This is a genomic window from Streptomyces sp. NPDC127119 (assembly GCF_042677425.1).
Taxonomy (GTDB): domain Bacteria; phylum Actinomycetota; class Actinomycetes; order Streptomycetales; family Streptomycetaceae; genus Streptomyces.
Genome location: NZ_JBHXTO010000042.1, coordinates 1 through 57,671, shown reverse-complemented (window position 1 = coordinate 57,671; position 57,671 = coordinate 1). Strand labels below are relative to the sequence as shown.

General features: G+C 70.7%; 37 protein-coding genes, 1 tRNA gene and 1 pseudogene (1 of these 39 running past the window's edge). 31 read left to right on the top strand and 8 right to left on the bottom strand.

All coding sequences use genetic code 11. From position 1 onward, the window contains the following. From ACFVH5_RS20035 to ACFVH5_RS20020, 4 genes are all read left to right on the top strand, one after another. A protein-coding gene (locus ACFVH5_RS20035; RefSeq protein ID WP_384804117.1) for a glycine C-acetyltransferase crosses the window boundary here: on the top strand, positions 1–701 show its 3' portion. Its footprint begins 502 nt before the window's first position; the window shows 701 of its 1,203 coding nt (coding positions 503–1,203); its start codon lies off the left edge, out of view; its stop codon occupies positions 699–701. A gap of 31 nt (positions 702–732) precedes the next feature. Continuing rightward, the gene (locus tag ACFVH5_RS20030) at positions 733–1,659 is read left to right on the top strand and encodes a LysR family transcriptional regulator (protein ID WP_385834987.1); all 927 of its coding nucleotides are present in this window, start codon (positions 733–735) and stop codon (positions 1,657–1,659) included. 98 nt (positions 1,660–1,757) lie between these two features. Beyond that, positions 1,758–2,330, top strand: coding sequence for a helix-turn-helix domain-containing protein (locus ACFVH5_RS20025; protein ID WP_385834986.1), 573 nt, complete (start codon positions 1,758–1,760; stop codon positions 2,328–2,330). Positions 2,331–2,374: 44 nt separating this feature from the next. Then, positions 2,375–2,872 (top strand): GNAT family N-acetyltransferase, encoded by a 498-nt coding sequence (locus ACFVH5_RS20020; protein ID WP_385834994.1) that lies wholly within the window; start codon positions 2,375–2,377, stop codon positions 2,870–2,872. A 13-nt stretch (positions 2,873–2,885) separates the two neighbouring features. Here the strand turns inward: ACFVH5_RS20020 and ACFVH5_RS20015 are convergent, their stop codons facing one another. After that, positions 2,886–4,163, bottom strand: a complete 1,278-nt coding sequence (locus ACFVH5_RS20015; protein ID WP_385834985.1) for an RICIN domain-containing protein — start codon at positions 4,161–4,163, stop codon at positions 2,886–2,888. Between the two features lie 229 nt (positions 4,164–4,392). Between ACFVH5_RS20015 and ACFVH5_RS20010 the strand changes: the two genes are divergently transcribed. Continuing rightward, positions 4,393–4,752: an MmcQ/YjbR family DNA-binding protein gene (locus ACFVH5_RS20010; RefSeq protein ID WP_384803927.1), complete on the top strand. Its 360-nt coding sequence runs from the start codon at positions 4,393–4,395 to the stop codon at positions 4,750–4,752. 142 nt (positions 4,753–4,894) lie between these two features. Here ACFVH5_RS20010 and ACFVH5_RS20005 read toward each other — a convergent pair whose 3' ends face one another. Continuing rightward, on the bottom strand, positions 4,895–5,806 hold the full coding sequence (locus tag ACFVH5_RS20005) for a transketolase family protein (protein WP_385834984.1): 912 nt from the start codon (positions 5,804–5,806) through the stop codon (positions 4,895–4,897). A 79-nt stretch (positions 5,807–5,885) separates the two neighbouring features. Next, a complete protein-coding gene (locus ACFVH5_RS20000) occupies positions 5,886–6,617 on the bottom strand; it encodes a transketolase (protein ID WP_385834983.1) in 732 nt (243 codons plus the stop codon). A gap of 174 nt (positions 6,618–6,791) precedes the next feature. Between ACFVH5_RS20000 and ACFVH5_RS19995 the strand changes: the two genes are divergently transcribed. Next, positions 6,792–6,865: transfer RNA gene (locus ACFVH5_RS19995), tRNA-Pro, on the top strand. Between the two features lie 101 nt (positions 6,866–6,966). On the opposite strand, the pseudogene ACFVH5_RS19990 reads toward ACFVH5_RS19995, so the two are convergent. The 4 genes and pseudogenes from ACFVH5_RS19990 to ACFVH5_RS19975 form a co-directional block, all read right to left on the bottom strand. Further along, positions 6,967–7,164 (bottom strand): annotated as a pseudogene (locus ACFVH5_RS19990) (site-specific integrase); the annotation flags it as partial. 248 nt (positions 7,165–7,412) lie between these two features. Continuing rightward, positions 7,413–10,292 carry an amino acid adenylation domain-containing protein gene (locus ACFVH5_RS19985; RefSeq protein WP_385834981.1) on the bottom strand — a complete coding sequence of 960 codons (2,880 nt, stop codon included), beginning with the start codon at positions 10,290–10,292 and terminating at the stop codon, positions 7,413–7,415. A 31-nt stretch (positions 10,293–10,323) separates the two neighbouring features. Then, the gene (locus ACFVH5_RS19980; RefSeq protein ID WP_385834980.1) at positions 10,324–11,148 is read right to left on the bottom strand and encodes an SDR family NAD(P)-dependent oxidoreductase; all 825 of its coding nucleotides are present in this window, start codon (positions 11,146–11,148) and stop codon (positions 10,324–10,326) included. Next, positions 11,135–11,896, bottom strand: coding sequence for a thioesterase II family protein (locus ACFVH5_RS19975; protein ID WP_385834979.1), 762 nt, complete (start codon positions 11,894–11,896; stop codon positions 11,135–11,137). The genes ACFVH5_RS19980 and ACFVH5_RS19975 overlap by 14 nt, the downstream gene beginning before the upstream one ends. Before the next feature lie 570 nt (positions 11,897–12,466). Here ACFVH5_RS19975 and ACFVH5_RS19970 point away from each other — a divergent pair. The 9 genes from ACFVH5_RS19970 (at position 12,467) to ACFVH5_RS19930 (ending at position 39,633) form a co-directional block, all read left to right on the top strand. Next, positions 12,467–12,682 carry an MbtH family protein gene (locus ACFVH5_RS19970; protein ID WP_385834978.1) on the top strand — a complete coding sequence of 72 codons (216 nt, stop codon included), beginning with the start codon at positions 12,467–12,469 and terminating at the stop codon, positions 12,680–12,682. Positions 12,683–13,160: 478 nt separating this feature from the next. Beyond that, a complete protein-coding gene (locus ACFVH5_RS19965) occupies positions 13,161–16,982 on the top strand; it encodes an amino acid adenylation domain-containing protein (protein WP_385834977.1) in 3,822 nt (1,273 codons plus the stop codon). A 534-nt stretch (positions 16,983–17,516) separates the two neighbouring features. Continuing rightward, the gene (locus ACFVH5_RS19960; protein WP_385834975.1) at positions 17,517–18,209 is read left to right on the top strand and encodes a MerR family transcriptional regulator; all 693 of its coding nucleotides are present in this window, start codon (positions 17,517–17,519) and stop codon (positions 18,207–18,209) included. A gap of 944 nt (positions 18,210–19,153) precedes the next feature. Further along, complete coding sequence (locus ACFVH5_RS19955) at positions 19,154–19,369, top strand: MbtH family protein (protein ID WP_267030134.1); 216 nt, start codon at positions 19,154–19,156, stop codon at positions 19,367–19,369. 351 nt (positions 19,370–19,720) lie between these two features. After that, positions 19,721–21,307 (top strand): amino acid adenylation domain-containing protein, encoded by a 1,587-nt coding sequence (locus tag ACFVH5_RS19950; RefSeq protein WP_385834974.1) that lies wholly within the window; start codon positions 19,721–19,723, stop codon positions 21,305–21,307. 34 nt (positions 21,308–21,341) lie between these two features. Beyond that, on the top strand, positions 21,342–21,572 hold the full coding sequence (locus tag ACFVH5_RS19945) for a phosphopantetheine-binding protein (RefSeq protein ID WP_267030136.1): 231 nt from the start codon (positions 21,342–21,344) through the stop codon (positions 21,570–21,572). Between the two features lie 94 nt (positions 21,573–21,666). Next, positions 21,667–22,854 carry an NAD(P)/FAD-dependent oxidoreductase gene (locus ACFVH5_RS19940; RefSeq protein WP_385834973.1) on the top strand — a complete coding sequence of 396 codons (1,188 nt, stop codon included), beginning with the start codon at positions 21,667–21,669 and terminating at the stop codon, positions 22,852–22,854. Positions 22,855–22,897: 43 nt separating this feature from the next. Beyond that, the gene (locus ACFVH5_RS19935) at positions 22,898–30,682 is read left to right on the top strand and encodes an amino acid adenylation domain-containing protein (protein WP_385834972.1); all 7,785 of its coding nucleotides are present in this window, start codon (positions 22,898–22,900) and stop codon (positions 30,680–30,682) included. Then, positions 30,679–39,633, top strand: a complete 8,955-nt coding sequence (locus ACFVH5_RS19930) for an amino acid adenylation domain-containing protein (RefSeq protein WP_385834971.1) — start codon at positions 30,679–30,681, stop codon at positions 39,631–39,633. The genes ACFVH5_RS19935 and ACFVH5_RS19930 overlap by 4 nt, the downstream gene beginning before the upstream one ends. A 230-nt stretch (positions 39,634–39,863) precedes the next feature. Here the strand turns inward: ACFVH5_RS19930 and ACFVH5_RS19925 are convergent, their stop codons facing one another. After that, the gene (locus ACFVH5_RS19925) at positions 39,864–40,190 is read right to left on the bottom strand and encodes a hypothetical protein (protein ID WP_385834996.1); all 327 of its coding nucleotides are present in this window, start codon (positions 40,188–40,190) and stop codon (positions 39,864–39,866) included. On the opposite strand from ACFVH5_RS19925, the gene ACFVH5_RS19920 reads away from it, so the two are divergent. The 16 genes from ACFVH5_RS19920 to ACFVH5_RS19845 all read left to right on the top strand — a co-directional run. Further along, on the top strand, positions 40,114–40,818 hold the full coding sequence (locus ACFVH5_RS19920) for an AMP-binding protein (RefSeq protein WP_385834970.1): 705 nt from the start codon (positions 40,114–40,116) through the stop codon (positions 40,816–40,818). The genes ACFVH5_RS19925 and ACFVH5_RS19920 overlap by 77 nt on opposite strands. Positions 40,819–40,956: 138 nt before the next feature. After that, complete coding sequence (locus ACFVH5_RS19915; RefSeq protein ID WP_385834969.1) at positions 40,957–41,709, top strand: thioesterase II family protein; 753 nt, start codon at positions 40,957–40,959, stop codon at positions 41,707–41,709. A gap of 219 nt (positions 41,710–41,928) precedes the next feature. Beyond that, positions 41,929–42,225 (top strand): Dabb family protein, encoded by a 297-nt coding sequence (locus tag ACFVH5_RS19910; RefSeq protein WP_267030142.1) that lies wholly within the window; start codon positions 41,929–41,931, stop codon positions 42,223–42,225. Between the two features lie 11 nt (positions 42,226–42,236). Continuing rightward, entirely contained in the window at positions 42,237–43,664 is a 1,428-nt protein-coding gene (locus ACFVH5_RS19905) for a phenylacetate--CoA ligase family protein (RefSeq protein WP_385834968.1), read from the top strand. Next, positions 43,661–44,764, top strand: a complete 1,104-nt coding sequence (locus tag ACFVH5_RS19900; protein ID WP_385834967.1) for an aminotransferase class IV — start codon at positions 43,661–43,663, stop codon at positions 44,762–44,764. The genes ACFVH5_RS19905 and ACFVH5_RS19900 overlap by 4 nt, the downstream gene beginning before the upstream one ends. After that, positions 44,751–45,377 carry a prephenate dehydratase domain-containing protein gene (locus ACFVH5_RS19895; RefSeq protein WP_385834966.1) on the top strand — a complete coding sequence of 209 codons (627 nt, stop codon included), beginning with the start codon at positions 44,751–44,753 and terminating at the stop codon, positions 45,375–45,377. The genes ACFVH5_RS19900 and ACFVH5_RS19895 overlap by 14 nt, the downstream gene beginning before the upstream one ends. Beyond that, a complete protein-coding gene (locus ACFVH5_RS19890) occupies positions 45,365–46,354 on the top strand; it encodes an ornithine cyclodeaminase family protein (RefSeq protein ID WP_385834965.1) in 990 nt (329 codons plus the stop codon). Before ACFVH5_RS19895 ends, ACFVH5_RS19890 begins: the two co-directional genes overlap by 13 nt. 21 nt (positions 46,355–46,375) lie before the next feature. Further along, on the top strand, positions 46,376–46,669 hold the full coding sequence (locus ACFVH5_RS19885) for a DUF1330 domain-containing protein (protein WP_267030147.1): 294 nt from the start codon (positions 46,376–46,378) through the stop codon (positions 46,667–46,669). Then, on the top strand, positions 46,666–47,514 hold the full coding sequence (locus ACFVH5_RS19880) for a PhzF family phenazine biosynthesis protein (RefSeq protein WP_385834964.1): 849 nt from the start codon (positions 46,666–46,668) through the stop codon (positions 47,512–47,514). The genes ACFVH5_RS19885 and ACFVH5_RS19880 overlap by 4 nt, the downstream gene beginning before the upstream one ends. Positions 47,515–47,897: 383 nt before the next feature. Continuing rightward, positions 47,898–49,466, top strand: coding sequence for an AMP-binding protein (locus tag ACFVH5_RS19875; protein ID WP_385834993.1), 1,569 nt, complete (start codon positions 47,898–47,900; stop codon positions 49,464–49,466). 68 nt (positions 49,467–49,534) lie between these two features. Next, the gene (locus tag ACFVH5_RS19870; protein WP_385834963.1) at positions 49,535–50,593 is read left to right on the top strand and encodes an alpha/beta fold hydrolase; all 1,059 of its coding nucleotides are present in this window, start codon (positions 49,535–49,537) and stop codon (positions 50,591–50,593) included. Between the two features lie 13 nt (positions 50,594–50,606). Beyond that, positions 50,607–52,583, top strand: a complete 1,977-nt coding sequence (locus ACFVH5_RS19865) for a B12-binding domain-containing radical SAM protein (protein WP_385834962.1) — start codon at positions 50,607–50,609, stop codon at positions 52,581–52,583. A 1,178-nt stretch (positions 52,584–53,761) separates the two neighbouring features. Further along, positions 53,762–54,031, top strand: coding sequence for a phosphopantetheine-binding protein (locus ACFVH5_RS19860; RefSeq protein WP_385834961.1), 270 nt, complete (start codon positions 53,762–53,764; stop codon positions 54,029–54,031). Then, complete coding sequence (locus ACFVH5_RS19855; RefSeq protein WP_385834959.1) at positions 54,028–55,278, top strand: cytochrome P450; 1,251 nt, start codon at positions 54,028–54,030, stop codon at positions 55,276–55,278. Before ACFVH5_RS19860 ends, ACFVH5_RS19855 begins: the two co-directional genes overlap by 4 nt. Then, complete coding sequence (locus ACFVH5_RS19850) at positions 55,275–56,012, top strand: thioesterase II family protein (protein WP_385834958.1); 738 nt, start codon at positions 55,275–55,277, stop codon at positions 56,010–56,012. Before ACFVH5_RS19855 ends, ACFVH5_RS19850 begins: the two co-directional genes overlap by 4 nt. A gap of 252 nt (positions 56,013–56,264) precedes the next feature. Next, positions 56,265–57,671: type I polyketide synthase (locus ACFVH5_RS19845; RefSeq protein ID WP_385834992.1), on the top strand; the 1,407-nt coding region annotated here is incomplete at its 3' end.

Sequence of the window (57,671 nt, the reverse complement as noted above, 5' to 3'; positions counted from 1 at the left end):
TGAAGGAGGCCGCGGGCGCCCGCCGCAGGCTGATCGTCACCGACGGCGTCTTCTCCATGGACGGGTACGTGGCCCCGCTGCGCGAGATCTGCGACCTCGCCGACCGCTACGACGCGATGGTCATGGTCGACGACTCGCACGCCGTCGGCTTCGTGGGCCCCGGCGGCCGGGGCACCCCCGAACTGCACGGCGTCATGGACCGCGTCGACATCATCACGGGCACCCTCGGCAAGGCGCTCGGCGGTGCGTCCGGCGGTTACGTCGCCGCCCGCGCCGAGATCGTCGCGCTGCTGCGCCAGCGGTCGCGCCCGTACCTCTTCTCGAACACCCTGGCCCCGGTGATCGCCGCCGCCTCGCTCAAGGTGCTCGACCTGCTGGAGGCGGCCGACGACCTGCGCGAGCGGCTCGCCGCCAACACCGCGCTGTTCCGTTCCCGGATGACCGAGGAGGGCTTCGACATCCTTCCCGGCGACCACGCCATCGCCCCGGTGATGATCGGGGACGCGACCGTCGCCGGCCGGATGGCGGAGCTGCTGCTGGAACGCGGGGTGTACGTGATCGGCTTCTCGTACCCCGTGGTCCCGCAGGACAAGGCGCGCATCCGCGTCCAGCTGTCCGCCGCGCACTCCACCGAGGACGTGAACCGCGCGGTGGACGCCTTCGTGGCGGCCCGCGCGGAGCTGGCGGGGGACACCGCCTGAATCTTCCCGAAGTCCTGAGACAATCAGCCGCATGATCGAAGCGCGGCGGCTCCACATCCTCCGGGCGGTGGCGGACCACCGGACGGTGACGGCCGCCGCCGCCGCGCTCTACCTCACGCCCTCCGCGGTGTCCCAGCAGCTGACCGCCCTGGAGCAGGAGACGGGACACCGGCTGGTGGAGCGCGGCGCCCGGGGCGTACGGCTGACTCCGGCCGGTGAGATCCTGCTCGGCCACACCAACGCCGTCCTCGCGCAGCTGGAGCGGGCCGAGGCGGAGCTGGCCGCGTACAGCTCGGGGTCGGCCGGTACGGTCAGCGTCGCCTCCTTCGCGACCGGCATCGGCCTCGTCGTCGCGCCCGCCCTGGCCCGCCTCGCCCGCACGGCGCCCGGCATCCTCCTGCGCGTCCAGGACGCCGAGGGCGACGCCAGCCTGCCGATGGTGCTCGACCGCCAGGTGGACGTCGCGGTCGCCGTCGAGTACCGGGGCGCCCCGGACGCCGACGACCCCCGCCTCGCGCACATCCCGCTGTACGCCGAACCGTTCGACGCCGTCGTGCCCCAGACCCACCGCCTCGCCGACCGTACGGAGGTGCCGCTCGCCGAGCTGGCCAAGGATCCGTGGATCGGCCCGTACCCGGGCAACCCCTGCCACGACGTGGTGGTCCTGGCCTGCGAGCACGCCGGTTTCCAGCCCCGGCTCGAACACTCCTCGGACGACTTCCGGGCGGTGGTCGCGCTGGCGTCGGCGGACGCGGGAGTCGCCCTCGTACCGCGTTCGGCCCTGCAGGGCATGGACCTCGCGGGCGTGGTCGTGCGCCCCGTCGACGGCGTCGCCCCCACCCGACGGGTCTTCGCCGCCGTACGCAGGGGAGCCGAGACCCACCCCCTGATCCTGCCGGTGCTGGAAGCGCTGGCGGAGGTGGCGGAAGCACCACCCGACGTCCCGCATCTGGGATAGTGTCCCGAATCTGGGATAGCATTCCGGATGTGAGACGAGATGAAGGCGCGGCCCCCGCGGATGTTCCCGCAGCCGCCCACCCGCATCCCAGGGACCCCATGGACCCAACGGACCCCGTGGACGTCCGGCTCGGCGCCCGGCTGGCCGAGCTGCGGGCCGAACGGGGCTGGTCACTGGGCGAGTTGGCGGAACGCAGCGGGGTGAGCCGCTCGACCCTGTCACGCGCCGAGCGTGCCGAGATCAGCCCCACGGCCTCGCTCCTGAACCGACTGTGCGCCGTCCACGGCCGCACCATGTCCCAGCTCCTCAGCGAGGTCGAGGCCGAGGCGGCACCGGCCCCGCTGGTACGCGCCGCCGACCAGGCCGTCCGGGAGGACCGGGCCGCCGGTTTCGTACGCCGCTCGGTGTCCCCGCCGCACGCGGGGCTGCGCGGCGAACTCGTCGAGGGGCGACTCACCGCGGGCGCCGACATCGCCTACGACCGGCCGCCCGTACCCGGCCTCGAACAGCACATCTGGGTCCTCGACGGGCAACTGGACATCACGGCCCAGGACATCGAGCACCGGCTCGACACGGGCGACTGCCTGCGGCTGCGGGTGTGGGGCCCCACGCGGTTCCGCTGCCCCGGTCCGCGGGACGCGCGCTACGCGCTGGCGGTGGTCCTGCCGTGACCGCCCTGGCCGCCGTGACCTGCGTACGACTGACGGCCGATCAAATGCTGTCCGCGGCCCACGAGTTGGCGGATCTGCTGACCGACACGGTCGACGGCGGCGCGTCCATCGGCTTCCTCGCCCCGCTCGACCGTGCCACGGCCGTCGACTGGTGGCGAGGGCGGGCGGACGCGCTCACGGACGGCTCCCTCGCCGTGTGGGCCGCGTACCTGGACGGCCACATCGTCGGCACGGTGAGCCTCGTCCTCCCGGACAAGCCCAACAGCCGGCACCGCGCCGAGGTGGCGAAGCTGATGGTGCACCGGGAGGGACGGGGGCGCGGCCTCGGGCGCTCGCTGCTCGCCACGGCCGAACGCGCGGCCGTCGAGGCGGGCCTGACCCTGCTCACCCTGGACACCGAGACCGACAGCCCGGCCGAGTCGCTCTACCGGTCGGCCGGGTGGACCAGGGCGGGCATGATCCCCGACTACGCGAGGACGCCGACGGGCGAGCTGCACCCCACCACGCTCTACTACAAGGACGTGTCGGCTCCGCCCGAGTGAGTCCGCCGCCCGTTCATGAACGGGTGAAGATCCACTCGTGGTTGTTCTGGCCCTCCGGGGCACAGGGCCAGATGATCAGGCTGCGCGTGGAGTCGTCGTTGGCGTAGGAGTCCAGGCACTGGTTGTTGCTGGCGGCGTTGCGTATCCAGAACCTGCCGTCGGACTGCTTGTCCAGCCACCACAACTGGTTGTCGTTCGTGGTGCCGTTGCACGGAAACTCCGTGACCTTGGTGGCACCTCCGACGCCCTGGTAGCCGGGCAGGTCCAGGCACATGCTGTCCATGACATTGCGGATCTGGAAGAGCGGTACTCCGCCGGGCCCGGCGTTGGCGTAACGCTTCTCGACGTTCCACAGCTGGTTGTCGTCGGTGTTGCTGTTGCACGTCGCGTGGGTCACCGGCCCGTCCGCCCGGCCACTGCTGAAGCCGGGGATGTCCACGCAGGTGCCGTTGGTGTTGTTCTTGATGAGCACCCTGGTCATGACGGCCGGCAGCGTGCTCGGCGCCTTCTTCGCGACAGCCTTCTTCTTCTTTTTGCTCGGCGAAGGGCTGGGCTTCGGGGATGGTGCGGCGGCCTCCTCCGCGACGGGCGGCGCGGCCACGGGCTCGGCCTTCTTCTCCTTCTTCTTCTCCGGCTCCGACTTCGAGGGGGAGGGAGCCTGGGTCTCGAAGACGCCGGCCGGGCCGCCGGCCTCGTTCAGGACGGTGTCGGAGGCCGCGTTGTCGACGTTCCTCTTCTCTTCGTCCTTGTCCGTCACCGTGATCAGCAGCGGTACGGCGATCAGGATGGCACCCGCCAGCGCGGCACCGGCGAGCACCGGCTTACGGGGCCTGCCGACCGCGCTCTGGGTGGAGACGGCTGTGTTCTTGCCGATGGCGGCGGTCGCTATGGCCTCGTGCTGCTCCCTGGTGGCCGCGGCGGAGACCGCCTGCGCGTCGCTTCCACCGGCTGCCTCGCCCTCGGAACTCCCGGTGGCGCCTTGCGCGTTCTCACCGGCTCCGGCTCCGGCTCCGGCTCCGGCCTCCGCCTCGGGCTTCCCGGCCTTCTCAGGGTCGCTCCCGGCCTTCTCGGCGTCGGGGGCTGCGGCGGAGGGGGCAGGGGCGGGGTCGGCACCGGCCTCCGGTTCGCTCGCGGCGGGCTTTCCCGCGTCGGTGCCCTCGGACGTGGAGGCGGTCTGGGGCTTACCGGCGCCGTCGCCGGAGAGCTGGGCCGCGACGGCCTCGGCGTCGGGAGAGCCGGCTTCCGCTGCGCGGGCGGAGGATTCTCCCGATGCCTGCTGCTGGTCGGACATGTACTTCCATACCTTTCCTCTGGGCCAACGGGGAAGAGAGGAAACTGTTGTGGGGCGGGACACGACCCGGGATACGGGGGGCGCGGGACGTGCGGCTGGGGCCAGAGTAGTTGGTGTGGTGTCGGGAGCAGTCGTCCAGGCGGTGAATTACCGGAGCTCAGGCCCGGGTTGCGGCGTCTTCGGGCCCAGGACGGCGGTTGTGTCAGTGCCATTGGTTACGGTGCGTTCCATGCAGGATGCCGATGACGTACGCCGAATCTGTCTCTCTCTGCCGGACACCGTGGAGAAGATCGCCTGGAGCATGCCCACCTTCAGAGTGGCGGGGAAGATGTTCGTCACCCTGCCCGAGGAGGAGACCTCCATGGCCGTGCGCTGTCCGAAGACGGAGCGCGACGAACTGGTTCTCGCCGAGCCCGAGAAGTTCTGGGTCGCCGATCACGAGGCCGGATCCGCGTGGGTGCGGGTGCGACTGGCGGCCGTCGAGGACGCCGACGAACTGCGGGACATCCTCGCGGACTCCTGGCGGCAGGCGGCACCGACCCGGCTGCTGGACTCCTACCCGGAGTTGGGTGTCGTGGCGGACGGCTGAGAGGGGGGCAGCCCGCCCGGAGGCGAGTGGGTCCGGGCGGCTCCGGCCAGGCTCGCGCGCGGTCGGACTCGCGCACGCGCAGGCATGCGCACGGCCAGGCTCGCGCACAGCGAGGTTTGCCCACGCTGAGCCTTGCGCGCGGTCAGGCTTGCGCCCGTACCCGCAGGAATGCGTCGATCCGCCCCCGCAGGGACTTCGCGTCCAGCCCGTGCGCGGCCACATGCTCCTCGACGAGGCCGTAGCGGCGCAGCTCCCGGCGGCCGACGCCGAGGCCGAGCACGCGGTGCGGGAGGTCCACGAGGGCGTCGTTCACGGCGGAGACCGACGTACCGGCGAGATACGGCTCGACCAGGACCACATCGGCGCCCGCCCCTGCTGTGGCGTGGCGCAGCGTGACCGCGTCGAAGGGCCGCACGGTCGCCGCGTACAGCACGGTGACGTCGAGCCCTTCGGTCGCTTCGAGCACCGGGTCGAGCATCGGACCGACCGCGACGACCACACCGGCCCTCCCCTCGCGGACGGTGTGGAACCGCGCGCCGTCGACGGGGAGGGCCCGGTCGTTCGACTGCGTGGACAGTCGTACGTACACCTTGTCGTCGCCCGCCGCGACGGCGTGCCGCAGCAGTGTCTCGGCCTCGTCCGGATGCCCCGGCACATGGACGGTCCAGCCGTCCAGGGTGTCGAGGACGGCGACGTCGCCGGGGGACATGTGGGTGTAGCCGCCCGCCGGCCAGTCGAAGGACGCGGCAGCGCTGACCAGCACCGCGCCCACGTCCTGGTGGCCGAGATCCAGCTTGATCTGCTCGAAGGGCCGCTCCACGAGGAAGCTGGCGAAGGTGTGCACCACGGGCCGCAGACCGGTCAGCGCCAGGCCCGCGCCGGCGCCGACCAGCAGCTGCTCGCGGATGCCGACGTTGATCACCCGGTCCGGATGGCGGCGCCGGGTCTCCTCGAAGTCGGCCAAGCCGATCTCGGCGAGGACGACGGCGACACGCGGATCCTCGTCGAGCAGCCGTGACATGACGGGGGCGAACCGATCACGCATGGTGTCCATGGAAAACCTCTCAGAACAGCGGAAGGGCAGCAGTGCAATGGGGGAGGGGGAGGGATGGGTCGAACGCCGGTTGCCGGTCTCAGCCGTCCTTCGGCTCGACCTGGGCGACGACCACGCGGGGACGCCCCGGGTGCGGCGCCGTGAACGCGGCGTACAGGGCCTCGTGGTCCCGCCCGTCGACAGTCGCCGCGGACCAGCCCGCGGCCTCGAACCGCGCGGCGATGCCGCCGGGCCTGGCGTAACTCGCGGAGGAGTTGTCGATCACGAGCGTGTGCAGGCGGTCGAGCCCGGCGGGGCCCGCGTAGGCGATGGCCTCGTGATTGCTGCCCTCGTCCAGCTCGGCGTCCCCGACGAGCACCCATACGCGCGGGTCGTGGAGCCCCTGGGCCCGCAGTCCCAGCGCCGTGCCGACCGCGATCGGCAGCCCGTGCCCGAGTGAACCACTGCCGATCTCCGCGCCCGGCACGAGCACGCGGTCCGGATGGTGCCCGAGCGGCGAGTCGTACGAGCCGAAGCCCGGGAGCCGGTCGACCGGGACGAATCCCTTGGCGGCGAGCACCGCGTAGTAGGCCATCGGCCCGTGCCCCTTGGACAGCAGGAACCTGTCCCGCCCGGGGTCGTCCGTCCGGTCGGGCCCGACCCGCAGCACCCGGTCGTAGAGGACCCAGAGCGCGTCGAGCGTGGACGTCGCCGCCGGTCCGTGCTTCTCGTCCCCGCTCATCAGCCCCATCAGGCCGGTCAGCGCCTCGTACCGGTCGTACCGGTCCTCGTGGTCGTACTCCTGCCGGTGTTCCGCCGTTGTCGTCGTCATACGGACGATGCTGCAACCTCAAGCAAAGTTGAGGTCAAGCGGTGGCCGTGCGTGACGGCGGGACAAGCCGTGCGTGACGGCGGTAGGACAAAAGGAGTGCGCGACCACCGACCCGAGTGCGGTAGAGTTTCGATGTCCGTTCAGCCAGGGGAAACCCCAGGTCATCGCGGGCATCGGGACGTGGCGCAGCTTGGTAGCGCACTTGACTGGGGGTCAAGGGGTCGCAGGTTCAAATCCTGTCGTCCCGACTGGAGACAGTCGCAGGTGAGGGCCGGTTTCGGAGACATCCGAAGCTGGCCCTTGGTCTTTCTTGGGACCAGTTGGGGACCGGCGTCCTTGACCGGGGCCGGCGGGTCATGACGATCGGGCTCGGCAGCGAGCGTGGTGCGCGGAGCACGCTGAGGTGCGCGGAGAGTGCTGCGCCGGCGGCCGTGATCTTGTGTACGTCCGGGTGCGGATAGCGCTGGGTGGTGGTCAGCGAGCCGTGGTCGGCGATCCGGCGCAGGACATCGACCCGCACTCCCGCGTCGGCGAACCAGGTCATTCCTGGGGCCGTCGGATTAGGACCTGTTCAACAGACACCTCGCTGGCGGCCTACCCAACGTCACGTACGGATCTGTGGGAGCCCGGGGTTGAGGTACCCCGGGCTCCCCGACCACTTTTCAGCCGTCGCTGACAGTGCTGTACCTCCTCGCCAAGGACCGCTGCCACCACCGAGAGGGATCACCACTCCAGTACGTTCGCGAGGCTACGCGACTCGGGACAGTCCGATGTCTCCGTTCGACCCGGGGCGCTTCACATCGCAGCGTGCCCGTTCGGCTCCTCGATGAGCTCGCGGTCGGTGATGAGCGCGCTCACCTCGGCCGCGGTCGGGTGCACGTAGAGTTCGCGCAGTGACACCGGGGGCAGCCCGGCCCTGCGCAGCGCACCGGACAGCCGTACCGCGAGCAGCGAGTTGCCGCCGAAGACGAAGAAGTCGTCATCCGGGCCGACGTGCTGGCCGAGAATCTCGCGCCACACCCGCAGCACCGGGTCGTCCGTCGGTTGCCTGGCCTCGGCGGCCGGGGTGGTCCGGGCGGCCTCGGTGGCCGGCTTGAGCCTGCTCGCGTCGACCTTGCCGTTGACGGTGAGCGGCAGCTCGGACAGCAGTGTGAACGTGGCCGGCACCATGTAGTCCGGCAGGTATCGCGCCGCCCGCCGCCGGATGTCCTCCGCGGACACGGCGTCGTGCTTCGGCACCAGGTAGGCCTCCAGACGGACGTCGGCCGCGTCACCGGCGTCGCCGCCCAGCGCGACCACAGCGGCGGTGACGTTTTGGTCCTCCAGCAGGACCGAGCGGATCTCGCCGAGTTCGATGCGGAAGCCGCGCACCTTGACCTGCCCGTCGATCCGGCCGAGGTGGTCCAGGCGCCCGTCCGGGCGCAGCCTGCCCAGGTCACCGCTGCGGTAGACACGCTCCCCGGTGACCGGGTCGGACACGAACCGGGCGGCGGTCAGCTCCTCCTGGTTCAGGTAGTGGCTGGCCACGCCCGCGCCGCCGACATAGATCTCGCCGGGCACACCGAACGGCTGGACGCGGCCCGTGGCATCCCGCACGGACACCGACCAGCCGGGCATCGCCCGGCCGACCGACCGGGACCCGACGCCGACGTCCTGCGGTGTGACGGTCTGGCTGGTGACGTGCACGGTGGTCTCGGTGATGCCGAACATGTTGACCACCCGGCACCGGGTGTGCGGGTGCCCGCGGAACCAGTCCTGCAGCATCCGCACGTCCAGCGGCTCACCACCGAAGATCACCAATCGCACCGCGAGGTCGGCGGAGCGCCGCAGGTCGACCTCCTTGAGCATGGCGAACGCGGACGGGGTCTGGTTCAGGACGGTGACCCGCTGCTGCACCAGGAGGTCGTGGAAGTCCTCCGGGCTCCGGGAGACGAAGTACGGCACCACGACCAGGTGCCCGCCGGTCAGCAGCGCGCCCCAGATCTCCCACACCGAGAAGTCGAACGCACTGGAGTGGAACAGCGCCCAGGTGTCCGCCGGCCCGAGTCCGAAATCGGTGGTGGTCGCCGCGAGCAGCGCGCCGACGTTGCGGTGGGGTACCGCGACGCCCTTGGGCCGCCCGGTGGAGCCGGAGGTGTAGATCACGTAGGCGATGTCGTCCGCGCTGCCCCCCGGGTCCAGGATCGGCTCACCGCCGGCGCAGGACACCTCGCTCGGGTGCAACACGGTCACCCCGTCGACCACAGGGAAGTCCGCCGAGGAGGAGAGCACCAGCCGGGCGCCGGAGTCGGTCACCATGTGGACCAGCCGTTCCGCCGGATATGTGACATCCATCGGGACATAGGCGGCACCGGCTTTGAGTACACCGAGCAGCGCGATCACCAGGTCGGCGTCCCGGTCGAGGCACACACCGACCCGGTTCCCCGGGGCCACCCCGTGGCCGCGCAGCGCACCGGCCACCGCGTCGGACCGGGCGTCCAACTCGGCATAGCTCAAGGTACGGTCCGGATCGGACAGCGCGGGGGCGTCCGGCCGGCCGGACGCCACCTTGCGGAACAGCTCGTGGACGGGCGCGACCATCGCGTCGCCCCCGGCCGGGGTGCGCCCGGCGGCGACGATGGCGGCGGCCTCCCCGGTGGCCACCAGCTCGATGTCACCGACCCGGGCCCCGGCCGGAGCATGGGCCAGCGCCTCCACGAGTCGGTCGACGTGTCCGGCGAACTGCCCGGCGATCACCGGGTCCAGCACATCCTCGGCGTAGTGCAGGACACCGCTCAGGGTGCCGTCCGCGTCGTACTGCCACGCCAGTGTTACCGGAAGGACCGGCGCGAGGGCGGGTCGGTAGACGTCACCGGCGCGGCCCTCGGTCAGCAGGACCCCGACCGCCGGCATACCGGACGGCGGTTCGCAGCCCGTGGCGCCGGCGTGTGCCGCGGCGTCGAGCAGGTCGGTGACGCGTGTCGCGTCCCCGACCGGGAGCGCGACCGACCGCTGTGCGTCCCCGGCCGCCGGACCCCCGGTGATCAGCGCGAACTCGGCGCGCTCCGTCCCGCCGTAACGGGCCAGCGCGACCGCGGTGGCCGCCACGGGCACCGCCGCCGGCGCGTCGCCCGCGACCGCCGTGGCGGTCAGTACGACGGTGCCGGTCCGGCCCGCCCCGGTCGGGTCGCCGAGGCCCCACGGCAGATGGGGCGGGCCGTCGTGCTGAGGGCTTGCGTCAGCCGCCGGTTCGGGCAGTGTCACGGGATGTGCCGGGTCGGCCAACGCCGTGGCCAGCTGGTCCAGGGCACGTCGGTCCACGGCCCGGCGGTGTGCCACCAGCACCAGGTCGGCCGCGCCGTCGGCGTAGCCGAGCACGACGGCCCGCGCGATGACCGGGGCGCCGTTGACCGCGCGGCCGGCCTCCCGGGTGCGGCGCCTGTGCGCGACCCTGTCACCCGCGTCGATGTCCAGCGCCTCGTCGAACAGATGCATGCCGCGGAGGACCGGGTGACGCTCCGTCAGCGCGGTCAGGTTCGCACGCACCGCCACCGCGTCGGTCCCGGCGGGCAGTCGTCTGATGAGGCTGTGGCAGGCACGGGCCGGGTCGGCGCCGAACTCGGCACGGGCGAAGAGCCGACCGCTCGGGTGATCGGCCGCAGGGACCTCCGAGGCCGCTTCGCTGGGGACGGACACACGCACTCCTTTGATGAGGCCGGGAAAAGGGTCAGCGGGCGGAGAAGCCGGCATCCACGGGGATCACCGTTCCGGTGACCTTGAGGGAGTCGTCGCCGGCGAGCCAGATCGCGGCACCGGCGACGTCGGCCGGGTCGACCAGCGAATCGGTCGCCACCGACTCCAAATAGACGGCTTCCTGCTCCTCGTAGCTGATGCCGAGCGCGTCGGCGACGACCGCGGTCATCTGGCCGTCCACGGCCGGGTCGTCCCGCACCGGACCCGGGCACAGCGCGTTGACCCGGATGTTGAGCGGCGCGTAGTCCAGCGCGGCTGCCTTGGTCAGGCCGACCAACCCGTGCTTGGAGGCGACGTATCCGGCGAAGTGGCGGTAGCCGACGAGGCCGGCCGTCGACGCGACGTTGACGATGCTGCCCGACCTCTGGGCGATCATGACCGGCGCGACAGCCGTGATCAGGTGCCATGGCCCCGAGAGGTTCACATCCAGCACGACCCGCCACTCCTCCTCGGTGAAGTCGTGCGCGGCTTTCCCCGACGGTGCCCCCACCCCCGCGTTGTTGATCAGGGCGTCGATCCGCCCGAACCGGTCCACCGCGGCCGTGACGGCCGATGTCACGGCGGACCGCGAGCGCACGTCCGCCGTGGCGACGAGCACGGACGCGCCGTTCTTGCGGCACAGCCGTGCGGTCTGCTCCAACTGGTCCGCGGAACCCAGGGCGTAGGGGACCTCCGGAAGGTCACCGGCGATGTCCATGAGGACGACGTCCGCGCCCTCCTCGGCAGCCCGCATCGCGCAGGCCCGGCCGATTCCCCTGGCCGCGCCCGTGATCACGACCGTCTTGTCATGCAGTTTCATGGGGGAGCCCTCCGGACTCGACGCGGCCGGCAGCGAGGGTCTTCGAGATCAGTTCGAGCAACGGCACGGGGTCATCAGCCAGATACATGTGCCCTCCGGGCAAGTCGGCCAGGGAGAAGTGCGCGGCGGTCGTGTCCTGCCACTTGGTCACTTCGTCACGGGTGACGAACGAGTCGTCCGCGGCGTATACCGCGGTCATGGGGACGTCGAGCGGGGCTCCGCCGCGCGGCCGGTAGCCCTCGTCCATCGCGAAATCCGAACGCAGTGTCGGTATCAGCAGCTCACGTATCTCCGGTACGTCGAAGGCGGCGTACCGGCGCCCGGTGGTCTTCTCCACGTGTTTGAGGAATTCGTCGTCGGTCATCCCGGACACGTCGCTGACCGGGCCGGCTGACGGCGCGCGCGCCGCGCTGACGAAGAGGTGCACCACCTCGTTGCCCGACTCGGTGATGCGCCGGGTGAGTTCGTAGGCGAGCGCCGCGCCGAGGAAGCAGTGCCCGAACAGCGCGACGGGGCCCGTGCCCGCCGCCTCCAGCGCGGCGGGGAGCAATCCGTCCGCCGCGGCGTGCAAGTTCCGGTACGGCTCCTCGTCCAGCTGGCGCTCGCGGCCGGGCAGTTGGAGCGGCGTGGCCACCGCTCCGCTCAGACCCAGCCCGTTCCATGGGCGGAAAAAATTTGCTCCGCCCCCGGCGAACGGAAGGCACAGCAACGGCACCCCGCCGTGCTCCGAAGTCGTCGGCTTGGTCACTGCATTTCCTCCAAGCGGAAACTCCCGGACGGCTCGGAGACGCCGTCCGGGACAGGCGGATGGTGAATGTCGAGCCGTGCGAAATGCTGGCTGTTGCGATGGGCGTAGAGTCCTTCAGCTACTTCTTTTCCTGCACGGCGCAAGCATGGTCGCCGCTGTGCTGCGGAGTTCAGCAGGGGACGGAATTCTTCCAACATCTCTCGTCGGGAGACCAGGCCTTGGCGGGCCACCCGTGTAGATCTGCATTTCGCTGCGCGCTCTCTGTGGTCGCGCCGGTGGGAAGATATTGACTGAACTCGGATTCGAGCAGGCCCATTTACGTGCCACTGCTCGGCCATGGTGGCACAGAACGTTAGTGAGGGCACAGGTCCGGGCCTACTACTGAGGGCTCAGCGACGCTTCCGACCTTGTCGCGCTGGTGGTCGGGTCCTACGGTGAGTCAGCATTCCAGGGCGACTGCGGATGCCGGCTGTCCCGTCGGCGGGACAGCGACGATCCGTGAACCCGTGCCCGGCCCTGGCGATTTCCGATACCGAGTCACTTCTCGGCGACGGATTAAGGACGGTGTCAATGAGCACGAACCCTTTTGATGACGAGGACGGCCGTTTCTACGTCGTGGCCAACGACGAGGAACAGCACTCCCTGTGGCCGGTGTTTGCCGAAGTGCCCGCAGGCTGGCGGGTGGTATTCGGTGAAGCGGCCAGGGCAGAGTGCCTGGAGTACGTCGAGCAGAATTGGACCGACTTGCGCCCGAGGAGCCTGCGGGAGGCCATGGCGGCGGACTGAACGGCCGGTCGGATTCCCCGGAGGAATGGACCACGAGGTCCGTACCGTCCGCTCTGCGGAACGAGAGTGATCGCCGCCGTAGTGCTCAGCCGAGTCATCGGTCTACCCCAGGCGAACACTCTTTTTGGGAGATGAAGGTAGTGGGGCGCCTCCCGCGTGCACCGCGAGCAGTTGCCAGGCGGGGTAGGTGGGCACCAGCGGTGAGTTCGCGCAGCGCGATGCGGTTCTCTCCTTCATGGGCAAAACAAGCAAGGGTGCAGAAGTCGGGGATGACCCCTTCTTCGAGTTCGGCGGACATTTCCTGCCCGCCACCCGGCCGATCAGCCACGCCTGCGCGGAGCCTGGGACAGAGATTCCCTATCCGCAAAATTTTTCGACCTGCCGACAGTGGCCGCGCTCGCCGCGTGGACGGAGGAATCGGCCGCTCCCCGTCGCCCCCGGCCTGCGCAAGATGATTCGTATGAGGAGTTAAGAGGCAATGATTCCCCTGTCCTACGCGCAACGCCGTATGTGGGTTCTGCACCGGATGGCCGGCGAGTCGGAGAACTGGAACATGCCGGCGGCCTTCCGGCTGACCGGATCCCTGGACCAGTCCGCCCTCGCCGCGGCGATCCGCGACGTGGTCGACCGTCATGAGATCCTGCGCACCATCTACGTGATGAACGACGACGGTGGGCTCCACCAGCGGATCCTTCCGACAGCGGAGGTATCGCTGGAGATGCCGGTGGTCGAGTTGGCGCCCGAGGACGTGTCCGGCACGGTCGACGAGGCCATGGCGTATCGCTTCGACCTGGCGGCCGAGATCCCGGTGCGGGTGCGCCTGTTCCGCATCTCACCCCGGGAACACGTCCTGGTCCTGCTCGTGCACCACATCGCTTCGGACGGCTCCTCGTTTGCGCCGCTGGTACGGGACCTGGCCGAGGCGTACACCGCCCGCCTGGACGGCGGGGCTCCGCAGTGGGTGCCGCTTCCGGTGCAGTACAAGGACTACACGATGTGGCACCGCGAGATGCTCGGCGACGTCGCGGACCCGGACAGTCTCGCCGCGACGCAGATCGAGTACTGGCACAGGGAGCTGGCCGGGGTGCCGCAGCCACTGAACCTGCCGCTGGACCGCCCGCGGTCCGCGGAAGCGAGTGAGTGCGGCGCCGTGGTCGACCTTGAGGTGGGGCCGGAGGTGGGGACCGGGCTGCAGAAGCTGGCCGACGAGCGCGGGTCGACCATGTCGATGGTGCTGCACGCCGCGCTGTCGGTGCTGCTGTGCAGGATCGGCGGCGGTGAGGACGTGACGATCGGCAGCTCGATCGCCGGGCGGACCGACGAGGCGCTGGCGGATCTGATCGGGTTCTTCGTCAACACTCAGGTGCTGCGGGTGGACCTCTCCGGCGACCCGGCGTTCACCGAGCTGCTCGCCCAGGTGAGGGACAAGTCGCTGGCGGCCTACGAGCACCAGGACGTCCCGTTCGACATGCTGGTCGAGGCGATCAACCCCGAACGCTCCGCCGCGTACCAGCCGCTGTTCCAGGTCATGCTCGGCCTGCAGAACTATGAGAGGCCGCAGCTCGAACTCCCCGGGCTCACCCTGGAGGTCGAGCAGGGCGCCCAGCCGACCGCCAGGGTCGACCTGTTCTTCAACCTGGTCGTGGACGACTCGGGGGCGCTGCGGGGCGACCTCTCGTACCCGGTCGACCTGTTTGACCGGGAGACGGTCGAGGCCGTCGCCGCCCGGTTCGTGCGTGTACTGGAGCAGGTGGTCGCCGATCCGGGCGTGTGCGTCGGAGACGTCGACGTGCTGAGCGCGGGGGAGCGGCAGCGGCTGGTGGTGGAGCTGAACGACACCGCCGAGCCGACCCTGGACGACGGCCTGGTCGCGGCGGTGCTCAAGCAGGTACAGGCGGCACCGGAGGCGCGCGCCGTCATCGGCGAGGAGGAGTCGCTCACCTACCGGGAGCTGGACGCGCGGTCGAGCAGGCTGGCGCACTGGCTGGTCGACCGCGGTGTGCGGGCGGAGTCGCGGGTCGCCGTGTGCCTGCCGCGGACGGCGAATCTGGTGGTGGCGCTGCTGGCGGTGCTGAAGGCCGGTGGGGCTTCCGTTCCGATCGATCCGGACGACCCGCGTTCGTGGATCGACGACATCCTTGAGCATGCGGATCCGACGCTCGTCCTTGACGCCGACGCGCTGGCCGGCGCGGACTGTTCGGGGTACCCGGATGCGGCACCGGAGGTGGCCGTCCGCCCCGAGAACACCCAGTACGTGACCTACATGTCGGGGGCGACGGGGGAGCCGGTGGGGGTGGCGATCCCGCGCGGCGCGGTTGCGAATTCCCTGGCCACGACGGAGCGTCGGTTCCCGCTGTCGTCCGCGGACCGGATGCTGTTCGGCACAGCCGTGGCGCTCGACATGGCGCACATCGAGCTGTACCTCCCGCTCATCGCCGGCGCGACCATGGTGGTGGCGGGGAAGGACACCGTCACCGACATGCCGACCGTGGCGGAGTTGATGCATCGCCACGGGGTCACCGCGGTGCAAGCCACGCCCGCCTTCTGGCAACTGCTGTTGATGCACGAACCGCACGTCGCGAACGGTCTGCGGATCATCATCGGCGGGGAGGTGGTGTCGGCACGGCTTGCCAGGATCCTGGCGAAGCAGGCCGCCGAAGTGTTCCACATGTATGGCCCGACCGAGACGACGGCGTGGAGCACCGCGGCACGCGTGAAGGTGGGGGCGGGGGTGCCGATCGGGTTGCCGGTCGGGAACACCCAGGTGTACGTGCTCGACTCACGGCTGCGCCCGGTTCCCCGCGGGGTGCCGGGTGAGCTGTACCTCGCCGGTGCCGGGATGGCCCGCGGCTACCGGCGCCGGCCGGAGCTGACCGCGGCGCGGTTCGTGGCGTGCCCGTTCGGCCCCGCCGGCGCGCGGATGTACCGCACTGGGGACCTGGTGCGGTGGGGCAGCAACGGGCAGCTGGAGTACGTTGAGCGAACCGATCGCCAGGTGCAGATCCGGGGCTTCCGGGTCGAGCTGGGGGGGATCGAGCATGTGCTGACCGGGCATCCCGGCGTGGCGCAGGCGGTGGCTGTGCTGCGTGAGAACGAGGTCAGCGGCAAGGGCATCGTGGCCTATGTGGTGCCCGAGCCCGATGTCGCAGAGGCTGATGCCGGTGTTCAGACGCTGCTCGCCGAGCTGTCCGAGTACCTGCGTGGGCGCCTAGCGGACCATATGGTGCCTTCCGCGCTGGTTCCGCTTCCGGAGATCCCGCTCACCCCGGACGGCAGGCTCGACCACGGAGCACTGCCGTCCGAGGACGCGAACACCGCGAACAGCCGAGGGCCGCGCAACTCCCACGAAGAGAAGATGTGCGCCCTCTTCAGCGAGCTGCTCGGCCTCGAGAGAGTCGGTATCGACGACGACTTCTTCGAGCTGGGCGGGCACTCGATGCTGGCCACCCGGCTCAGCGCCCGCATCCGCGACGAGTTCGACATCGACATGCCCCTCAGGACGATCATCAAGTACCCGACGGTGGGCGAGTTGGCCGCACTGCTGATCGTCGGCACTCCCGGGGAAGTCTCCGACCCTTTCGCTGTCGTGCTGCCGTTGAACAGCGATCCCGGTACCGGCAAGCTCCCGCTGTGGTACTTCCACGGGGGAGGCGGACTGGGCTGGCCGTTCTTCAGCTTCGCGCTGCACGCGCAGGACCGGCCCAACTACGCCCTGCAGTCCCGCGGCTGGAACGGCGTGGACAAGCTGACGGGCTCGGTGGAGGAGATGGTTGAGGATTACGTCGACGAGATGGTGAAGATCCAGCCGGAAGGACCCTTCCACCTGATCGGCTGGTCCTACGGCGGCACAGTCGTGCAGGCCGTCGCGGAGGCGATCGACCGGCGTGGGCGCGAGATCGCTTTCGTGGCCATCCTGGACTCCCAGCCGGCGGGGAGTCACTACAAAGAGTACTACAAAGCGATGCACGCCGGGAGGACGTTCTCGGACTACCAGACGGAGATCAAGGATCACCTCGGCCAATACTTCGGCACTGAAAACCGGCAACACCTCGTGGACACCCTGGCGAAGATCCTGGCCAACAACACGGCCATCATGTCGAGATTCGAATCGCCGGTGTACCGCGGTGATGTGCTGTTCTTCAACGCGACACTCGAGGAGAATCAGTACGTGCACCTGTGGCGGCCGTACATCCTCGGTCCCATCGAGATACACGATGTGCGTGCTGTGCATCACGAAATGCACATGCCCGAACCCGTGGCCCAGATCATGGAGGTCATCAACCGCAAGCTGGCGGCATGACCGGACATCGGTCCCCCGGAACGGGTTCGACGAACCGTCACATGGATGATTGGGGTCGGTAGCCGTAGAACTGCACCGGCCCGAGCCCCAGGGCCCCGGGGAGAGTTCCGTAGATCCCGGTTGGTCGGATGATCACGGGTGGCCGGACGTGAGACGAGCACGGCTCTTGTGGATCATGGAGTTCTCTACGCTCCCAGATCAGCAAGGCTGCCGTGCTCGTCACTCCGTCCTCTCTCATGTCCGTGTCCATCGGGGCGACACCCTCCTCGTCCGTCGTCCCGGCCGGGAAGGTGCCTCCTTCCGGTCTGCTGCGGGCGCCGGCCGGGGTGCCCGATCCCCGGGATCCACGCGGAGTGCGCTACCCGACTGCCCACGCTGCCGGCGATCGGGGTGTGCGCGACGACGGCGGCCGGTCACAACTTCCTGGTCGCGACAGCCGAGTGAGCCCACCGCGGTGATCAGGCGATACCGGCCCGGCTGGGCTGTCCTTTCGATCCGTTCGCCGGCCGCTTCCGGGCGCCGGGAGAGCGGACCTTGCGGGACGTCTTCGCCCGGGTCGACCCCGGCGCCGTCACCTCGGCCGGATTCGCCCGGCTCACCGCTCTGACCCCGGCCATGGTGGGGCCGCTGAGCCCGGACGGTATTGCGGAGCGCGAGCGGCGCCGCGCCCACCGGGCCGCCGCACGCGGGCGTGATCAGCGTCGGCGTCGGCGGGCGTTCGCGGTGGACGGCACGTGCCTGCGCGGAGGCGTCCGCACTGATGGCAGCCGGGTGTTCGTGCTGACCGCCGTCCGTCACGATGACGCGCTGACCGCGGCCCTGCGTGAGATCGGCGCGAAAACGAACGGGAAGGGAGTGACCTGCTGCGTCACGCGCATCGGACAGCTCGCCAGGCGGTCAGGGGTCGGCGTGCGGGCCCTGCGCCACCACGAGGAGCAGCGGCTCCTGGAATCGGCGCGGACGCCCGGTGGGCAGCGTGACTGTCCCGACGAAGTCCTGGAGCGGGTCCAGCTCATCCAGGACCTCTTCGCGGCCGGCCTCTCCAGCCGTACCGTCGTCGAACTCCTGCCGTGCGTGAGCACCGGCGTCGCGACCCCCGCCATGCTCGGCCAGCTCGTCGTCGAGCGCGACCGCATCGCCGCACGCGTCCAGGACCTGACCCGGGCCCAGACCGAACTCGGCCGCGTGATCGAGAACGTGACCGCGCCGAACGTGGCGCAGGGCTGATCAACCCGTCGCGAGGGGGTGGGGCCCCGACCTGTCCGGCATCTACCGGGCAATGGCCGGCCACGGGAAGCCCCCGGGCGTATCCGGAGGCCGTCGAAACAGCGTTCGTCGCTCTCGCTGCCCCGGACACACGCCGGGCAGCGATGGGCAGGGCAGGCCGCGGCTGACCACCGTGCCGGCACACCGCAGGACCGGTCAGCCGCAACCTCTCCGACCGGACAACGCCCACGAGCGGACAGCAAGGGTCCGGGCGGCCCGCGCCGCCACCAGCCCGCATCCACCGGCCGACCTCGCCGAGATCGTCCGTCTCTACGGACTGCGGCCCTGCTGGGAGCAGTGGTTCACCCCACCCGGATCTCACACGCCTCGACTGCCCTGCCGGCCGCCGGTGGTGGCAAGCCCGGACGGAAAGGACCCGCCCTCCTGGCTCCAGGCACTGATCGACACGGTCTTGATCTCTACCGCCGCATTTGACGAACTGCCGATAGCCGCTGCGGACTGACCGTCATCCCATCAGCTCGAACTCCGGCGCGCCAAACCTTGCCGACCCCGGCCGAACAGACCGCCGCACTGCTTCGCCAAGCCCAGATCCCGCAGGGCGACAGCGACACCGCCTTCGAATTCGGCGGATCCGCGAGATGTGAACGATCTGCCGCCGGAGCGGAATTCGAGTGGGTGAATCCACTGGTACGCCGTTCGGTCATGGTGGCACGGAATCCGGTGCGGCACAGGCCCTGACCGGCGAATGGGAGCCGGTGATCCTGCCGACCTTGTGGCGTCGGCGGTCGAGTCCCTACGGTGGCGTCAGCTTTCCAGGGTGACCGCGGATATCCGGTGTCCTGTCGACAGGACGACACCGATGAGCGCATCGCGCCCGCTCCGGCGATTTCGAATCCGAGCATTTCCAACTCCGCGTCACGCCGTGACGGTTAAGGACGGTGGCAGTGAGCACGAACCCCTTCGACGACGAGGACGGCCGCTTCTACGTCGTGGTCAACGACGAGGAGCAGCACTCCCTGTGGCCGGTGTTCGCCGAGGTGCCCGAGGGCTGGCGAGTGGTCTTCGGCGAGGCCGGCAGGGCCGAGTGCCTGGACTACGTCGAGCAGAACTGGACCGACCTGCGCCCGAGGAGCCTCCAGGAGGCCATGGCGGCGGACTGAACGGCGGCGGCGTTTTCCGAAAAGCGGAGGGGCGCGGCCGGTGACCGGCGGTGACGACCGGACATGCCGAGCCGGTCGGCCCCTTCCGCGGAACGCCGTGACGGCCAACGCCCGTTGCGGAATGCCTCCTTCGCCACGTGTGAATGATTTCGCTCTTCTCCGCCCTCGCTCGCCCTCCTGGGAAAAGCGCGCCAAAAGTCCGCGAGAAGTCTGCGAAAAGTGCGCGCAGTCGCGTAGCCGGGGTGGCCGCGCGAGCACCGCCCCGGCTCGGCCGCGCCTGCCCGGTCGAGCAGAGCCTGTGGAGCGCCGGCGGCTCGCCGGGCCGGGCACCCCTCAGATCGGAGACAGTTGATGATCCTTCAGGGAAAGCGGGTGGCCCTGCCTGCGGCGCCCGTCGTCCACCGGCGCTTCGAGGAGCACGCGCGGGCCACTCCCGACGCCGTCGCCGTCTTCCACGACGGGCGGCGGGTGACCTACGCGGAACTCAACGCCGAGGCGAACCGCTTCGCTCGCTTCCTCATCGCGCGCGGACACGGCCGTGGCACGAAGGTCGGTGTCTGCCTCGACTACTCCGTCGACATCCTCGTCACCATCCTCGGCACGCTGAAGGCGGGCGCGGCCTACGTCCCTCTCGACCCCGCCTATCCGGCGGCCAGGCTCCAGTTGCTGCTGGGTCAGATACCCGACCTCGCGCTGATCGTGGCCTCCCCGGCGACCGCCCCGCTGGTCGCGTCGACGACCGCCGAGATCGTCGGGACGGAGCAGCTCTCCGAGGCCCTGGCCGGCCTCCCGACGACGGACCCCGACGTCCCGGTCACCGGGGACGACGTGTGCTACGCGGTCTTCACGTCCGGGTCGACCGGGACACCCAAGCTGACCGCGGTACGGCACGAGGGCTGGTTCAACCTGATGAACTGGCTGACGCTCGAGTACGGACTGCACAGCGCGTCGCACAACCTGGTCGTCAGCGCGTTCGGTTTCGACCTGTCCCAGCGCAGCCTGATGACCCCGCTGTTCTGCGGCGCCACCCAACACCTCATGGCCAGCCGGAACTTTGACGCCGCGATGGCCTACCGCATGCTGACCCAGCACGGGATACGCATCCTGCACTGCGCCTCCAGCACGCTGTACCTGATGGTGGACTGGGAGACCGCACGGGGAGGCCAGGCGCTCGCCGGGCTGGACCACATCCTGTTCGGCGGGGAGCCGCTGCGCGTCGAACGGATCCTGGACTGGGCCCGGCGGGAGGGAAACACCTGCACGCTCCTGCACCAGTACGGTGTCGCCGAGTGCACCGACGTCGCGTCGTCCTACGACCTCGCCGGCTACCGCCCCGGCGAGCACGACATCGCGCCCGTGGGCAGGCCGGCCCACAACACCGACATCCACCTTCTCGACGAGCGGACGCGCGGTGTCGCGGCGGGGGAGTACGGCGAGATATACATCTCCGGTGTCGGCGTCGGCGCGGGCTATCTCAACGGCACGGGTCCCGAGTCCGAGCGGTTCACGACCGTCCTGGTCGACGGCGCGCCGCGCAGGATGTACCGCACGGGTGACCGCGGATGCGTGAACGAGGCCGGGGAACTCGTCGTCGCCGGCCGGATGGACGCCCAGGTGAAGGTGCGGGGCATGCGCATCGATCCCACCGACGTGGAACGCGCGCTGGGCAGGCTGGCCGACGTCCGTGAGGCCGCCGTGGTCGTCCACCACACCGACTCCGGCGACGCCGAGCTGATCGCGTTCCTGGTACCGGGAGCGGCCGAACCCGCCGAGAACGAGGTGCGGGACCGGCTGCTGCGGACCTTGCCGCGCACCATGGTCCCGGCGAGGTTCCTCACCATCGCGTCCCTTCCGCTGAGTCCGCACGGAAAAGTGGACCGTGCGGCATTGCTCCAGCAATTCCACCAGAAATTCCTGGCCAGTGGCGCGACGGCGTAGTCGACGAATCCCGCTGACAACCGAGAGGAATACGATGATTGTCGACCGGGTGCGCACCATCTGGTGCCGGGAACTGCGAAACGACGACATAGCGGTCGACGACAATTTCTTCACCCTGGGCGGCCAGTCCGTCATCATGGCCAGAATCCAGGCGGCGTTCATCGACGAACTGGGCTTGGAGGTTCCCGTGGACCAGATGTTCCTCAACCCAACCGTGGCGTCGATCTCCGCGTACATCGAATCCCTGAACGCCGCGACTCCGTAGTGATGTTCTGCTGGCGCGCTTCATCATTCATCACCTGGGCATTTCCGGCTCCGGCCGCGTTGGAATCCGAAAACCACCTGGTTAGAGAGACGCCATGTATGACGTCATTGTCGTAGGCGCCCGTTGCGCGGGTTCACCGACGGCCATGCTTTTCGCACGGCAGGGTTATCGCGTGCTGCTCCTGGAGAAAGCAGGTTTCCCGCAGGACACCTTGTCCTCGCACTACATCCACCTGGAGGGCGTGGCGGTTCTGCAGCGGTGGGGGCTGCTCGACCGGCTCCGCGAGGCGGGCTGCCGGCCGATCAGCCACCAGAGCTACGAGGCGCCGGGCGTCCGCATCGACGGCTTCTCCCTGCCGATCGACGGTCAGCGCACCACGTACGCGCCGAGGCGGTACGTGCTCGACCCGATCCTCGCCGACGCTGCCGTGGCGGCCGGTGTGGAGTTCCGGGACTCCTGCGCGGTCAACGACCTGGTCTTCGAGGGCGACCGGGTCGTCGGTGTGCGGTACACCACGGCGAGCGGCACCCTGGCGACGGACCGGGCACGACTCGTCGTCGGCGCGGACGGGATGCGCTCGCTGGTCGCCCGCAAGGCCGGCGCGCCCTACGTCATCGAGCACCCGCGGATGACCTGCACCTACTACAGCTACTGGGCCGGGGTGCCCGCGCACTTCGAGCTGTACGAGCGGCAGGGGCGCTGGATCGGCGTCATCCCCACCAACGACGACCTCACGCTCCTCATGGCCTACTTCCCGCAGGAGGAGTTCTCCGCCGTTCGCAAGGCGGTGGAACCCGCCTACCTCGACGCCTTCCGCACGACGGCACCGGAGCTGTACGAACGGATGACGGCGGGCGAGCGGGTGGAGCAGCTGTACGGCACCGGGCACCAGGAGAACTACTTCCGCAAGGCTTTCGGGCCCGGGTGGGCGCTGGTGGGGGACGCGGTGAACCACAAGGACTCCATCACCGCCCGCGGCATCACCGAGGCCTTCGTCCAGGCCCAGTCGCTCACCGGCCACATCGGGCAGGGCCTGTACGACGACGCCGCCCTCCAGGACGCGCTGCGCCGGTACGAGGACGACCTCGACGGCAACGCCCTGAGCCACTACCAGGGGGCGCTCAACGTGGCCGAGCTCAAGCCCGAGGGGCGGGCCGAACTGCTGCGGAAACTGGTCGGCCACCAGGAGCTGATCGACCGGTACTTCTCCACGCTGTCGGGTGCGTGCTCCTTGGACGACTTCTACAACACCGAACTGTTGACCGTGCTCGACCAGAGCTGAGTAGCGGCCTGCTCCCGCGAGGTTCCGCCGATTTGGAGACAGAATGATCCCGTTGTCGTTCGCGCAGCGTCGGCTGTGGTTCGTGGACCGGTTCGAAGGCCCGTCGCCGACCTACAACGGCGCTCTCGCCCTGCGTCTGACCGGCGAGCTGAACGCGGGCGCGCTGGAGGCGGCGCTCCACGACGTCGTCGGCCGGCACGAGGCACTGCGCACGGTCGTCGTCGAGGACGACGACGGCGTCCCGCACCAGCGCGTGCTGCCTTCCGGCGCGGAGTCGTTCGGTCTGGGCGTCGTCGAGGCCGCGACGGAGCAGGAGCGGGCGAAGGCGGTCGACGAGGCGGCCACCGCCACCTTCGACCTGGCCGCCGACGTCCCGATCAGGGCCCGGCTGGTGCGATGTGGTCCGCGTGAGCACACCCTCGTCTTGGTGATGCATCACATCGCCGTGGACGGCGAGTCGTTCGGGCCGCTGTGCCGTGATCTGACCACCGCCTACGCGGCCCGCCGCGACGGCAGGGCCCCGGCGTGGGAGCCGCTGCCGGTGCAGTACGCGGACTACACGCTCTGGCAGCGGGACATGCTCGGCGACGAGTCCGACCCGGACAGCCTGGCGGCCCGGCAACTCGACTTCTGGCGGCGGACCCTGGCCGACCTGGCGCAGCCGCTGGCCCTGCCCACGGACCGCCCGCGCCCCAAGTCGATGAGCCACCGCGGCGACATGATTCCGTTCTCGATCGACCCCGAGCTGCTGCGGTCGGTGGAGAAGCTCGCCGCGCAGGCCGACACCACGGTCTCGATGGTCATGCACTCCGCTCTGGCGGTCCTCCTGCACCACCTCGGCTGCGGGGACGACGTACCCGTCGGCGCGCCGATCGCCGGCCGCACCGACGAGGAACTGCGTGAACTCGTCGGGTTCTTCGTCAACACCTGGGTGCTGCGCGTCGAACTCTTCGGCAACCCGACCTTCGGCGAGCTGCTGCAGCGGGTACGGGAGCGGGCCCTGTCGGCGTACGACCACCAGGACCTGCCGTTCGAGCGGCTGGTGGAGCTGCTGAACCCCGACCGGTCCACCGCGTACAACCCGCTCTTCCAGGTGATGCTCGCGTGGCAGCCGTCGATTCCGGAACTGGACTTCCCCGGACTGGTCGCCCACTCCGAGCGGCTGGAGACCGCCACCGCCAAGTTCGACCTGTTCTTCGACCTGGTCCCGGACGCCTCGGGCGGGGCGCGATGCCGCCTGGAGTACCGCACCGACCTCTTCGACCAGGACACCGCCGCAGGCATCGCGCACCGCTTCGTGCGTGTGCTGAGCCGACTCGTGGCCGACCCGGAACGCCGGATCGGCGGCATCGACGTACTCGACGCCGCCGAACGCGACCGGCTGCTCGTGGCGTTCAACGACACCGCCGCACCGGTGGACGAGCTGACCGTGCCGGAGCTGTTCGAACTCCAGGTCGCCAGGACGCCCGACGCCCCCGCGATCGTGCACGACGACCGGACGCTGACCTACCGGGAGCTCGACGCCCGGGCCGACGCCGTCGCCTGGGAGCTGGTGCGCCTCGGGGCCGGCCCCGAGGACCTGGTGGTCCTCGCGCTGCCGCGCGCGGAGGACCTGGTGGCCGGGCTGCTCGGCATCCTCAAGTCCGGTGCGGGCTATCTGCCCATGGATCCGCAGTACCTCGCCGGCCGCGCCGAGAGCGTGCTGTCCGAAGCCCGTCCGCGCTTCGTGGTCACCGACACCACGACGTCACGGGCCCTGCCGGCGAACGACATGACGACCGTGGACGTCGACGAGCGCGCGCGCTGGGACACGCCCGGCAGGCCGCTGCGCGACGCGGACCGCGTCGCGCGGCTGAGCCCGGACAACCTGGCGTACGTCATGTACACCTCCGGCTCCACGGGCACGCCGAAGGGCGCTGCGATCACCCACCGCGGCCTCGTCAACGGAGTACGTGAACTGACGCGCGTGCTGGACGCACCGCCCGGATGGCGCATGCTCGCCGGCACGTCGGTCAACTTCGACGTCTCGGTCTTCGAGCTGCTGACCACCCTGTCCACCGGCGGCAGCGCCGAGGTCGTCTCCAGCGCGCTGGCGCTGGGCGAACGGGACGGCTGGAACGGCCACGTGATCAGCGCGGTCCCCTCGGTGCTCGGGGAACTGGTGGGCCACCTGCGCAGGACCACGGACGTGCGCACGGTCGTGTTCGCGGGCGACGTGCTCCCGGCCCGGCTGGTGAGACAGGTGCGCGAGGCCCTGCCCGGCGTGCAGGTCGTGAACTCCTACGGGCAGAGCGAGAGTTTCTACGCCACCACCTTCTCTCTCCCGGCGTCCGAGGAATGGTCGCAGGGCGAGGTCGCGCCGATCGGCACCCCGCTGGGCAACATGCGTGCCTACGTGCTCGGCCCGGGGCTGGCCCCCGTGCCGCAGGGCGCGGTCGGTGAGCTGTACGTGGTCGGAACCTGCCTCGGCCGTGGCTACCACGGTCGCCCGGGCCTGACCGCCGAGCGCTACGTGGCCAACCCCTTCGGCCCGGCGGGCGAGCGGATGTACCGCACGGGCGACCTGGCCCGCTGGAACGCGCACGGTCAGTTGGAGTGCCTCGGCCGGAGCGACGGCCAGGTGAAGGTGCGGGGCTTCCGCATCGAGACCGCCGAGGTGGAGGCCGCGGTCACCGCGTACCCCGGGATCAGCGAGGCGGTCGTGATCAGCCGCGAGCTGCCCTCGGGCGGGCGGCGGCTGGTCGCGTACGTGGTGCACGCCGGCGAGGGAGCCGTGGGTGACGACGGCGCCGGCGGGATCGGCGACGTGGACGTGCTGGCCGGTGCCTCGGCCGCCGAGCTGCGCACGTTCGTCGCGGCCCGGCTGCCCGACTACATGGTTCCCTCGGCCTTCGTGGCCCTCGACCGGATGCCGCTCGGGCCGACCGGCAAGCTGGACCGCTCGGCGCTGCCCGAACCGGAGTTCGTGGGCGAGACCTACCGGGAACCGCGCACCGAGGCCGAGGCGATCGTCGCCGCGGCCTACGCCGATGTGCTCGGTGTGGAACGCGTCGGTGTCGACGACGACTTCTTCGCCGTCGGCGGGGACAGCCTGCGGTCGATCCAGGTGGTGGCGCGGGCGCGGGCCCGGGGCCTGGACCTCACCACGCGGGAGATCTTCGAGTACCGCACGGTGGCGGGCCTCGCCGAGGTGGCGTCCGCCCGACAGGATCGGGGTCCCGCGCTCGCGGAGCTGGACGGCGGCGGGGTCGGCCCGATGCCGTTGCAGCCGGTGGCACGGCAGGTGTTCGCACAGGGCGGCGGCGTCGACCGCTTCGCCATGTCGATGGTGCTGGAGCTGCCCGCCGGCATCGACGTCGGCGGTCTCACCGCGACACTGGACGCCGTCCTGGACCGGCACGACCTGTTGCGGGCACGGCTGGTGCGCGGCGACGAGCCCCTGCTCGTGGTACGGCCCGCGGGATCCGTTCGGGCGGCCGACCTGATCCGCCGGGTCGCCTGCGACGGCCGGTGGGACGAGCCCTCCTCCCTCGACGCGGCGAGGGCGGAACTGGACGACGCGGTCGGGCGGCTCGATCCGGAGGCCGGGACCATGGCGGACTTCGTCTGGTTCGCCCCCGGGACGGGTGCGGGCCGGCTGCTCGTGGTCCTGCACCACCTGGTGGTGGACGGGGTCTCCTGGCGCATCCTCATGTCGGACTTCGCCGAGGCCTGGCAGCAGGTCCGGGCCGGCCGCACGCCCGAGCTGCCCGAGGTCGGCACCTCGGCCCGCCGCTGGGCGTCCGCTCTGGAGGACGAGGCGTTCTCCGCGGAGCGGGAAGCGGAACTCCCGTACTGGCGCGACCTGCTGGAGACGCCCGAACCCCCGCTCGGCACCCGGCCGTTCGACCCGGCGGTGGACGTGATGTCCACGGTCGACACCGTGCGGGTACAGGTCCCCGCCGACGTCACCGAGGCCGTCCTGGGCAGGCTCCCCGCGGTGTTCCGGGCGACCGCGACCGATGTGCTGCTCGCCGCGCTCGTCCTGGCGGTCGACCGGTGGCGCGGTGCGGACCGCTCGACCCTGGTCCGCCTGGAGGGACACGGGCGCGAGGAGGACATCGTCCCCGGGGCCGACCTCACCCGCACCGTCGGGTGGTTCACGAGCATGTACCCGGTGCGGATCGACGTCCGCGAGGTCGAGCCGGCCGACGTTCTGGCGGGCGGTCCCGCGGCCGGCAGGGCGATCAAGCTGGTCAAGGAGCAGTTGCGCCAGGTCCCGGACAAGGGCGTCGGGTACGGCCTGCTGCGCCACCTCAATCCGGAGACCGCCGCACAGCTCGCCCAGTACCCGGATCCCCAGATCGGATTCAACTACCTCGGCCGGATCTCGGCCGCCGATGTGCCCGAGCACCTGCGCGCCGACGGGTGGGGACCGGCGTCCTGGTCCGCCGAGCTGCTTGCGATGCCCGATCCGGATCTGCCCGCGCTGTCCGCGCTCGAAGTCAACTCCTTCGCCGTGGACACCCCCGACGGCACCCGGTTGCAGACGGCCTTCATGTTTCCCACCGGCCTGCTGTCCCGCGAGCGGACCGGTGAACTGGCCGAGCTGTGGCTGGAGGTGCTGCACGGCATGGCCGCGCACGCCGCACAGCCCGGGACCGGCGGGCTCACGCCCTCGGACGCCTCGCTGGTCTCGGTGCGGCAGGACGAGATCGAGGCCTGGGAGCGGCGTTACGGCCCGCTGACCGAGGTGTGGCCGCAGGCGCCGGGCCAGTCCGGGATCCAGTTCGAGGCCGCCCTCGCCGACGGCTCCTTCGACGTCTACCACATGCAGTTCGTGCTGCACCTGTCCGGGCATGTGGACCCGGCCCGCATGCGGGCCGCCGGACAGGCACTCGTGGACCGGTACCCCAACCTGCGCTCGGCGTTCCTCACCGCGGCCGACGGAGATCCGGTGCAGATCGTGGCCGACCACGTCGTACTGCCCTGGCTCCACCTGGACCTGACCGGTCGCACGACGGCCGAGCAGGAGGCGGCGCTGGACCGGGCCCTCGCCGACGACCGGGCCGACCGGCTCGATCCCACCAGGCCGCCGCTGCTGCGCCTGGCCCTGCTCACCTGCGGGCCGCGGCAGGCGAAGCTCGTCATCACGGCGCACCACACCCTGTTCGACGGCTGGTCGTCACCGGTGGTGATCAAGGATCTGATCCGGCTGTACTCCAGGACCGACGGGCTCGGCCCGGTCCGCGGCTACGGCGACTACCTGACCTGGCTGTCCACCCGGGACCGGCAGGCGTCGGCCGCCCGCTGGGCCGACGAGCTCAGCGGGTTCGACCGGCCCACGCTGGTGGCCCCCAACGCCCCCGTCCAGGAGACGGCGTCCGCCCTCGGACGGGTCGAGGTACCGCTGTCGATCGACAAGGGCCGTGCACTGGCCCGGCGGGCCGCGGAACTCGGTGTCACGCTGAACACCCTCCTCCAGGGCGCGTGGGGCATCCTGCTGTCGAAGCTGACCGGGCAGCAGGACGTGGTGTTCGGAGCCGCCGTCAACGGCCGCCCGGCCGAACTGGCCGGTTCCGACGAGATGGTCGGCCTGTTCATCAACACGCTGCCCACCAGGGCGTACTGCCGTCCCGACCACAGCGTCGCGCAGGTCGTCACCGACCTGCAGAACCGGCAGACCGCGCTGCTCGACCACCACCACTACGGGCTCGCCGACATCCAGCGCGACGTCGGCCTGCCCGCCCTCTTCGACACCATCGTCGTGTTCGAGAACTACCCCATCGACCGGGCCGGCATCGTCGACGCCAACGCCGCCGCGGGATTCACGATCGACGGCATCCGGCCCTACGCGGGCTCGCACTACCCGCTCACGCTCAACGCCTCCGACCCCTACCTGCGGACCTCGCTGGACTACCAGAACAACCTGTACGACCGGCAGGCGGCCGAGGTGATCGCCGCCCGGCTCGTCCGGGTCCTGGACCACATACTCGACGACCCGACGGTGCCGGTCGGCTCGGTCGAGGTACTGGCCGAGGAGGAGCGCGACCGGCTGGTGCGGCGGATCAACGACACCGCCCACCCGGTGCCACCGGACACCCTGCCGGGCGCGTTCGAGGCCCAGGTGGAGCGCACGCCGGACCTCGTCGCGCTGATCGGCGAGCGGGAAAGGCTGACCTACCGGGAGTTCGACCGGCGCGCGAACCGGCTGGCGCACTGGCTGGTCGAGCAGGGCGCGGGACCCGAGCGGCTGGTCGGCGTGCGCCTGCCCCGCTCGGTGGACCTGATGGTCGCGATCTACGCGGTGGTCAAGGCGGGCGCGGCCTACGTGCCCATCGACACCGAGTTGCCCGAGGACCGGGTGCGGCACGTCCTGGACGGCGCCAGGCCGCTGCTGGTGCTCGACGGGGCGCTGCCGGACGTGTCCGCGTACCCGGCCACGACGCCCGAGCGGCGGCTGTCACCGGACAACGCCGCGTACGTCATCTTCACCTCCGGTTCCACCGGCGGCCCCAAGGGCGTGCAGGTGTCACACCGGTCGATCATGAACCGGCTGGCGTGGGGCCTGGCGCACTTCGACGTCGGCCCCCAGGACCGGGTGCTGCTGAGCACGTCGACGAGCTTCGACGTGTCGGTGCCGGAGCTGTTCGCGCCGTTGCAGGTGGGCGCGGCCGTGGTGATCGCCCGCCCGGCCGGGCGGCGGGACCCGGCCTACCTGGCCGAGCTGATCCAGCGGGAGCGGGTGACGGGGGCGGACTTCGTGCCCTCCCTGCTGGAGGCGTTCGTCGCCGAGCCCGCGGCGAAGCAGTGCGACAGCCTGCGCTGGATGGAGGTCGCGGGTGAGGCGTTCCCGGCGACCCTGGCGAACAAGGTGGTCGGCCTGCTGCCCGACTGCGGTGTGCACAACCTCTACGGGCCCACCGAGGCGGCCGTCGAGGTCACGGCGTGGCAGCACGTGCCCGGGGCGGACCGGGTGCCGATCGGCACCCCGGTGTGGAACACCCAGGTGTACGTGCTGGACGCGGCGCTGCGTCCGGTCGCGCCGGGAGTGGCCGGTGAGCTCTACCTCGCGGGGGCCGGTCTCGCCCGCGGCTACCTAGGGCAGAGCGCGCTGACCGCGCACCGCTTCGTGGCCTGCCCCTTCGGAGCGCCGGGAACGCGGATGTACCGCACCGGAGACCTGGTGCGCTGGAGCCGGGACGGCCAGGTCGAGTACCTCGGCCGTACCGACTTCCAGGTCAAGGTCCGCGGCTTCCGGATCGAGCTGAGCGAGGTGGAGTCGGCGCTGACCGCGCACCCGGACGTCGACAACGCGGTCGTCGTGGTGCGCGAGGACCGCGCCGACGACCAGCGGCTGGTCGCCTACGTGGTGCCGGGCGACCGTACGGCGGACTCCTCGGAGCTGGATCCGACCGCCCTGACGGAGCTGGTGCGGGGGCGGCTGCCGGAGTACATGGTGCCCTCGGCGATCGTGTCGCTCGACGCGTTCCCCACGACGGCGAGCGGGAAGCTCGACCGCAACGCGCTCCCCGCCCCCGACCACGCGGAAGCGGTGTCCGGACGAGGGCCGCGCAACCACCGCGAGGAAGTCCTCTGCCGGCTGTTCGCCGAGCTGCTCGGCGTGGAGGAGGTCGGCATCGACATCGACTTCTTCGACCACGGAGGACATTCGCTGCTGGCCACCCGGCTGATCGGCCGCATCCGCAGCGAACTCGGCACCGACGTGAAGGTCACGACGGTGTTCCGCAACCCGACCGTCGCCCAGCTGGCCGAGCAGATCGAGAAGCTCGCCACGTCGAATCGTCCCCAGCTGCGTCCGATGAACGTACAGGAGAACCGTCGATGATCCCGTTGTCCTTCGCCCAGAGCCGGATGTGGATCCTGCACAAGCTGGAAGGCCCGTCCGCGACCTACAACGTCCCGTTCGTGCTGCGCCTGGAGGGGACGCTGGACACGACGGCCCTGGCCGCCGCGGTGACGGACGTCACGAACCGGCACGAGAGTCTGCGCACCCTGATCGTCGAGAACACGGACGGCACACCGGAGCAGCGGATCCTGCCTCCCGAGGAGGCGGTGCACCCCTTCCACGTGGTCGACGTGGCCGCGGACGCCGTGGACACCGCCCTGCACGAGGTCACCTGCGAGCCGTTCGACCTGGACACGGAGCTTCCGCTGCGCACGACCGTGCTGCGGCTCGCTCCGCAGGAGCACGTCCTGGTGTTCGTCTTCCACCACATCGCCGCGGACGGGGCGTCGATAGCGCCGTTCGTCAGGGACCTGGTGTCGGCGTACACGGCCCGCCACGGGGGGAGTGCGCCGCAGTGGACGCCGCTGTCCGTGCAGTACAAGGACTACACGCTGTGGCAGCGGCAGCTGCTGGGTGACGAAGCCGACCCAAAGAGCACCATCGCGGAGCAATTGGCCTACTGGAAAAAGGAGTTGGCCGAGATTCCGCAACCGTTGCAACTGCCGCTGGACCGGCCGAGGCCGACGACGGCCAGCCACCGCGGCGGCGAGGTCCCCTTCGTACTGGCACCCGAACTGCTGTCGGGCGTGCAGAAGCTGGCGGCCGACCACGGCGCCACGGCACCGATGGTGGCCCAGGCCGTGCTGGTGGTGCTGCTGAACAAGCTGGGCGCGGGCGAGGACGTGCCGATCGGCAGCCCGATCGAGGGGCGCGGCGACGAGCAACTCGACGACCTGATCGGCTTCTTCGTCAACACCTGGGTACTGCGCGCGGACCTGTCGGGGAACCCGTCGTTCACCGACGTCCTGGAGCAGGTGCGGGACAAGGCCCTCGCCGCGTACGACAACCAGGACGTGCCGTTCGAGCGGCTGGTCGAGCTGCTCAACCCGGACCGCACCACCGCGTACATGCCCCTGTTCCAGACGGCGCTGGGCTGGCAGTTCGTGTGGGGCGAGATCGAGATCCCGGGGCTCCGGGTCACCCCCCTGCCCGTGGGCACCGGCACGGCCAAGTTCGACCTGCTCTTCAACATCGTCCCGAACGCGTCCGGCGGCACGCACGGGCTGCTGGAGTACGCGACCGACCTCTTCGACCACACCACGGCCGAGGGCGTCGTCGACAGATTCGTACGCGTCCTGGAGCAGGTGCTGGGCAACCCGGCCGTGCCGATCGGCAGCATCGACGTGCTCTCGCAGGAGGAACGCCACTGGCTGCTGCGCGAGGCCAACGACACGGCGGCGGACGTCCCGGAGCGGACCTTCGACGCGCTTTTCACCGAACGGGCCGCCGCCACGCCGGACGCCGTGGCGGTGGTCCGCGGAGACCTGGAACTCAGCTACCGGGAGATCGAGGAGCGGGCCAACCGGCTGGCACGGGTACTGGCCGAGCGCGGTGTGGGCCCCGAGTCGGTGGTGGCGGTGGCACTGTCCCGCTCGGTCGAGTGGACCGTGGCGATCCTGGGCGTGCTGAAGGCCGGCGGGGCGTACCTGCCGGTGGACCCGGCCTACCCGGCGGAGCGTGTGGCGTTCATGGTGGCCGACTCCGGGGCCGTCCTGGTGATCGAGGACGCCGCGTCGGGGGAGCAGATGCCGCGGCTGTCCGTCCCCGTGCTCCGGCTGGACGATCCCGGCGTCGCCGCGGCACTGGCCGCCGCCGACGCGGGACCGGTGACCGACACGGACCGCCGCGCCCCGGTCGCCCTGGCCAACACGGCGTACGTGATCTACACGTCGGGTTCGACCGGGACCCCGAAGGGAGTGGCGGTCACTCACTCGGGACTGGCCGGCCTGGTCGCCACCGAGGCCGAGCGGCTCCGGGTCACGCCGGCCAGCCGGGTGCTGCAGTTCGCCTCGCCGAGCTTCGATGCCTCGCTGTGGGAGTGGGGCATGTCCCTGCTGGCCGGAGCGACGCTGGTGCTGGCCGGCCCGGACGAACTGGCCGCGGGCGAACCGTTGATCGAGACGATCGCCGCCCACCGGGTGACCCACGCGACCTTGCCGCCGGCGGTGCTGGCGGCCCTGCCCACGGGGTCGCTGCCGACGGTGGAGACCCTGGTGGTCGGCGGCTCGGCCTCCACACCGGAACTGGTGGCGCAGTGGTCGCCCGGACGACGGATGATCAACGGCTACGGGCCGACCGAGATCACCGTGTGCGCCGCGATGAGCGCGCCGATGGTGGGTGACGGCCGTGTCCCGCCCATCGGACGGCCGATCGCCAACACCCAGGCGTACGTGCTGGACACCGCCCTGCGCCCGGTCGCGCCCGGAGTCGCCGGCGAGCTCTACATCGCCGGCCCCGGGCTCGCCCGGGGTTACCTGGGGCGGCCGGGCCTGACCGCGAGCCGGTTCGTGGCCTGCCCCTTCGGAACGCCGGGAACGCGGATGTACCGCTCCGGGGACCTGGTGCGGTGGAGCAGGGACGGCCAGCTCGAATACCTCGGGAGAACCGACTCCCAGGTCAAGATCCGCGGCTTCCGTATCGAGCTGGGGGAGATCGAGCACGCGCTCACGAGCCACCCCGGCGTGTCGCAGGCCGCGGTCGTGGTGCGGGAGAACCAGCTGGGCGACCGGCAGTTGGTGGGGTACGTGGTGCCCCAGCCGTACGCTGCCGCGGTGGCCGACGCCGACTCCCAGGTGGACGAGTGGCGTGACCTCTACGACGACAGCTACGCCGGTTCCGGCGACGAGGCGCTGGGCGAGGACTTCCAGGGCTGGAACTCCAGTTACACCGGTGAGCCGATCCCACACGAGCAGATGCTCGCGTGGCAGGACGCGGCGGTCGCGCAGGTGTTGCAGTTCGCGCCGCGGCGGGTGCTGGAGATCGGTGTGGGGTCCGGCCTGCTGCTGGCGAAGATCGTCGGAGAGGTCGAGGAGTACTGGGGCACCGACATCTCGGCCACAGTGGTGGACCGCGTCCGGGCCCAGAGCGCGCAGGCCGGACACGGCGACCGGGTCCGGGTGAGCGCCCAGGCGGCCGACGACGTCTCCGGTCTGCCCCGCGGCCGGTTCGACACGGTGGTGCTCAACTCGGTGGTGCAGTACTTCCCGAGCGTCGAGTACCTCGACCAGGTGCTGCGCCAGGTGATGGACCTCCTCGTGCCGGGCGGCCGGGTCGTCGTCGGTGACGTCCGCAACGCGGCGACACGCCGCCTGATGCTGACCGCCGTGCAGCGGGCGGCCCACCCGCACGCCTCGCCCGAGGAACTGCGGACGCTGGTGACCAGGGAGTTGCTGGCCGAGCGGGAACTGACCGTCGCCCCGGAGTGGTTCACCGAGTGGTCGCAGGACGGTTCGGTCGCGGTCGACATCCGGTTGAAGCCCGGGCAGGCGCACAACGAACTGACCCGGCACCGCTACGAGGTGGTCCTGCACAAGCGTCCGGCCGACCTGCTCGACGTGGCCGGCGCCCCGGTGCTGCCATGGGGCAGGGATGTGCACGGCCTCGCCGACCTCGGCCATCACGCGGACCGGGCGCGCGGACCGGTGCGGGTGACCGGGATACCCAACGCGCGTCTGGTCGAGGAGGTCGCCCTGACCGTGGCGACGGGCCTCCTCGACCAGGCGTCCCCGCCCGGTGAACCGGTCGATCCGCACGAGGTGCTCCGGTGGGCCGGCGAGCACGGCCGCGAGGTCGTCCTCACCTGGTCGGGCAGGGACGTGCGGTGTTTCGACGCGGTGCTGCTCCCGGCGCGGCCCGGCGGGCGGCGGGACGTCTCGGGCTCGTTCGTCCCCGGCGGCGGCGCGGGCGGGCGGGAGCGGGCGAACAACCCCGCCCTGGCCAGGTCGCTCGGCGCGCTCCTCCTCGAACTGCCCGAGTACCTGCGCGGGCGTCTGCCCGACTACATGGTTCCCCCCGCGCTGGTACCGCTCGGCGAGCTCCCGCTGACCCCCAGCGGGAAACTGAACCAGCGGGCGCTGCCCGTGCCGGACCACGGGCAGACGTCGACCGGCCGAGCCCCGCGCGACCAGGTCGAGGAGACCCTCGGCTCGCTGTTCGCCGAAGTGCTCGGCGTGGACAACGTCGGCATCGACAGCGACTTCTTCGCCAGCGGCGGCGACAGCATCCGCTCCATCCAGGTCGTCGCCCGGGCCCGGGCCCGCGGCATCGAGGTGAGCACGCGGGAGATCTTCGAGCACCCCACGGTCGCGCAGCTCGCGGAGCTGGTCGCGGGCCGCGCCCAGGAGCGGGTCGTTCTGGCGGAGCTGCCGGGCGGCGGTGTGGGCTGGGTTCCGCTGCCGCCGACGGCGAAGCACGTGCTCGGGCTCGGCGGCGGCCTCGGCCGGCTCTGCATGTCCATGATGCTGACGCTGCCCGAGGACATCGACCGCGCCGGGCTGGTGGCGACGGTGCAGGCCGTGCTGGACCGAAACGATGCGCTGCGTTCCCGGCTGGACCGGAAGCAACAGGGGCTCTGGGCGGAACCGGCCGGCAGCGTGGCCGCCGACGCGCTGCTGACCCAGGTCACCCGCACCGACGCCGACGCGCAGGCCGAGCTGGACGCTGCCGCCGACCGGCTGGACCCCGACGCGGGCGTCATGGCGCAGTTCGTGTGGTTCACCTCCGACACGGACGCCGACCGGCTGCTGATCGTGCTGCACCACCTGGTCGTCGACGGGGTGTCGTGGCGGCTCCTCGTGCCGGACCTGGTAGCCGCCTGGAAGGAGGTCCGCGCCGGCCGCACCCCGCGACCGGCAGCGGGCGGAACCTCGATGCGCCGCTGGGCACACGCCCTCGCCGACGAGGCGGCGCGTCCCGAGCGGGTCGCGGAACTGCCCGTGTGGCAGCGAATCCTGAGCGAGGACGAGCCGCTCCTCGGAGCGCGGGAGCGGGACCCGGCGCGGGACACCGCCGCCACCGTGGAGACGGTACGCGTGCAGGTGCCGGCGGACGTCACCGAGACCGTGCTGACCAAGGCGCCCGCGCTCTTCCGGGGCGGTGCCGACGACGTGCTGCTGGCGGCCCTGACCCTGGCGCTGGCCCGCTGGCGCCGGACGCGGGGCGTGGACGGGCCCTCGGCGCTGGTCCGCCTGGAAGGGCACGGCAGGGAAGAGGAGGCGGTGCCCGGAGCCGACCTGTCACGCACGGTGGGCTGGTTCACCGCGATGTATCCGGTGCGGCTGGACGTGACCGGTGTCGACCTGGCCGACGCGTTCGCCGGCGGCCCGGCCGCCGGACGGGCGGTCAAGGCCGTCAAGGAACAGCTGCGGGCGGTTCCGGGCGACGGCATCGGCTTCGGCCTGCTGCGCCACCTCAACCCGGAGACCTCCACCGCGCTGTCCGCCGGCCGTGAACCGCAGATCGGGTTCAACTACCTCGGTCGTACGTCCGGCGCCGACCTCCCCGAGGAGCTGCGGGGTCAGGGCTGGACCCCGGACACCACCCGGCAGGACCTGATCGCCGCCCCGGACGCGGACATGCCGGTGCTGTCGGCACTGGAGATCAACGCGGTGGCCACCGACACCGGAGCCGGTGAAGAACTGACCGCCTACTTCGGCTTCCCGACCGGCCTGCTCTCCGCCGAGGAGGTCACCGAGCTGGCCGAGCTGTGGGTGCGGGCGCTGACCGCCCTGGCCCGGCACGCCGCGACCCCCGACGCCGGGGGCCTGACTCCGACGGACGCCCCGCTGGTCCCCGTGAGCCAGCGGGAGATCGACGCCTGGGAGGCCGTGTACGGCCCCCTCACCGAGGTGTGGCCGGTGACCTCGGCGCAGTCGGGGATCATCTTCCACTCGATGCTGGCCGACTCCTCGTTCGACGCCTACCACGTGCAACTCGTGTTCCATGTCTCCGGCGACGTCGATCCGGAGCGGATGCGCCGGGCCGGGCAGATGCTGCTCGAACGCCACGCCAGCCTGCGCGCGGCCTTCGTCGACCGGGCCGACGGCGACCTCGCGCAGGTGGTTCCGGCACGAGGGGTGACCCTGCCCTGGCAGCACCTCGACCTGACGGGGTACGGCGAGGCGGAGCGCACCGAGAGGTTCGAGCGCTTCCTCACCGAGGACCAGGCCGCCCACTTCGACGTACGCACCCCGCCGTTGCTGCGGCTGGCACTCGTCGCCCTCGAACCCGGCCGGGCCGAACTGGTGATGACCGTCCACCACTCACTGGCCGACGGCTGGTCCTCGCCCCTGCTAATGCGGGACCTGCTCCTGCTGTACGGCTCCCACGGCGACACCACCGGCCTGCCGAGGACACGGAGCTACGGCGAGTACCTGGCCTGGCGTGCCCGGCAGGACCAGGACGAGGCCGCACGGGCATGGGCGGCCGAGCTCGACGGGGTCGAGGAACCGACCCTGCTCGCTCCCGGAGCCACGGGCGGCGACGGACTCGACCAGGTCGCGTTCGAGCTGCCCCGAGACGTGGAGAACCGCCTGAACCGGGTGGCGTCCGACCTGGGCGTCACCGTCAACACCCTGGTGCAGGGCGCCTGGGCACTGCTGCTCGGCCAGCTCACCGGCCGCCGCGACCTGGTGTTCGGCGCCACCGTCTCCGGCCGTCCGCCCGCCGTACCGGACGTCGAGACGATGGTCGGGATGTTCATCAACACCCTGCCGGTACGCGTCCGGTACGAGCCCGGCGACACCCTCGCCGAGGTACTCACCCGGCTGCAGAGCCGGCAGGCCCGCCTCGTCGAGCACCACCACCACGGGCTCACGGAGATCCAGCAGTCCGTGGGGCTGCAGAACCTCTTCGACACGCTGATCGTCTTCGAGTCGTACCCGGTCGACCGGGACGGACTGAACTCCGCCGCCGACGCCGCGGACGGCATCGCCATCACCGGTCTGCGGCCCTCCAACGGCACCCACTACCCCCTGGCCCTCATGGCGGCCGTCGACACGCACCTGACGTTCCTCCTCCAGTACGCGACCGGCGTCTTCGCCAGGGACACGGTGGAGACGTACGCGGCCCGGTTCGTGCGGGTCCTGGAACAGCTGGCGGCCACCCCGGACCTGAAGATCGCGCAGCTCGACGTTCTGCGGCAGACCGAACGCGACCGGTTCCTCGTCGGGTTCAACGACACGGCCGCTCCTACTCCGGACCTCACGCTCGCCGGACTCGTCGAGGCGCAGGTGGCGCGCACGCCCGACGAGACGGCGGTGGTCGCCGAGGACGGCTCGCTCACCTACCGTGAGCTGAACGCCCGGGCCGACCGCCTGGCGCACCAACTCGTCGAACGGGGCGTGGGCTCGGAGTCGCTGGTCGCGGTGTCGCTGCCGCGGTCGGTGAACCTGGTGGTCGCCCTGCTCGCGGTCCTGAAGGCAGGCGGCGCCTACCTGCCGGTCGACCCCAAGTACCCCAGCCACCGCCTCGCGGCGATCTTCGAGGAGGCCCGGCCGCGTCTCGTGCTGACCGACCGGGCGACGGTCGGCGTGCTTCCGGAGCACGACGCCCCGGACCTCTTCATGGACGCGCTCGACCTGTCCGGGGACGCCACCGGCCTCCAACTATCCGTGCATGCCGGGCAGTTGGCGTACGTCATGTACACCTCCGGCTCCACGGGCAAGCCCAAGGGCGTCGCCTACAGCCAGAAAGCAGTGGTGAACGGCGTGCTGCGGCTGCCCTCCCTCGTCGGGCTGGAGCCGGGCGGGCGGATCCTCGCCACCACGTCGATCAACTTCGACGCCTCGGCCTTCGAGATCTTCACACCCCTGGCCAACGGCGGTGTCCTCGAAGTCGTCCAGGACATCCTGGCCCTCGGCGAAGGCAGTGCGCGGGGCGACGGGATCATCGCCGCCGTGCCGTCCGCGTTCGCCGAACTCCTCGACGACATCGCGGCCCGCACCAGGCTGACGGCGGTCGTCTTCGCCGGCGAGGCCCTGCCGATGTCGCTCGTCGACAGGACACAGGAGGCCTTCCCGGGGGTCCGGGTCCTCAACGCCTACGGGCAGACCGAGTCGTTCTACGCCACCATGTTCACCGCCGACGACGACACCCGCGACCTGACGGGCAGCGCGCCCGTCGGCGCCCCGATCGGCAACATGCGTGCCTACCTCCTCGGCCACGGTCTGACCCCGGTGCCGCCGGGCGCGGTCGGCGAACTGTACGTCGCCGGGAACGTGGCCCGCGGCTACCACTGCCGCCCCTCCCTGACCGCCGAGCGCTTCGTCCCCGACCCGTACGGTCCCGCCGGTTCGCGCATGTACCGCACCGGAGACCTGGGCCGGTGGAGCCCCGAGGGCCGGCTCGAATACGTCGGCCGCGGCGACGCGCAGGTCAAGGTGCGGGGCTTCCGCGTCGAACCCGCGGAGGTCGAGGCCGCGCTCACCGCGCACCCCGGCGTGGCGCACGCCGCCGTCATCGCCCGCGACGGGCGGGGCAGCGGCTCCGGCAAACAACTGGTCGCCTATGTCGTACCCGCCCTCACCGGCGACCCCGGGGCGAGCGGTGACGTCGGCGGCCCGGAGACCAAGGAACTGCACGCCTTCGTCGCGAGCCGGCTGCCGGACTTCATGGTGCCGTCCGCCTTCGTGCTCCTGGACCGGCTGCCGCTCAACCCGAACGGCAAGCTGGACCGCAACGCGCTGCCCGAGCCGGAGTACCTCGGCGCCGCCTATCGCGCCCCCCGTACCACCCGCGAGAAGAGTCTGGCCGAGCTGTTCGCCGAGGTGCTCGGCGTGGACCAGGTCGGGATCGACGACGGCTTCTTCGACCTCGGCGGGCACTCCCTGCTCGCCACCCGGCTGATCAGCCGCGTCCGCGCCGAGATGGGCATCGAGATACCCATCCGCAAGATCTTCGACCTGCCGACGGTGGCCGCGCTCGCCGCGTGGTCGGAGGAATCGGCCGCTCCCCGTCGTCCCGGCCTGCGCAAGATGTTCGTAGAGGAGTGAAGGCAGTGATTCCGCTGTCATTCGCACAACGGCGTATGGGGATCCTCCACGAGTTGGAGGGCGGGTCGCGGAACTGGAACATGCCTGCGGCCTTCCGGCTGACCGGATCCCTGGACCGGGCCGCGCTCACCGCGGCGCCGGAGCAGGTGTCCGGCGCGGTCGAGGAGGCCTTCGCCCACCGGTTCGACCCGGCGGCCGAACCCCCGCTCCAGGTACGCCCGTTCCGCTGCTCACCCGACGAACACGTGCTGGCCCTGGTCATCCACCACATCGCCACCGACGGCAGCTCGGGAGCGCCGCTGCTGCGGGATCCGGCCGAGGCCTACAACGCCCGCCGGGACGTCGACGTGCTGAGCGCGGCGGAACGGCGGCAGCTCCTGGTGGAGGTGAACGACACCGCCGAGCCGACCCTGGACCTGGTGGAGGCGGTGCGCCTCCTGGCGCACCGGCACACTGGCGCACTGGTTCGCCGGACGCGGGGTGCGGGCGGAGTCGCGGGTCGCCGTGTGCCTGCCCCGGACCGTGAACCTCGTGGTGGCGCTGCCGGCGGTGATCAAGGCGGGCGGAGCCTACGTCCCGAGCGATCCGGACCACCCGCGCTCCCGCGTCGACTCCATCCTCCGGCACGCCGATCCGCTGCTGGTGCTCGACACCGAGGCACTGGCGAGCGTGGACCGGGCAGCCTGTCCGGACACGGCACCGGACGTGGTCGTCCGGCCGGAGAACACCCGGTACGTGATCTGCACGTCGGGCTCGACGGGGCAGCCGCAGGGTGTGGCGATCCCGCGCGGCGCCGTGGCGAACTACCTGGCCACGACGCGGCGGCGGTTCCCGCTGTCGTCCGCGGACCGGATGCTGTTCAGCACGACGGTGGCCTTCGACATGGCCGACACCGAGCTGTACCTGCCGTTCACCGGTGGAGCGGCCATGGTGGTGGCCGGCAAGGACACCGTCGCCGACCCGTCCGCCGTGCTGGATCTGATACGCCGCCAGGGAGTCACCGCGGTGCAGGCCGTGCCGGTACGCCTGGCCGAGACCCCGGCGAAGCAGGCCGCCGAGGTGTTCAACATGTACGGCCCGACCGAGACGGTGACGTGGTGCTCCGAGGCGCGCGTGAAGGCGGGGGAGGGCGCGCCGATCGGCCGCCCGGTCGGAAACACCTGCGCGCCACCCACCACGAGATGAACATGCCGGCCGCCGTGGCCGACGTCATGGGTGTCGTCGACCGCAAGCCGGCGGAGCCGGCGACATGAGCGGACGGTGCTGCCACAGAACCGGTTCGACGAACCGCTGCCGCCTTACCGACAAGGGGAGTTGGTCCGGATGACAGGACCCGGCACGACAGGACCCGGTACGTCCACGGACCGCCGCGAAGGGGCCGCGCTGCTGTGCGTGCCGTTCGCGGGAGCGGGTCCCTCGTTCTTCCACCCGTGGCGGGAGCCGGCCGGCGACCGGTGGCGGGTGGTCCCGGTCGCCCTGCCCGGCAGGGAGAAGCGGTTCCTTGAAACGCCGTACCGCAATGTCGTCGAGGCCGCCAAGAACTCGGTCGACGACATCGTCGCGGAACTCGGCGCCGGGACCCGCGCCGTGCTGTTCGGGCACAGCCTGGGCGCGGTGCTCGCGTACGAACTGGTGCACCTGCTGAGTACGCGCGACGTGCAGGTCGAGCTGCTGGTCGTCAGCGGCTCGCCGGGGCCGTGGACCCGGCGCGAGCGGCGGGCGACGGGTCTGCCGGACGAGGAGTTCCTGAGCCGGGTCGAGGAGTTCGCGGGGTTCCGGCACGAGGCCCTGGACCACCCGGAGATGCGTGAACTGATCCTCCCCGTGCTCCAGGCCGACTGCGAGATGCACGAGAACTACGTCCCGAGCACCGACGAGCCGGTCTCGGTGCCGATCTGTTCACTGCGCGGCGAGTCCGACGGCCTGGTCACCGCGGAAGAGGCCCGGCAGTGGCGGGACGCGACCACGGCGGGCGAATTCACCTACAAGGAATTTCCGGGCGATCACATGTATCTCGTCGACCGCGCCGCCGAGGTGCTGGATGTGATCGAGTCCCGATCCACTCACCACCCTTAGCGGGTGAGCGGGCTCTCATTTGTGCGCACGTGTGTCCCGTCGGCGGGACACAAAAGAAGATCGCGGGCCGAGAATTCGATAAAGCCTGCGCAAGGCGTCTCGAAATATCGGGAAACGCCACGTCCATCGAAATGCGTCGGTTGAACGGCGTCGGCGACGGTGGCATGCTCCTCGATGCGCCTGGAAGCAGTCGGCCGATTTTCTGCCCGAAAGGCAATCGTGATCACGCACATCGTTCTTTTCAAACTCAAGGACGGCATTGAGCGCTCCGCTCCGTCCGTGGCCGAGGCCGAGAAATTCGCCAGGGCGGTCGGCGACCACGTTCCGGAACTCGTCGACTGGCGGGTGGGCTGGAACACCGTGGACCGCGACATCTCCTACGACTTCGCCGCGATCGGAGTGCTGCCGGATCGCGCTGCGCTGGAGAAGTACCAGGTGAACGCGTACCACCAGGAGTCAGTGCAGAAGTGGCGAGCGATATCCGACTGGGTCGTCGTCGACCTCGCGGACAGCTGAAGGAGGATTGGGTGTTCACGCAATACGACCCGGAATCTGCGGCGCTCACGGACGAGCTGCGCGGATTGTTCGACGAGTACGGCACGGGAAAGTGGACGGCCGACGACCTCGACGCCCATCAGACCGCCAGACTGCGCGAGGTGCTCGCCCACGTCCGCGCCGGATCCCCGTTCTACCGCGACAGGCTGGCGGGGTTCGGCGACGAGACACTGTCCGGACTGCACATCCGCGACCTGCGGAAGCTGCCCTTCACCACCAAGGCGGATCTGCAGCAGGCCCAGTTCGACATGCTGTCGCTGCCGCTCTCCGAGGCCTGGACGGTCTACGAGACCACCGGCACCACCGGACAGCCCACCCCGTGCCCCCGCACCAACGGGGACAGCATCCACAACAACACCGTCCTCACCGGCTACTACCGGGGCATCTTCGCCGCACACGGGGACCGCCAGGTCATCGGCGTGTCCGGCCCCACCGAGCTGCACGCCACCGGGGACACCTTCGGGGACGTCTGCCGCAACCTCGGACACACGGTCGCCAAGATGTGGCCGCACTCGCCGGTGATCGGGTTCGACCGTGCTCTGGAGGTCATGCGGCTGCTGCCGGTGACCGGCCTGTTCTGCACCCCGGGCATGGCCCTGCGCCTGGCGCAGAAAGCCGTCGAGGCCGGGCTGGACCTCCGACGGGACTTCTCCCTCGACCTGCTCATGCTCACCGGTGAACTGCTCTCGCCCAGCCTGCGCGACAACATCGGCACGCTGTGGGGGGCCGAGGTGCACAACTGCCTCTACGCGTCCCAGGAAGCCTCCGTCCTCGCCGCGGCCACCGCCGACGGAACCCTGCGCACCGCACCACTGATCAACCACTACGAGGTGATCGACCCCCACACCGGCGAGCCCGTGGCGCCCGACCGCGACGGAGTGCGTCACGGCGAACTCGTCGTCACCAACCTCTACACCGGTGCCAAGCCCCTGATCCGCTACCGCACCGGAGACCTGGTGCGGATGACGGAGGCCGGCCCGGGCGCCGCCGTCCCGGCGCCGGCTCTGGAACCCGTGGGACGGGTCCGTGACCGGCTGCGGCTCAACGGGCAGGTCGTCATCGGCTACGACCTGGAGAACCTGCTGCTGCGCCGCTTCCGCGGCTACCTCGACTACCAGATCACCGTGACCCGTGACGACACGGGCGTGGACCTGCTGTCCTTGACCCTGAACGCCGAAGCGGACCGGCTCCGGGACGAGGACACCCAAGGGGCCGTCACGGACTGCCGCGAGGAACTGGGCACCACGCTGAGCGTGGGTTTCGGCGACCCCGGCCCCATCACCAGCACCGGAGCCATGGTCAGTTGGAAGGCCGCGCGTGTGGTGGACCTCCGCGACCCCGGCGCCGGGACCTCGGTCGAGATGCGCTCGGCCGAGCGGATCGCCGCGGCGAGGGCATGATGGCCGACCCGACCCCTGCCACCGCGCCCTCCGCGCCACCGCCGCGGCTCGGCCTCGGGGAGTGGGCCTGGGACCGCGGCGAGTTCGTTCCCGCGCGCGCCCCGCGGCTGTCGCTGTCCACACAGGGCCTGCACTACGGGACCGCCGTGTTCGAAGGAATCCGCGCCTACCGCTCGGGCGGACGGCTGTGCCTGTTCCGGGCGCACGAGCACTACGCACGCATGCTGCGCGCCTGCCGGCTGCTGCGGATCACGGACATCCCCCGGTCGGTCCCGGAACTCATCGACATCACCGTCGAACTGCTGCGGAGGAACGCGTACGACTCGGACGTCTACGTGCGCCCGCTGGCGCACAAGCTCTCCCTGCTGCCGGGCACGCCTCCCGGGGTGTCGTTGGCCGGGGTGTCCGACGCGCTGTCGATCACCACGTTCGGCTATCCGACCGCCGGTGACGTGCAGGAGGTGAGCTGCCTCCTCAGCACCTGGCGGCGCCCGTCCCGCGACGCGTTCCCCGCCCAGGCGAAGATCGCCGGCGGCTATGTGACCAGCGCCCTCGCCTGCGACGAGGCCCGCGCGGCCGGATACGACGACGCCATCCTCCTGGACCGGGCGGGCAACGTCGCCGAAGCGACCACGGCGAACGTGTTCGCGGTGCGGGACGGCATCCTCGTCACCCCGCCGGACACGGGAGACCTACTGGCCGGCATCACCCGGGACACCGTGATCACCTTGTGCCGGGAGGCCGGGCTGACGGTCCTGGAACGCCCCCTCAGCCCCACGGACCTGCACATCGCCGACGAGGTGTTCCTCACCTCGACCGGCAAGGAGGTGGCCGCCGTGGTCACCCTGTCCGGCCGGGACGTCGGAAGCGGCAGCGTGGGACCGGTCACGGCCCGCGTCGCCGCGCTGTACCGCACGGTCACCCGGCCACCCGACACCCGGGGCCGAGCCGCGGACGCGGACCGTCCCGCGTGGCTCACGGCCGTCACACCGGCCGAGCACGCCGGCACGCGGACCCACGTCCCGCCGACACCCCGGAGCTCCGCCCTCCCCACCACACATCTACGCCAAGCCAAGGAAAATACGGATGACGCTGTCTGACTTCATCTCACTCCTGCGCCCCGGCTCCGATCGGCCTTCGGCGGTCAGCACCCTCGGCCCGCCCGGCACGAGCAGCGAGGTGGCGGCGAAGCGGTACGCCTTCCAGATGTCCCCGCCCGACGGCCCCACCGTCGCCGTCCGGCTGTTCGACACCTACGAGCAGGCGGGCGAGGCACTGAACTCCCGCGAGGTGACCCACGTCGTCGTCGCCAACGCCTACAAGGGCATCAACTCCTTCTACATGGACCCGGCCATCGAGCTGACCGGGGTGTTCGTGATGGACACCCCGCTGTACGGCATCGCCACGTGCCGAGGGGGCGGACCCGTGCCGGACGCCCCGACCATCGCGAGCCACCCCTCGCCCGAGCCGATCATCGCCCAGCTCCTGCCGGACCGGTACGCGACGTACAAGACGATCCACCACGCCTCCACCAGCGCTGCCGCCCGCGCCGTGGTGGACGGGACCGCCGATCTCGCGCTGACCACCGTGCCGGCCGCGAAGCTGCACGGCCTGGAGTTCATCTCCGGGACCCGGCCCATCCGCATGGTCTGGTCGGTTTTCAGCACTGTGGCGCGCCCGGCCAGGAAGGAGACGAGCCCGTGCTCCTGCTGAACGGAGACCAGGTACGACAGGCCCTGCCGGTGGCCGAGGCGCACCGGGTGGTGGCCGAGGTGATGAGGCGCTACAGCGCGGGCGACGTCGTCCAGCCGGTGCGCACCGTGCTCGGATCCGGCCGGGACGCCTCCCTGTTCGCGGCCATGCCGTGCCATGTCGGCGGCGAGTCGGACGCGGGCTACGGCATGAAGGCGGTGCTGCACGCGCCCGGCAACGCCGCCCGCGGTCTGCCGACGCATGTGGGCATGGTGGTGGTGTTCGACCCGGAGACCGCACAGCCCCTGGCCCTGATGGACGGTGCGGCCGTCACCGCGCTGCGCACGGCCGCGGCCTCCGCGGTGGCGACCGAGGCCCTGGCGGCCCCGGACGCCGGCGACCTGGCCCTCATCGGTGCGGGCGCGCAAGCCCGCAGCCATCTGCTCGCGCTTCGGGACGTCCGGCCGCTGCACAGGGTGCGGCTGTGGAACCGGGGACGCGCGCGGGCCGAGGCGTTCGTGGCCTGGGCGCGCGCGGAGGCCGGCGTCGACGTCGAGTCGGTCGCCACGCCCGCGCACGCGCTGCGGGGCGCCGACCTGGTGTGCACCACGGTCGACACCGTCGAACCCGTCGTACATGCCGAGGACCTGGCGGCGGGCGTGCACGTGAACGCCGTCGGCTCCTCCGTGCCGGGCAAGCGCGAACTCGACGCGGGTGCGGTGGCTTCCTGCTCGGTCTTCGTGGACAGCAGGGAGGGGGCCCTTCGCGAGTCCTCCGAGATCGCGGCGCCCGTCGAGGAGGGACTGGTGCCCGCCGACCGGCCGTTGACCGAGATCGGCGAGGTGTTGCTGGGCAAGCACCCGGGCCGCTGCGGTCCCGCCGAGCGCACCCTCTACAAGTCCCTGGGCATGGCTGCGCAGGACGTCGCCTCCGGGTTCGCCGTCGTCCGGGCCGCCCGGCGTCTCGGCATCGGCACCGAGGCTGACTTCACCTGCTGAGACCCCGGGAGGGGACACCGAATGACGGCACTGTTGATCGGCAACGTCGGAGTCGTCGGCGACGAGCGGCGCATGGCGGAGTACCGCGCGAAGGTGCTGCACACGCTGCGGCTCTACGGCGGAGGGTTCGTGATCCGGGGTGGTGAGTCCGAGGCGTTGGAGGGCGACTGGCAGCCCGAGCACCTGTCGGTGATGGGGTTCCCCACGGCCGAGCACGCCCGCCGGTGGTACACCTCGCCCGAGTACCGCGCCATCGTCCCGCTGCGCGACGGCACGCACATGGACCTGGTCCTGGTCGAGGGGGAGGGCGAATGACGCCGGCCCGCCCCTGGCGTCCCTTCGCGCAGGTGGACGTGTTCACCGAGGTGCCCTACCTCGGCAATCCGGTGGCCGTCGTCCTCGACGGCGCCGGGATCACCGACGGGGACATGGCGCGGCTGGCACGGTGGACGAACCTGTCGGAGACGACCTTCGTCGTCCCACCGGCCTCGGACGACGCCGACTACGGGTTACGGATCTTCACGCCGGGCGGTGAGATCCCGTTCGCGGGTCACCCCACCCTGGGTTCGGCGCACGCCTGGCTGGAGGCCGGAGGCACTCCGAAGAAGCCGGGTCGGATCACGCAGGAGTGCGGCCTCGGGCTCGTACAGGTGCGGCTCGCCGACGACGGGCTGGGCTTCCTCGCCCCCGCCCTGCGGCGCAGCGGCCCCCTGGACGACGAGCACGTGGAGCGCATCGCCCGCGGGCTGTGTGTGGATCGCGCACGGATCGTCGGCCACCAGTGGGTCGACAACGGGCCCGGCTGGGCCGCCGTACGACTCGCCTCCGCCGCGGAGGTGCTGGCCCTGGAGCCGGACGAGCAGTATATGGGCGACCTGACTCTCGGCGTGGTCGGCGCCCACCCCGAGGGGTCGCCCGTCCAGTTCGAGGTGCGGGCCTTCGCGCTGCCCCAGGGCGTGCGCGAGGACCCCGTGACCGGCAGCCTCACCGCGGGGATCGCCCAGTGGCTCATCGGCCGGGGGCTGGCTCCGCGCGGATTCCGGGTCGGCCAGGGGGCACGCCTGGGACGGCAGGGCGTACTCACCGTGCAGGCGGAGGGACAGGACATATGGGTCGGCGGCGCGAGTGTGACCTGCCTGCGCGGTACGGTCAGGGCGTGAGGCCGGTCGGCCGCGCCTTCTCCTCGGAGTGATCGCCGGATTCGAACCCTTTCCCTCGCGGCGACGGAAAGCAATACCCACCTTTTCTCCGGCCCATTCACCCGAAACGACCGTGCGCGGGTCGGATTCGATACGACGGTGCCGGACCGTGCCCGTGGTTGTCCCGTCAGCGGGACAGCGGACACCCGGCGATGGCACACTGACGGCACGTGGCCCGCACATACCGACTGCCCGCGGAATTTCTTTTGAGCGGCATTTTCGGCGCCTTTCTTGGTCGTCGCCAGTGGGCTGCCGTGACGAAATCATTGAGTCCTGCGGTGACATGGCCGTCATACTCGAAATATGCCCGGGGGGCAGTGATGGAAAAGGAATCAGAGGTGCCGATGCAGACCCGGGGAATTCACTCGCTCTGGGGCGGCGGCGCGAATGCGCCGTGCCTGCTGGATTCGGTGGCCGAGATCGCGCGTACGCGAGCGGACGAGATCGCGGTCCAGGACGAGGGCCATGAACTGACCTATGGTCAGCTCATGGCGTGGGCCGGCCGCGTCGCCGGGCTCCTCGTCCGTCACGGCATCCAGCCGGGCGACCGGGTGACGGTGACCGGACCGCGCAGTGCCGCCATCGTCGCGGCGATGCTGGCGACGGTGAGCGTGGGAGCGACGTATGTGCCCCTCGACGTCGAGTACCCGGCACGGCGCCTGGAGCACATGGCCGCCGACAGCGAGGCGCAATTGCTGCTGTTCTGCGGCCCCGAACCGGTGCTGGACCTCGGCGCCCGGGCGGTGCGCATCCCGGACGCGCCGGACGTGGGCGACGAGGAGGCCGCCGCGTCGCTGCCGCGACCGCCCTGCCGGCCGGACCTCCCGGTGTACGTCATCTACACCTCCGGCTCGACCGGCCTGCCCAAAGGCGTCGCCCTGCCCCACCGCTGCGTCGACACCATGGCTGCCTGGCAGTGGCGTCACTCCGTGCGCCCGGACCTGCGCACGGCCCAGTTCGCGCCGCTCAACTTCGACGTGTGGTTCCAGGAGGTCCTCGGAACGCTGTGCGGCGGAGGGACGCTGGTCATCATGCCCGAGTCCCTGCGGCGCGATCCCATCGCCCTCCTGGACTGGCTCGCCGACCACCGCATCGAGCGCCTGTTCCTCCCCTATGTCGCCCTGCACATGCTCGCCGTGGTCGCGGAGGCCACCGACACGCTGGAGCATCTCGCCCTGGCGGAGGTGAACACCGCGGGCGAACAGCTCGTGTGCACCCCGGCGGTCCGTGAACTCTTCCGCCGCGTGCCGGACTGCAGGCTGAACAACCACTACGGACAGAGCGAGTCCGCCATGGTGACGGTGCACACGCTCACGGGCCCCAGCGACGGCTGGCCCGTGCTCCCGCCGATCGGACGTCCGCTGCCGGGCTGCGAGATCCTCATCGCACCCACCGACCCGGGCGAACCGTCGGTGGGTGAACTCCTGGTCGCCGGCGCACCGCTGTCGTCGGGGTACCTGAACCAGCCCGCCCTGAACGCCGAGCGCTACATCAGCCTCGACGAACCGTCCCCGCACGGGCATCGCCGTGCCTTCCGCACCGGGGACCTCGTGCGTGTCGAGGGCGACACCGTGCACCTTCTCAGCCGCATCGACCGCGAGGTGAAGATCCGCGGCGTGCGGGTGAACCCGCTGGAGGTGGACGCCTGTCTGCTGGAGCAGCCGGGGATCGTCGAGGCGGTCACCGTGGTGGTCGAGATGGTCGAGGGCTCCCGGCAGTTGCGTGCCGCGGTGACGCTGGACGTCGACCAGGACGAGTTCGATCCCTCGACGGCGCTCAAGGCGCTCACCGAGCTGCTGCCCGAGCAGTTCATACCGGTCTCGATCACCGTTCTGCCGGAACTGCCGCACACCCCCAGCGGAAAGGCCGACCGGGACGCCATCGCCACCGCCGTCGCCCCGGCACCGTCATGACGCCGCACGAGCCGACGACCGGGGGCTGGAAGCCCGACCAACGGAACTGATCCGAAGAGGGGTTGCGCATGGAAGACAACGACTTCAAGACGCCGACCGAGCGGCGGCTCGCGGAGATCTGGGCCGACGTCCTGCGGCTGGACAAGGTCAAGCGTGACCAGGACTTCTTCGAGGTCGGCGGGGACTCCCTGCTGGCCACGAAGGTCGTCCTACGGGTGTGCCGGGAATGGGACATGAAGTTCACGGTCAGAGTCCTGAACGATGCCCCGGTCCTGGGTGACCTGGCCGAACGCATCGACCAGCGGGTGGCGAAGTCCGTCCGGCCGCAGGCGAGTTCGCCCGCCCAGCCGGCCCGCGGGAGTCGGGTGGGAGCGTGCCTGTGGGAGATGCGGCCGGGAACGGGAGCGTCCGGGCAGGCGACGCTGCTCGTGCTGCCCCACGCGGGAGGGTCGGCGCAGAACTTCGCCACGTGGGCGAACTGGTTCTCCGGGGACCTCCGTATCGTCGCGGCCCAGTACCCCGCCCGGGCATCGCGCGCCGCAGAGCCGGCCGCGGCGGACCTGACGCACCTCGTGGACGAGATCCTCGACGCCCTGACCGACTCCGAGGGGCCGCTCTACGTCTTCGGGCACAGCATGGGTGCCTACATCGGGTACGAGCTGTGCTGGCGACGGCAGTTGGCGGGACACCCGGCCGAAGTCCTCTTCACCTCGGGGGCCGTTCCGCCCCACCGGCACCGGCCGAACCCGCCGGTCGGGGTGGAGATCACGGACGAATGGCTCATGGGCCTGCTGGACATGTACAACGGCGTCCCCGACGACCTCGCGGCGCATCCGGACGTCATCAGCCAGGCTCTGAGCACGCTGCGGTCCGACGTGGTGGTGTTCAGGGACTACGCGTACGGCGACCGGCGACGCACCCTGGAGATCCCGATCGTGGCGTTCGGCGGAGACCGCGACGACCTCGTGCCCACCTCCGAGGTGGAGCGCTGGAGCGAGCTGGGCGCGGCGGAGTGCGTCACGCACTTCCTGCCGGGCGGGCACTTCTACTACCTCGACAACATGGCCACCGTCACGGCCGCCGTGGCCAAGCATCTCGTGAGTGTTCACGACGGCCAGAAGGATTAAGGAGACCGTGAACATGTCCACCCAAGAGTTCTCCGGGACCGTGGATGCCGGGACGGCCACAGCGGAGCGCCGAAAGATCGTCCTGGTGGAACTTCCCACCTACGAGAACATTCTGCCGCTCGCCTCGGGCTACATACAGGCCTACGCCCAGGACGACGAAGCCGTCGCGGCCGGCCACACCTTCGAGATCGTGTCCCTGCCGGTGTCCGGCGAGCGCGAGGACCTGCTCCGGCAGCTCGCCGACCGGGACGCCTACCTCTACACGTTCAGCTGCTACATCTGGAACATGAAGCTGGTGCGCTGGCTGCTGAGGGAACTGCGCGCACTGCGTCCCGACGCGCACTACCTGCTGGGTGGGCCGCAGGTCATGAACCACGCTTCGACGTATCTCAGCGACGGCGCGGAGAACGTCTACCTGTGCAACGGCGAGGGGGAGCTCACCTCCCTGGAGTTCATCCGTCAGCTCAGCTCCCCGGCGCCCGACATGCACCAGGTGCCAGGGCTCAGTTTCTGGTCCTCGGGCGAACTCGTCACCACCGAGGCGGCGCCCCGTATCCAGGACCTGATGGACATCCCCTCGCCGTTCCTCAACGGCGTCTTCGAGGGACACGAGTTCAGCTTCGCCATCATGGAGACCAACCGCGGGTGTCCGTTCCGCTGCACCTTCTGCTACTGGGGCGCGGCCACGAACTCGAAGGTCAAGAAGTACGAAGAGGACCGGATCAAGGACGAGATCAAGTGGATCAGCGAGCACGGGTACTCCGCGCTCATGATCGCCGACGCGAACTGGGGCCTGTCACCCCGCGATGTGACGCTGAGCGAGTACATCGTGGAGTGCAGCGAGGAGAACGGCTACCCGCTGATCGTCCACATGGCCGCCGCCAAGAACAGGCCCGAGCGCATGGCGGAGATCACCGAGATCTTCGTGCGCGGTGGGCTGATGGTCAGCCAGCCCATCTCGCTGCAGACGATGAACGAGTCGGCGCTGGAGATGGTGGACCGGAAGAACATCCGCGAGGAGACCTACATCGGGCTGCAGCGCCTGCTGCGGGAGAAGCAGATCAGCTCCTACGTGGAGATGATCTGGCCGCTGCCCGGCGAGACCCTGGAGTCGTTCAAGGACGGGCTGACCAGGCTGTGCCGGTCGTACGCCGACACGATCATCGTCTACCCGCAGCTGTTCCTGCACAACACGCCCATGTACGCGCAGCGGGAGACCCTCGGCATCCTGACCGCGGAGGCGGCCAGCGACGTGTCCGAGGCGGAAGTGGTCCTGGCCACCAAGTGGGTGACCGAGGAGGACTGCTACGAGGGCTACTGGGTGAACCACGCGCTGTACACGCTGTACAACATGCGTGCCCTGTTCATGGTCTCGGGCTATCTCGACGAGAAGGGGATCATCTCCTACGGCGAGCTGTTCGCCGAGGTGTCGCGGTACTTCCGCAGCAGGACCGACTCGGAGGTGTGCCAGTTCTTCATCCAGTCGACGAAGGACCTGGCCAACTACGACCTGCTGAACACCGGCAAGACGGCGCACCTGATCCTCAGCTCGCATCGCGAGGAGTTCGACCGGTTGCTGGCCGACTTCGTCAAGGCCCAGGACTGGTGGGCCGACCCGATGGCGCGTCAGGCGTTCGAGATGGACCTGCTGGCCCGGGCCTACATCTACCGCGAGCCGGTGCGGACGCCCGACTACGCGTTCGAGGAGGTCGTCCTCCGCGGCCAGCCCGACCCGAAGGGCTTCCTGGTCGAGGTCTCCCCGGAACTCGCCCGCCTGTTGGTGGCACGGGAGCTGCTGCCGGACGTCGATGAGGAGTCGGGGCGGATCACCCTGCACATCGACCACCGCGGCCGGCAGAAGATGCCGTACCAGCCGCAGCGGAGCCTGGAGCACAATGCGAACTACTGCCAGGGCATGGTGCTGCGCTTCCGGGAGATCCTCCCCACGATCAAGGTCGCCTCGATGGAAGCCCTCGCCTCCACGGTCTGAGCCGCGGCGCGGACCGCGGTGAAAGGTGTGCACCTCGAACGGCCCCCTCCGGACCGTTCGAGGTGCACACCTTTTCGCATGGGCTCGCGCTATCCCGGCGCGACCAGGGCTGACGGGGCGGGAGCTTGTGTCAGCGGACGCGACAGCGGGGCGACAGACGGGCGACAGGGGCGCCCGCGACCGTGGGCGCATGGCAAGTTCCACGGAGGTTGGTCCTGAGGCCCTGCTCGCGCGTCCCCGGATCACCTCGCAGCAACGCGAAGTGCAACGTGGCCAGTTCCGGCGAGGGGGGCGACGCCCAGCGGTCGGCCAGGGCCTTCTTCGCGCGCTGGTGGACGAGGAGTGCCCCGCCGTCGCCGCAGGCCGCGACCAGGCCGCGACCAGAGCGCGCACCAGCGCCGCGACGAGCCGTTCCCGCAGCGGGCGCGCCGGTACCGGATCGAGTGAGGTCCCGGACCAGCTCGGCGCCGTACCCGAGGCTGAGTTGCGTGTCGAACGGAGCGCTGCCCCGGAGGTGTGGGCCCGGCGCGACGGCGAGGCGCTCCAAGCGAACGGCGTCCGCGGCGACGCCTTCGGGAGCACCTGGCCCGGCCTGAGTGCGAGGGCGCCCGGCTCGTCGACCCGACCGCTGTCGTCCGCGCGTACCTCGAAGGGACCCGGCATCGCAATCCGCATCCAATAGCGAATTCAGGGTCGCTCTCGCCGACTGTACGGAGGATCCACGGGCAGAACAAGCGCCGCGCGGTCACCGGAATTCGGCTTCTGCGGGGGCATCCTCGAACGACGAAGAGGATGCCAGGGCGGCTTGGGCCGGCCCTTTCCCGATTCCCGCACAGGGCCCGGATATCCGTCCCCCTGTCCCGTCGGCGGGACAGGGGGTGCGCGGCGGGATGCGCGGCCTGTTGTCCCTTGCACTGGCTTTCCCCGGCCATTTACGTTGGCGTCGCGATGGACTCCGGACGAGCTGCCGAAGCGGCGGCCTCCTCGGCTGACGGCGCCCCGTGCTGCCGGCGTCGACGACCACGCAGGCGCCCTCCCCATGTCCGGGAGTCGTCGCCCCACCGGCCCGTACCAGGCCGGGACCCGACTGCGGCCCGATCTCGGGGATGTCGGCCCGGACAGGCAGTTCACTGCTTGGCCGGACACTCCCGTTCGGCGGAGATAAGGAAAGGCTCGCAATGCAGTCAGAATCAGAAGCCGCGCCCACGGGTGCACCGGAGTCACTCGTGCGGGAGATCTCGGCCCTGTGGGGGGAATACCTTCCCTCCGCCGAAATCGGGGCGGACGACGACTTCTTCGAGCTGGGCGGGAATTCCCTGATCGGCATCAAGATCATCGACCGGGTCGCCCGGGACTACGGCGTCGAGTTGTCCGTACGCGACTTCTACCTGGCCCAGACCCCGGCCCGGGTCGCCGTACTCGTCGAGCGGGGAGGGGCGCGGACGTGAGGCTGACGCCGGGGCCCGCGAGTGACGTCGACCTCGACCGCGTCGACCTGTTCGACCTGGACCTGTACACCTCGGGTGACCCGCACCCGGTCTGGGACGTGATGCGGGCGAAGGCTCCTCTGCACCACCAAGTGCTGCCCGACGGCAGGGAGTTCTGGTCGGTTACGCGCTACGACGACGTCTGCAGGGTGCTCGGTGACCACCGGCAGTTCACCTCGGAGCGAGGTACGGTGCCCACCCATCTCGGCACGGACGACGTCGCGGCCGGAGTACTGCTGACGTCCACCGACCCGCCGCGGCACACCGAGGTCCGCAGGCCGATCGGCACCAAACTCACCGCGCGGGCGGTGAGGTCCTGGGAGGACTCGATCCGGGGCACGGTGGCGCGCTTCCTCGAACCGGCGCTCGACGGGGACCGCTTCGACCTGGCCGAAAAGGCCTTGCTCCTGCCGGCGATGGTCACCGGTCCGCTCCTCGGACTCCCCGAGAAGGACTGGGAGGAACTCGTCCAGCTGACCGCGATGGTGACGGCTCCTTCGGACCCGCACTTCCAGCACGGCAGCGAAGCCGCGACCCTGGCCATCTCCCACCACGAACTCGTCACCTACGTCAAGGAGTGGGTCCGGCGCCGACGGGCGGCAGGCACCGAGGACGACAGCCTGCTCCACCACCTCATGAGCGTCCGCGCGGGCGGCACCCCGCTGACCGACGAGGAGATCGCCCTCGACGGCTACAGCATCCTGCTCGGCGCCAACGTGACGACGCCGCACACCGTCTCGGGCACGGTGCACGCGCTCATCGAGCGGCCCGAGCAGTTCGAGAAGGCACAGGCCGACCCGTCGCTGGTCCCGAACCTGGTCGAGGAAGGGCTGCGCTGGACTTCGGCCGCCTGCAACTTCATGCGGTACGCGGTCGACGACGTCGAGATCGCCGGCGGCACGATCCCCGCCCGAGGTGCGGTCGTCGCGTGGATCGGGTCGGCCAACCGGGACGAGTCCCACTTCCCCGACCCGCACACCTTCGACATCACGCGGGAGGGCGCGAAACGCCAGGTCGCCTTCGGCTTCGGACCCCACTTCTGCATCGGCGCCCCGCTGGCCAGGCTGACCCTGCGGGTCTTCTTCGAGGAACTGCTCCAGCGGTTCGGATCGATCGAGCTGGACGGCGAACCGCAGCACCTGCGCTCGTACTTCATCGCCGGCATGACCCACCTGCCCATCGTCGCCCAGAAACGAAAGACGTCATGACATCCGGCTCCACCACCGCCACCTCGCCGTGGTTCGTCCGCCCGCCGTCCACCGACCACCCCGCCCGCCTGTTCTGTTTCCCCTTCTCCGGCAGCGGGGCCTCCGCCTTCAGCGCCTGGCCGGCCGTGATCGGGGACGCCGAGGTCTGCCCGGTGCAGTTCCCCGGCCGGGAGAACCGTCTCGCCGACCCCCACTACGGTACGTACGAGAATCTCGCCGCCGACCTCGTCACCCCCCTGGCGCCACTGCTGGACCGGCCGTTCGCGTTCTTCGGGCACTGCGCCGGCGTGCTGCCCGCCTTCGAGACCGCGGTCCGGCTCGCCGAGCTGGGCCTGCCGGGGCCGCAGTGCCTCTTCGTGTCGGGCCAGCCCGCACCGCACGACGCCGCACGCGACCGGATGCTCGGCATGACGGAACCCGAACTGCGCGCCGAGCTGGAGGCGTTCCTGCGCGGCCGGGGCATCGAGCCGCGGCCGGACATGATCGATCTGGGCATGACGGTGCTGCTGCGCGATCACTCCGCCGCACGTGCCTACCGGCGTACGGAACCGGTGGCTCTGCGGTGCCCCGTCGTCGTACTGCACTGGAAGGACGACCCCGACGTGAGCCTCGACGGGCTCGCGGGATGGCGTCGGTACGCGGACGCGGTCGACATTCAGGTGATCGACGGCGGCCACTACGACTTCATGAACGCGCCGGACGAGCTCCTGAAGCGGCTGGCCCGCTGGCGGTGAGCGCGCCGCCGACGGCGTCCCGCGCTCGGTGAGGAGCGCCGGAAACAGCCCGGAAAGACGCCGTGACCACGGTTTTCACGCAGGGGATCGACCGCCGGTACCCATAGCCCTGTCTGTTCTTCTCAGCAACTGTTGGGGGAGGTCCTGGTGAAGGACGTCGACAACTTCCGGTCCCGCGCGCCACGCGCCGACGACGACGCGCCGACGCCGCGCGAAGCGGAGCACGAGGCGGAGGAGACCGCTCGCGAGCCCATCGCCGTCGTGGGTGTGTCATGCCGCTTGCCCGAAGCCCCGGACCCCCGCGCCTTCTGGGCCCTGCTGCGCGACGGCAGGAGCGGCATCACCGACGTGCCGGCCGACCGCTGGGACGCGCACCGGCTCCTCGACGAGGACGCCACGGCCCCCGGCAGGATCACCACCGCACGCGGCGGCTACCTGGACGACATCGCGGGATTCGACGCCGACTTCTTCGGGGTCGCCCCCAACGAGGCCGCGATGATGGATCCCCAGCAGCGGCTGACGCTGGAACTCGGCTGGGAGGCGCTGGAGGACGCCGGCATCGTCCCCGGAGACCTCGCGGGAACACGGACCGGCGTCTTCGTGGGAACCATCTGGGACGACTACGCCATCCGGCTCTACAAGCACGGAACCCGTCGCATCGACCGCCACTCCATGACCGGGCTGCACCGCAGCATCATCGCCAACCGCCTCTCCTACACGCTCGACCTCAACGGCCCCAGCCTCGCCGTCGACACGGCCCAGTCCTCGTCTCTGGTGGCCGTGCACCTGGCCGCGGAGAGCCTGCGCGCAGGGGAGTGCACGCTGGCGCTCGCGGGCGGCGTGAACCTCGCGATCACCCCGGAGAGCACGATCGGCTCGACCAAGTTCGGCGGCCTGTCACCGGACGGACTGTGCAGGACCTTCGACGCCCGGGCCAACGGCTACGTCCGCGGCGAAGGCGGCGCCTACCTGGCACTGAAGACACTGTCCCGGGCGGTGACGGACGGCGACCGGATCTACTGCGTCATCGAGGGCAGCGCCGTCAACAACGACGGCTCCACGCCCGGCCTGACCGTACCCAGCGCACGAGCCCAGGAGGAGGTCGTCCGCCACGCGCACGCGCGCGCCGACACCCGCCCGGGGGACGTCCAGTACGTCGAGCTGCACGGCACCGGCACCCGCGTGGGCGACCCCATCGAGGCGGCCGCCCTCGGTGCCGCCCTCGGCACCGGCCGCTCCGCCGGCTCCCCCCTGCACGTGGGGTCCGCGAAGACCAACGTCGGCCACCTGGAAGGCGCGGCCGGGGTGGTCGGCCTGCTGAAGACGGTCCTCAGCATCTGGCACCGCGAGCTGCCCCCGAGCCTCAACTTCGAGACGCCCAATCCCGACATCCCCTTCGACGACCTCAGACTGCGCGTCCAGCAGGACCTCACCGCCTGGCCCCATCCCGACCGCCCCTTGATCGCCGGCACCAGCTCCTTCGGCATGGGCGGCACCAACTGCCATGTCGTCCTGCGCGAGTGGACGCGGGATGAGGGTGTCCCGGATGTGGGTGTTCCGGGACCGGTGGTGGTGACGGACGGGGCGCTGCCATGGCCGGTGTCGGCGAAGTCCTCGGTGGCGTTGGCGGAGCAGGCGCGGCGTTTGTTGGAGCATTTC

Coding starts and splice junctions, on each gene's coding strand:
- ACFVH5_RS19940 (WP_385834973.1), top strand. CDS start 21,667: ATGTATGACGTCATTGTCGTAGGCGCCCGTTGCGCGGGTTCACCGACG.
- ACFVH5_RS20000 (WP_385834983.1), bottom strand. CDS start 6,617: ATGACGACGACAACGGCGGAACACCGGCAGGAGTACGACCACGAGGAC.
- ACFVH5_RS19870 (WP_385834963.1), top strand. CDS start 49,535: ATGGAAGACAACGACTTCAAGACGCCGACCGAGCGGCGGCTCGCGGAG.
- ACFVH5_RS20015 (WP_385834985.1), bottom strand. CDS start 4,163: ATGTCCGACCAGCAGCAGGCATCGGGAGAATCCTCCGCCCGCGCAGCG.
- ACFVH5_RS19865 (WP_385834962.1), top strand. CDS start 50,607: ATGTCCACCCAAGAGTTCTCCGGGACCGTGGATGCCGGGACGGCCACA.
- ACFVH5_RS19885 (WP_267030147.1), top strand. CDS start 46,376: ATGACGGCACTGTTGATCGGCAACGTCGGAGTCGTCGGCGACGAGCGG.
- ACFVH5_RS19900 (WP_385834967.1), top strand. CDS start 43,661: ATGATGGCCGACCCGACCCCTGCCACCGCGCCCTCCGCGCCACCGCCG.
- ACFVH5_RS20020 (WP_385834994.1), top strand. CDS start 2,375: ATGCTGTCCGCGGCCCACGAGTTGGCGGATCTGCTGACCGACACGGTC.
- ACFVH5_RS19850 (WP_385834958.1), top strand. CDS start 55,275: ATGACATCCGGCTCCACCACCGCCACCTCGCCGTGGTTCGTCCGCCCG.
- ACFVH5_RS19930 (WP_385834971.1), top strand. CDS start 30,679: ATGATCCCGTTGTCCTTCGCCCAGAGCCGGATGTGGATCCTGCACAAG.
- ACFVH5_RS19965 (WP_385834977.1), top strand. CDS start 13,161: ATGATTCCCCTGTCCTACGCGCAACGCCGTATGTGGGTTCTGCACCGG.
- ACFVH5_RS19860 (WP_385834961.1), top strand. CDS start 53,762: ATGCAGTCAGAATCAGAAGCCGCGCCCACGGGTGCACCGGAGTCACTC.
- ACFVH5_RS19970 (WP_385834978.1), top strand. CDS start 12,467: ATGAGCACGAACCCTTTTGATGACGAGGACGGCCGTTTCTACGTCGTG.
- ACFVH5_RS19980 (WP_385834980.1), bottom strand. CDS start 11,148: ATGAAACTGCATGACAAGACGGTCGTGATCACGGGCGCGGCCAGGGGA.
- ACFVH5_RS19880 (WP_385834964.1), top strand. CDS start 46,666: ATGACGCCGGCCCGCCCCTGGCGTCCCTTCGCGCAGGTGGACGTGTTC.
- ACFVH5_RS19875 (WP_385834993.1), top strand. CDS start 47,898: ATGCAGACCCGGGGAATTCACTCGCTCTGGGGCGGCGGCGCGAATGCG.
- ACFVH5_RS20010 (WP_384803927.1), top strand. CDS start 4,393: ATGCAGGATGCCGATGACGTACGCCGAATCTGTCTCTCTCTGCCGGAC.
- ACFVH5_RS20030 (WP_385834987.1), top strand. CDS start 733: ATGATCGAAGCGCGGCGGCTCCACATCCTCCGGGCGGTGGCGGACCAC.
- ACFVH5_RS19935 (WP_385834972.1), top strand. CDS start 22,898: ATGATCCCGTTGTCGTTCGCGCAGCGTCGGCTGTGGTTCGTGGACCGG.
- ACFVH5_RS19915 (WP_385834969.1), top strand. CDS start 40,957: ATGACAGGACCCGGCACGACAGGACCCGGTACGTCCACGGACCGCCGC.
- ACFVH5_RS20005 (WP_385834984.1), bottom strand. CDS start 5,806: ATGGACACCATGCGTGATCGGTTCGCCCCCGTCATGTCACGGCTGCTC.
- ACFVH5_RS19945 (WP_267030136.1), top strand. CDS start 21,342: ATGATTGTCGACCGGGTGCGCACCATCTGGTGCCGGGAACTGCGAAAC.
- ACFVH5_RS20025 (WP_385834986.1), top strand. CDS start 1,758: ATGGACCCAACGGACCCCGTGGACGTCCGGCTCGGCGCCCGGCTGGCC.
- ACFVH5_RS19950 (WP_385834974.1), top strand. CDS start 19,721: ATGATCCTTCAGGGAAAGCGGGTGGCCCTGCCTGCGGCGCCCGTCGTC.
- ACFVH5_RS19895 (WP_385834966.1), top strand. CDS start 44,751: ATGACGCTGTCTGACTTCATCTCACTCCTGCGCCCCGGCTCCGATCGG.